The sequence below is a fragment of the Pantoea sp. Ap-967 genome, from assembly GCF_011752565.1.
Lineage (GTDB): Bacteria > Pseudomonadota > Gammaproteobacteria > Pseudomonadales > Pseudomonadaceae > Aquipseudomonas.
Genome location: NZ_VWXK01000005.1, coordinates 228,409 through 278,217, shown reverse-complemented (window position 1 = coordinate 278,217; position 49,809 = coordinate 228,409). Strand labels below are relative to the sequence as shown.

The 49,809-nt window shown below is 63.7% G+C and carries 44 protein-coding genes (1 of these 44 only partly in view); 4 read left to right on the top strand and 40 right to left on the bottom strand.

Annotation, left to right across the window (positions count from 1 at the left end):
• Positions 1–266: 266 nt before the first annotated feature.
• From fliJ to F3J45_RS08020, 38 genes are all read right to left on the bottom strand, one after another.
• Positions 267–719 carry a flagellar export protein FliJ gene (gene fliJ, locus F3J45_RS08205; protein ID WP_167060088.1) on the bottom strand — a complete coding sequence of 151 codons (453 nt, stop codon included), beginning with the start codon at positions 717–719 and terminating at the stop codon, positions 267–269.
• 6 nt (positions 720–725) lie between these two features.
• Positions 726–2,084, bottom strand: coding sequence for a flagellar protein export ATPase FliI (gene fliI, locus F3J45_RS08200; protein ID WP_167060086.1), 1,359 nt, complete (start codon positions 2,082–2,084; stop codon positions 726–728).
• Positions 2,074–2,838 (bottom strand): flagellar assembly protein FliH, encoded by a 765-nt coding sequence (fliH, locus tag F3J45_RS08195; protein ID WP_167060083.1) that lies wholly within the window; start codon positions 2,836–2,838, stop codon positions 2,074–2,076. Before fliH ends, fliI begins: the two co-directional genes overlap by 11 nt.
• Positions 2,839–2,973: 135 nt before the next feature.
• Positions 2,974–3,993 carry a flagellar motor switch protein FliG gene (fliG, locus tag F3J45_RS08190; protein WP_167060081.1) on the bottom strand — a complete coding sequence of 340 codons (1,020 nt, stop codon included), beginning with the start codon at positions 3,991–3,993 and terminating at the stop codon, positions 2,974–2,976.
• Positions 3,986–5,767, bottom strand: a complete 1,782-nt coding sequence (gene fliF, locus F3J45_RS08185) for a flagellar basal-body MS-ring/collar protein FliF (RefSeq protein ID WP_167060079.1) — start codon at positions 5,765–5,767, stop codon at positions 3,986–3,988. The genes fliG and fliF overlap by 8 nt, the downstream gene beginning before the upstream one ends.
• A gap of 15 nt (positions 5,768–5,782) precedes the next feature.
• Positions 5,783–6,115, bottom strand: coding sequence for a flagellar hook-basal body complex protein FliE (gene fliE, locus F3J45_RS08180; RefSeq protein WP_167060076.1), 333 nt, complete (start codon positions 6,113–6,115; stop codon positions 5,783–5,785).
• Between the two features lie 106 nt (positions 6,116–6,221).
• Positions 6,222–7,598 (bottom strand): sigma-54 dependent transcriptional regulator, encoded by a 1,377-nt coding sequence (locus F3J45_RS08175; RefSeq protein WP_167060074.1) that lies wholly within the window; start codon positions 7,596–7,598, stop codon positions 6,222–6,224.
• On the bottom strand, positions 7,598–8,815 hold the full coding sequence (locus tag F3J45_RS08170) for a PAS domain-containing sensor histidine kinase (RefSeq protein ID WP_167060072.1): 1,218 nt from the start codon (positions 8,813–8,815) through the stop codon (positions 7,598–7,600). The genes F3J45_RS08175 and F3J45_RS08170 overlap by 1 nt, the downstream gene beginning before the upstream one ends.
• 413 nt (positions 8,816–9,228) lie before the next feature.
• Positions 9,229–10,704 carry a transcriptional regulator FleQ gene (gene fleQ / locus F3J45_RS08165; protein ID WP_167060069.1) on the bottom strand — a complete coding sequence of 492 codons (1,476 nt, stop codon included), beginning with the start codon at positions 10,702–10,704 and terminating at the stop codon, positions 9,229–9,231.
• A gap of 165 nt (positions 10,705–10,869) precedes the next feature.
• Positions 10,870–11,166 carry a flagellar protein FliT gene (locus F3J45_RS08160; RefSeq protein ID WP_167060068.1) on the bottom strand — a complete coding sequence of 99 codons (297 nt, stop codon included), beginning with the start codon at positions 11,164–11,166 and terminating at the stop codon, positions 10,870–10,872.
• Between the two features lie 14 nt (positions 11,167–11,180).
• Entirely contained in the window at positions 11,181–11,576 is a 396-nt protein-coding gene (fliS, locus tag F3J45_RS08155; protein WP_167060066.1) for a flagellar export chaperone FliS, read from the bottom strand.
• Between the two features lie 132 nt (positions 11,577–11,708).
• Positions 11,709–13,121, bottom strand: a complete 1,413-nt coding sequence (gene fliD, locus F3J45_RS08150) for a flagellar filament capping protein FliD (RefSeq protein ID WP_167060064.1) — start codon at positions 13,119–13,121, stop codon at positions 11,709–11,711.
• Positions 13,122–13,201: 80 nt separating this feature from the next.
• Positions 13,202–13,573: a flagellar protein FlaG gene (locus F3J45_RS08145; protein WP_240158499.1), complete on the bottom strand. Its 372-nt coding sequence runs from the start codon at positions 13,571–13,573 to the stop codon at positions 13,202–13,204.
• Between the two features lie 77 nt (positions 13,574–13,650).
• The gene (locus tag F3J45_RS08140; RefSeq protein WP_167060058.1) at positions 13,651–14,502 is read right to left on the bottom strand and encodes a flagellin domain-containing protein; all 852 of its coding nucleotides are present in this window, start codon (positions 14,500–14,502) and stop codon (positions 13,651–13,653) included.
• A gap of 272 nt (positions 14,503–14,774) precedes the next feature.
• Entirely contained in the window at positions 14,775–15,725 is a 951-nt protein-coding gene (locus tag F3J45_RS08135; protein WP_167060055.1) for a ketoacyl-ACP synthase III, read from the bottom strand.
• Between the two features lie 207 nt (positions 15,726–15,932).
• Entirely contained in the window at positions 15,933–17,078 is a 1,146-nt protein-coding gene (gene rffA / locus F3J45_RS08130; RefSeq protein ID WP_167060051.1) for a dTDP-4-amino-4,6-dideoxygalactose transaminase, read from the bottom strand.
• 48 nt (positions 17,079–17,126) lie between these two features.
• Entirely contained in the window at positions 17,127–17,813 is a 687-nt protein-coding gene (locus tag F3J45_RS08125; protein WP_167060048.1) for a metallophosphoesterase, read from the bottom strand.
• The gene (locus tag F3J45_RS08120; protein WP_167060045.1) at positions 17,794–18,771 is read right to left on the bottom strand and encodes an ATP-grasp domain-containing protein; all 978 of its coding nucleotides are present in this window, start codon (positions 18,769–18,771) and stop codon (positions 17,794–17,796) included. The genes F3J45_RS08125 and F3J45_RS08120 overlap by 20 nt, the downstream gene beginning before the upstream one ends.
• Positions 18,768–19,616, bottom strand: a complete 849-nt coding sequence (locus F3J45_RS08115; RefSeq protein ID WP_167060042.1) for an NAD(P)-dependent oxidoreductase — start codon at positions 19,614–19,616, stop codon at positions 18,768–18,770. The genes F3J45_RS08120 and F3J45_RS08115 overlap by 4 nt, the downstream gene beginning before the upstream one ends.
• Entirely contained in the window at positions 19,613–20,341 is a 729-nt protein-coding gene (locus F3J45_RS08110) for a class I SAM-dependent methyltransferase (RefSeq protein WP_167060039.1), read from the bottom strand. Before F3J45_RS08110 ends, F3J45_RS08115 begins: the two co-directional genes overlap by 4 nt.
• A gap of 68 nt (positions 20,342–20,409) precedes the next feature.
• Positions 20,410–23,955 carry a glycosyltransferase gene (locus tag F3J45_RS08105; protein WP_167060036.1) on the bottom strand — a complete coding sequence of 1,182 codons (3,546 nt, stop codon included), beginning with the start codon at positions 23,953–23,955 and terminating at the stop codon, positions 20,410–20,412.
• Positions 23,956–24,006: 51 nt separating this feature from the next.
• Positions 24,007–24,708, bottom strand: a complete 702-nt coding sequence (locus F3J45_RS08100; RefSeq protein WP_167060034.1) for a WbqC family protein — start codon at positions 24,706–24,708, stop codon at positions 24,007–24,009.
• A gap of 116 nt (positions 24,709–24,824) precedes the next feature.
• Positions 24,825–27,563 carry a glycosyltransferase gene (locus F3J45_RS08095; RefSeq protein ID WP_167060031.1) on the bottom strand — a complete coding sequence of 913 codons (2,739 nt, stop codon included), beginning with the start codon at positions 27,561–27,563 and terminating at the stop codon, positions 24,825–24,827.
• Positions 27,564–27,615: 52 nt separating this feature from the next.
• A complete protein-coding gene (locus tag F3J45_RS30480) occupies positions 27,616–31,191 on the bottom strand; it encodes a glycosyltransferase (RefSeq protein WP_167060028.1) in 3,576 nt (1,191 codons plus the stop codon).
• Between the two features lie 145 nt (positions 31,192–31,336).
• The gene (locus tag F3J45_RS08085; protein ID WP_167060025.1) at positions 31,337–32,920 is read right to left on the bottom strand and encodes a flagellar hook-associated protein 3; all 1,584 of its coding nucleotides are present in this window, start codon (positions 32,918–32,920) and stop codon (positions 31,337–31,339) included.
• Between the two features lie 13 nt (positions 32,921–32,933).
• Positions 32,934–34,967, bottom strand: a complete 2,034-nt coding sequence (flgK, locus tag F3J45_RS08080; RefSeq protein ID WP_167060021.1) for a flagellar hook-associated protein FlgK — start codon at positions 34,965–34,967, stop codon at positions 32,934–32,936.
• Between the two features lie 12 nt (positions 34,968–34,979).
• On the bottom strand, positions 34,980–36,143 hold the full coding sequence (flgJ, locus tag F3J45_RS08075) for a flagellar assembly peptidoglycan hydrolase FlgJ (protein ID WP_167060018.1): 1,164 nt from the start codon (positions 36,141–36,143) through the stop codon (positions 34,980–34,982).
• Positions 36,144–36,154: 11 nt separating this feature from the next.
• The gene (locus F3J45_RS08070; RefSeq protein WP_167060015.1) at positions 36,155–37,264 is read right to left on the bottom strand and encodes a flagellar basal body P-ring protein FlgI; all 1,110 of its coding nucleotides are present in this window, start codon (positions 37,262–37,264) and stop codon (positions 36,155–36,157) included.
• A 12-nt stretch (positions 37,265–37,276) separates the two neighbouring features.
• Positions 37,277–37,972 (bottom strand): flagellar basal body L-ring protein FlgH, encoded by a 696-nt coding sequence (gene flgH / locus F3J45_RS08065; protein WP_167060012.1) that lies wholly within the window; start codon positions 37,970–37,972, stop codon positions 37,277–37,279.
• Between the two features lie 54 nt (positions 37,973–38,026).
• Positions 38,027–38,812: a flagellar basal-body rod protein FlgG gene (gene flgG / locus F3J45_RS08060; protein ID WP_167060009.1), complete on the bottom strand. Its 786-nt coding sequence runs from the start codon at positions 38,810–38,812 to the stop codon at positions 38,027–38,029.
• Between the two features lie 47 nt (positions 38,813–38,859).
• The gene (locus F3J45_RS08055) at positions 38,860–39,600 is read right to left on the bottom strand and encodes a flagellar basal body rod protein FlgF (RefSeq protein ID WP_167060006.1); all 741 of its coding nucleotides are present in this window, start codon (positions 39,598–39,600) and stop codon (positions 38,860–38,862) included.
• Between the two features lie 192 nt (positions 39,601–39,792).
• Complete coding sequence (locus tag F3J45_RS08050) at positions 39,793–39,978, bottom strand: hypothetical protein (RefSeq protein ID WP_167060003.1); 186 nt, start codon at positions 39,976–39,978, stop codon at positions 39,793–39,795.
• A gap of 123 nt (positions 39,979–40,101) precedes the next feature.
• The gene (gene flgE / locus F3J45_RS08045; protein ID WP_167060000.1) at positions 40,102–41,448 is read right to left on the bottom strand and encodes a flagellar hook protein FlgE; all 1,347 of its coding nucleotides are present in this window, start codon (positions 41,446–41,448) and stop codon (positions 40,102–40,104) included.
• 27 nt (positions 41,449–41,475) lie between these two features.
• Positions 41,476–42,189, bottom strand: coding sequence for a flagellar hook assembly protein FlgD (gene flgD, locus F3J45_RS08040; protein WP_167059997.1), 714 nt, complete (start codon positions 42,187–42,189; stop codon positions 41,476–41,478).
• Between the two features lie 15 nt (positions 42,190–42,204).
• A complete protein-coding gene (gene flgC, locus F3J45_RS08035) occupies positions 42,205–42,648 on the bottom strand; it encodes a flagellar basal body rod protein FlgC (protein ID WP_167059994.1) in 444 nt (147 codons plus the stop codon).
• A 2-nt stretch (positions 42,649–42,650) separates the two neighbouring features.
• Positions 42,651–43,058, bottom strand: coding sequence for a flagellar basal body rod protein FlgB (gene flgB, locus F3J45_RS08030; RefSeq protein WP_167059991.1), 408 nt, complete (start codon positions 43,056–43,058; stop codon positions 42,651–42,653).
• A gap of 302 nt (positions 43,059–43,360) precedes the next feature.
• The gene (cheR, locus tag F3J45_RS08025; RefSeq protein ID WP_167059988.1) at positions 43,361–44,188 is read right to left on the bottom strand and encodes a protein-glutamate O-methyltransferase CheR; all 828 of its coding nucleotides are present in this window, start codon (positions 44,186–44,188) and stop codon (positions 43,361–43,363) included.
• 51 nt (positions 44,189–44,239) lie between these two features.
• Positions 44,240–45,157 (bottom strand): chemotaxis protein CheV, encoded by a 918-nt coding sequence (locus F3J45_RS08020; protein ID WP_240164561.1) that lies wholly within the window; start codon positions 45,155–45,157, stop codon positions 44,240–44,242.
• A 95-nt stretch (positions 45,158–45,252) separates the two neighbouring features.
• Here F3J45_RS08020 and flgA point away from each other — a divergent pair, with 95 nt between their 5' ends.
• The 4 genes from flgA (at position 45,253) to F3J45_RS08000 (ending at position 47,804) form a co-directional block, all read left to right on the top strand.
• Positions 45,253–45,999, top strand: a complete 747-nt coding sequence (gene flgA, locus F3J45_RS08015; protein ID WP_205300120.1) for a flagellar basal body P-ring formation chaperone FlgA — start codon at positions 45,253–45,255, stop codon at positions 45,997–45,999.
• A gap of 170 nt (positions 46,000–46,169) precedes the next feature.
• A complete protein-coding gene (gene flgM / locus F3J45_RS08010; RefSeq protein WP_240164560.1) occupies positions 46,170–46,463 on the top strand; it encodes a flagellar biosynthesis anti-sigma factor FlgM in 294 nt (97 codons plus the stop codon).
• A 49-nt stretch (positions 46,464–46,512) separates the two neighbouring features.
• The gene (locus F3J45_RS08005; protein WP_167059976.1) at positions 46,513–46,980 is read left to right on the top strand and encodes a flagella synthesis protein FlgN; all 468 of its coding nucleotides are present in this window, start codon (positions 46,513–46,515) and stop codon (positions 46,978–46,980) included.
• Positions 46,981–47,060: 80 nt separating this feature from the next.
• Positions 47,061–47,804 carry a flagellar brake protein gene (locus tag F3J45_RS08000; RefSeq protein WP_167059973.1) on the top strand — a complete coding sequence of 248 codons (744 nt, stop codon included), beginning with the start codon at positions 47,061–47,063 and terminating at the stop codon, positions 47,802–47,804.
• Between the two features lie 80 nt (positions 47,805–47,884).
• Here the strand turns inward: F3J45_RS08000 and F3J45_RS07995 are convergent, their stop codons facing one another.
• Together F3J45_RS07995 and bkdR are read right to left on the bottom strand one after the other, a co-directional pair.
• Positions 47,885–49,228: an MFS transporter gene (locus F3J45_RS07995; RefSeq protein ID WP_167059970.1), complete on the bottom strand. Its 1,344-nt coding sequence runs from the start codon at positions 49,226–49,228 to the stop codon at positions 47,885–47,887.
• 138 nt (positions 49,229–49,366) lie between these two features.
• Positions 49,367–49,809, bottom strand: partial view of a Bkd operon transcriptional regulator BkdR gene (gene bkdR, locus F3J45_RS07990; protein ID WP_167059967.1) — the 3' portion only. It continues 40 nt past the right edge of the window; 443 of the gene's 483 nt are visible here — the last part of the coding sequence; its start codon lies beyond the right edge, outside the window; the stop codon is at positions 49,367–49,369.

Sequence of the window (49,809 nt, the reverse complement as noted above, 5' to 3'; positions counted from 1 at the left end):
GGGGCTGCTTTGCAGCCCTTCGCGAGCTGCGCTCGCTCCTACCAGGTTCATCGTCCGTGCTTGAAAATGCGATCTGCAAACACCGGCGCAGCCTTGGTCTGCTGCTCAGATACCGATCTGCAGGCCGACGCCGCCCCGGTAGGAGCGAGCGCAGCTCGCGATGGGGCGCGCAGCGGCCCCAGGGTTACAGCTTCGCGGCACATGATGTTGGGGCTGCTTTGCAGCCCTTCGCGAGCTGCGCTCGCTCCTACCAAGTGCACTGTCAACTAGAGATGGGTTTGCCGCGGCAAACGCTGCGACAACTCATCGAGCAAGCGCTGCTCACGCTTGTCCTCAAGGCGCCGGGCCTCTTCGATGTAGCGCTGCACCAGTTTGCGCAGGCCTTCGACCCGGGCATAGGCCTGCTGCCAGGTGCCACGGGCGTTATTGAGGTTGTTCTGGTGCCAGGTCAGGCTCTGGCGCTGCTGGGTCATGGCCGTTTCCAGCTGGGCCAGAAAGCGCTGGTAGTTCAGCAGCCAACTGCCATTGACGCCCTGCCCGCCACGGTTCAGCCACTGCGCCTGGTAACCCTCACGGAAGCTTTCCAGCTCGGCCAGCTTGGCCTGGGCCTGGGCCACCTGCTGCTGGAAATGCCCCACGCGCTGGGCGGCCTTGCGCTCGGCCTCCTCGGCCATGTCCACCACCGGCGCCAGGCGCGCAGCACGGCTGGGCATGCTCATGGCCTATCAGCCCTGGCCTGGCGGCGTGAAGATCGCCCCCAGCTCGCTGCGGCTCTGGCCCATGCCGACATTCTCATCCAATCCCTGGCGCAGGAAATCCACCAGCTTGGGCTGCAGGGCAATGGCCAGGTCGGTTTCCGGGTCGCCGCCTGCTACATAGGCGCCAACACTGATCAGGTCGCGGCTCTGTGACAGCCGCGACCACAACTGCTTGAACTTCTGCGCCTGGCGCAGGTGGTCCGGGTCGACCACCTGGGGCATCACCCGGCTGATCGAGGCCTCGATATCGATGGCCGGGTAATGGCCTTCCTCGGCCAGCCGGCGCGAAAGCACGAAGTGGCCGTCCAGCACGCCCCGCGCAGAGTCGGCAATCGGGTCCTGCTGGTCGTCGCCCTCGGACAGCACGGTATAGAACGCGGTAATCGAACCCCCGCCCGGCTCGCCGTTGCCGGCACGCTCCACCAGCTTGGGCAGCTTGGCAAACACCGACGGCGGATAGCCACGGGTGGCCGGCGGCTCACCAATGGCCAGGGCGATTTCCCGCTGGGCCTGGGCAAAGCGGGTAAGCGAGTCCATCAGCAACAGGACGTTCTTGCCCTTGTCGCGGAAATACTCGGCGATACGTGTGCAGTACATGGCCGCACGCAGGCGCATCAGCGGCGCATCGTCAGCCGGGGACGCCACCACCACCGAACGCTTGAGGCCTTCTTCGCCCAGGATATGCTCGATGAACTCCTTCACCTCGCGGCCCCGTTCGCCAATCAGCCCCACCACGATGATCTCGGCTTCGGTAAAGCGGGTCATCATGCCCAGCAACACCGACTTACCAACGCCGGTGCCGGCGAACAGCCCCAGGCGCTGGCCACGGCCGACCGTGAGCAGGCCGTTGATGCTGCGAATGCCCACGTCCAGCGGCTTGCTGATGGGGTCACGGTTGAGCGGGTTGATGATCGGGCCATCCATCGGCACCCAGTCTTCGGCACGCATGCCGCCCTTGCCATCCAGGGCACGGCCGGCGCCATCGAGCACCCGGCCCAGCATGCTCATGCCCATGGGCAGGCGGCCACTGTCGTCCAGCGGCACCACGCGGGCGCCCGGGGCGATGCCGGCAATGCTGCCAACCGGCATCAGGAATACCTTGTTGCCGGCAAAGCCCATGACCTCGGCTTCGACCTGCACCGGGTGATAGCTGTCGTCGTTGATGACCAGGCAACGCCCACCAACCGCGGCGCGCAGGCCCTCGGCTTCAAGGGTGAGCCCGACCATGCGCAGCAGGCGGCCTTCGACCACCGGCTGCACGGGCAACGCAATGGCCTCGGCGTAACCGCCCAGGCGCTTGCCGAAGCTGGTACGTTCAAGGCGCATCTTGGCTTTCCAGTTCCACCGCCAGGTCCGACGCCGCCGGGTGCAGGGCCTGGTCGTGCAGCTGGTCGAACAGCTGGGCGACGGCCTTCTCGATGCGCGTTTCCATGGTGGCGTCGATGCGGCTGTGCAAGGTTTCGATACGGCAGCCGCCGGGCAGCAGGGCTTCGTCTTCGAGCAGCTTCCAGTTTTCCTCATGGCGTTCGCGCAAGGCCTTGGCCAGCTCGAAGTCCTGCGGGTTGAGGTGGATGCGGATATTGTCGGCGCCCATCGGCAGCAGCTTCAGCGCCTCGCGCAGCACTTGGGTGATCTGGCTGGAGTCGCTGCGCAGTTCGCGGCCAATGACCTGGCGGGCCATGTGCGCCACCAGGTGGACCACGGTCCTTTCGATCTGCGTGTCCTGCTCGGCAATCGGGTCGAGCAGGTGCCCCATCAGCTGTTCGAGGCTGGCCAGCTTGGCCGCCAGCGCCTGCTCGGCCTCCTGGCGCACTTTCAGCTGGGTGCTGTGGAAACCCTCGCGCTCGCCGGTGGCGAAGCCTTCGTTGTAGGCCTCCTGGCGGATAGCTTCGAGCTCTTCCAGGGTCAGCGGCTGGACTTCCTCCAGCGGCACTTCCTCGACTTCTTCTTCGACGACTTCAGGCTCCGGCTCAGGTTCTGGCTCAGGCGCTGGGTCGAAGCTGGGCAGCGTCCAGATGTCGACGCCCTCGAGGTCGCGGGCACGGATCAGGTCGCTGGGGTGGGATTCTTTGGTGGGCATGTTCTCAGCTACTCATCTTCTGCCCCTGTAGGAGCGGGCTTGTCCCGCGAAGCAGGCACCGCAGTGGTTGCCACCGGCGCTGCCGATGTTCGCGGGGCAAGCCCGCTCCTACAGGAAGTTATGCCGCATGCAGGATCAGATCATTTCCTCGGCACCCTTGCCGCCGAGCACGATCTCGCCGGCCTCGGCCATGCGCCGGGCGATGGTGAGGATTTCCTTCTGCGCCGTTTCCACGTCGCTGACGCGCACCGGGCCCTTGGCCTCCAGGTCGTCGCGCAGCAGCTCGGAAGCACGCTTGGACATGTTCTTGAAGATCTTGTCCTTGACCCGCTCGTCGGCGCCCTTGAGCGACACCACCAGCACATCGGACGACACTTCGCGCAGCAGCGCCTGGATACCACGGTCGTCGACGTCGGCCAGGTTGTTGAAGACGAACATCAAGTCTTCGATCTGCTCCGACAGGTCGCTGTCGACCTCGCGGATCGCGTCCATCAGGGCGCCTTCCACCGAGCTGTCGAGGAAGTTCATGATGTCGGCGGCGCGCTTGATGCCGCCCAGGGTGGTGCGCGCGGCATTGGAGTTGCCCGAGAACTGCTTCTCGAGAATCTGGTTCAGCTCCTTGAGCGCCGCCGGTTGCACGGTGTTCAGCGACGACACGCGCAGGACGATGTCCAGGCGCACCTTGTGGTCGAAGTTGCTCAGCACCTCACCGGCCTGGTCGGGGTCCAGGTAGGCGACCACGATGGCCTGGATCTGCGGGTGCTCGTAGCGGATGACATCGGCCACGGCGCGCGGCTCCATCCACTTGAGGCTGTCCAGGCCACTGGTGTTGCCACCGAGCAGAATGCGGTCGACCAGGCCGTTGGCCTTGTCCTCGCCCAGGGCCTGGTTGAGCATCTTGCGGATGTAGGCGTCGGAACCCACGCCGAGGCTGGTCTGGTCGCCGACGATCTCGACGAACTCGCTCATCACCTGCTCGACCTGCTCGCGGTGCACGTTGCCCATCTGCGCCATGGCCACGCCAACCCGTTGCACTTCCTTCGGGCCCATGTGGCGCAGCACTTGCGCAGCATCGGTTTCACCGAGCGACAGCAGCAGGATCGCGGCCTTGTCGACACGGCTGAGCTTGGCGGTAATGGCTCGATTGTCACTCATCGGCGTTGATCCACTCTTTGACGACCTGGGCTACGCGGCCCGGGTCTTCGGCCACCAGGCCCTTGATTGCGTTGAGCTGTGCTTCGTAGCCCTCGGTGGGGCTTGGCAACAGAATGCTTGACGGGCCACCGAGGCTGACACGGTCGTTGGCCAGTTCGCCATCCAGACCGATCATCCCGCCCAGTTCCATGTCGCTATCCGCGCCGGCAGCCTGCTTGCCACCGCCGGTGATGTTGTTCAGCACCGGGCGCAGTACACCAAACACCAGCACCAGGATGAACACCACGCCCAGCACCTGCTTGACGATGTCCCAGAACCACGGCTGCTGGTAGAAGGCGATATCGCCGATCTCTTCGCCACGCTCGGCGGAGAACGGCACGTTGATCACCGTCACGCTGTCGCCACGGCTGGCATCGAAGCCGACCGCGTCCTGCACCAGGCGGGTAAAGCGCGCCAGGTCTTCGGCGCCCCACGGGGCACGGGTGGTTTCGCCCTTGGCGTCGACCTTCACCTGGTCGTCGACCACCACCGCCACCGACAGGCGGGTCAGGCGACCCTGCTGCTGGCGGGTGTGGCTGATGGAACGGTCCAGCTCGAAGTTCTTGGTGGATTGCTGACGCTTGTCGGCCGGGTATGGCGCAAGCATCGGCTGGCCGGTGGCCGGGTCCATGATCTGCTGGCCATTGGCATCGACCAGCGGTTGCCCCGGCTGGATGGCCGCGGCAGGCGCGGCGGCGCCACCGGTGGTTTGCGGCGCGGAAGCGGCGCCCGGCGGCTGGTTGCTCAACGCACCCGGCACGCCCTGCGGGCCCGAGCTGCTGGAGCGTTGTTCATTGACCGACTGCTCGCTGCGCAGCGCCGGTTGGTCTGGGTTGAACTGCTCGGAGGTCGACTCGACTGCGCTGAAATCAAGGTCGGCGGAGACTTCGGCCTTGTAGCGGTCATTGCCCAGCACCGGTTGCAGAATGTTGTGCACGCGCTGGGTCAGCAGGCTTTCCATGCGGCGGCTGTAGTCGAACTGCTTGCCGGCCATGGTCAGGGCGTTGTCTTGCAGCTGGTCGGAGAGCAGGTTGCCCTTCTGGTCGACCACGGTGACCTGCGACTTGTCCAGTTCCGGCACACTGGTGGCGACCAGGTTGACGATGGCCATTACCTGCCCGGCTTCCAGGGATCGGCCTGGGTACAGCTCGACCAACACCGAGGCGCTTGGCTTGCGCTCGTCACGCACGAATACCGAGCTTTTCGGAATGGCCAGGTGCACGCGGGCGGCCTTGACGTTGTTCAGGCTCGACACGGTACGCGCCAGTTCGCCTTCCAGGCTGCGCCGGTAGCGGGTAGCTTCCATGAACTGGCTGGTGCCCAGGCCCTGCTCCTTGTCGAGCAGTTCGAAACCGACATTGCCATCGCTCGGCGCCACGCCGGCCGCTGCCAGTTTCAGGCGCGCACGGGAGAGGTCGTCGGCCTTGACCAGCAGAGCACCGGAATTGGGCTCGACGTTGTAGGGAATATCGGCGGCGGACAAGGTGTCCATGACCTGCTTGGTGTCCATGCCCGACAGGCTGCCGTACAGCGGCCGGTAGTCTGGCTGCTGCGACCACAGCACCACGGCAAAGCCAATCGCCACGCTCGCCGCCAGCCCGACCAGAAGGCCGATCTGGCGCAGCATGGGCATGCGCGAGATGTTTTCCAGGAAGGCCATGCCGAACAGTGGCGGCTTGGACCCCGGCGCACCGCCGCTCTTGGCGGGGGCGTTGTCGACGACTGCTTCAGCCATGACTTACTTCCGTCCTCAAACCGGCATCTGCATGATGTCCTGGTACGCCTGGACCAGCTTGTTGCGTACCTGGGTCAGTGCCTGCATGGACACGCTGGCTTTCTGCGAGGCAATCATCACGTCGGTGAGGTCGACACCGCTCTTGCCGATCTCGAAGGCATTGGCGAGCTGGTTGGACGCCTGCTGGGTCTGGTTGACCTTGCCGATGGCCTGGCCAAGCATGTCGGCAAAGCTGCTTTGGCCAGGCGCCAGTTCAGGCACGGCCGAGGCCTTGGGCAACGACATGGCGTCGGCCTGCATGGCCCGCATGTCCAGCATCAGACGGTTGAATTCAATACCTTGGCTCATGACCTTCTCTCTCCGGCGGCCGCATTTTTTTGACACTCATGCGGCGGATAGCCCTGAACTAGCAACACATGTGCCAGCCCGCCCCGAACGCATGCAAATGGCTGTTTCAGCCGAACAGGCTGGCCTCGACATCCAGCCCCGCATCGCGCATCTGCGCCAGCTTGTAACGCAGGGTACGCGGGCTGATGCCGAGTTTTTCGGCAGCTTCCTTGCGTCGGCCGCGCTCGGCGCGCAGCGTGTCGATAATCATCTGGAATTCGTGGCGACGCATGTCGTCGCCCAGGCCGCCAGAGTCCGCCGTGCTCTCAGTAAATACTGGCGATGCAATGGCAGGCTCGGCAACCGACAAGGGAATGGCGCCGGCCAGACAGAAATCCGCCGCCTCGATCACCCCGCCCTGCTGCAGAATCAGCGCCCGCTGCAGGGCGTTATCCAACTCACGCACATTGCCCGGCCAGGCATGGGCCTGCAGGCAGGTGCGCGCCTCAGCCGACAGGCGCACCGGCGCATGCTTCATCTTCGCCACATGGCGCGCCAGCAGGCGCTCGGCCAGCGGCAGGATATCGCCACTGCGTTCGCGCAGCGGTTGCCAGGCCAGGGGGAATACCGAAAGGCGGTAGTACAGGTCTTCGCGGAAACGCCCCGCCGCCACTTCCGCCGCCATGTCACGGTTGCTGGTGGCCAGCACGCGGATGTCCAGGGCAATCGGCCTGCGCCCGCCCACCCGCTCCACTTCACGCTCCTGCAGCACGCGCAAGAGCTTGGCCTGCAGCCCCAGGGGCATTTCGGAAATTTCGTCGAGCAGCAGGGTGCCGCCTTCGGCCTGTTCGAACTTGCCAGCCTGGGCCGCGATAGCGCCGGTGAAGGCGCCCTTCTCGTGGCCGAACAGGGTGGCTTCGAGCATGTTGTCGGGAATCGCCGCGCAGTTGATGGCCACGAAGGGCTGCGCTGCCCGCGGCGACTGCTGGTGAATGTAGCGCGCCAGCACTTCCTTGCCCGTGCCCGATTCGCCGGAAATGAGCACCGTCGAGTCGCTGCGTGCCACCCGTGCGGCCAACTCCAGCAACTGCCGGCTGGCCGGCTCGCAGGCCACCGGGCCTTGCCCATCACCGGCATCCAGGCGCCCGGCGGCATGGCGTTCGACCAGGCTCAACAAGGCCCGCGGTTCGAATGGCTTGACCAGGTAATCCACCGCGCCTTGGCGCATGGCGTCCACGGCGCGCTCCACCGCCGCATGGGCGGTCATCAGCAATACCGGCAACTGCGGGTAGTGCCGGCGCAGTTGCCCAAGCAACTGGTGGCCGTCCATGCCGGGCATGTTCACGTCGCTGACCACCAGGCTGTACCCTTCGCCCGCCACGGCTTCCAGCGCCTGCTCGGCACTGCCGACTGCGTGGTAGGCGAAGCCGCCGATTTCCAGGGTATCGCCCAGCGCCTGGCGCAATACGCGGTCGTCCTCGACCAGCAGCACCTTGATTGCCATTACACGACCTCCGCTGCCGGCCCGTCGATCAACGGCAGTTCGACTTTCACACAGGTGCCGCGCCCAACCTTGGAACGCAGTTCGAGCACGCCCTGGTGCGCACGCACCACGGCCATGACCACCGCCAGGCCCAACCCGGTGCCGGTGGCCTTGGTGGTGAGGAAGGGTTCGCCCAGGCGGCCCAGCAACTCAGGGGCGATGCCGCTGCCGGCGTCGCTGATGCTCAGGTGCAGGGCATTGCCACGGCGGAACAGGTGAACCTTGAGCCGCGCAGGGCCATCACTGGCCTGCAGGGCGTTCTCGATCAGGTTGAGCAAGGCGCCCACCAGGGTGTCGCGGTTGCACAGCAGCTCACCCAACTGGCTGTCGCATTGCCAACGCACGGCGTGCCCCTGCACATGGGGCTGGGCTGCCTGCTGCAGGGCCTGGAACAGGCCTTTGGGGGTCAGCCGGTCACCGAGGGGCAGCTCGCCACGGGCGAAAACCAGCATGTCGCGCACCTGGTGCTCCAGCTCATGCAGGCGCTCTTTCAAGCTGCCGGCGAAACGTTGGCGGGTTTCTGGCGCAAGCGTGTGCTCGCTGTCGGCCAGGTGGCTGGCATAGAGCATGGCGGCCGACAGTGGCGTGCGGATTTGATGCGCCAGCGAGGCGACCATGCGCCCCAGCGACGACAGGCGTTCGTGGCGCGCCAGCTGGTCTTGCAGGCGGCGGGTTTCGGTCAGGTCGTTGAGCAGCACCAACTGGCCAGGTTCGGCATCCAGCGAGCGGGTGGCGATGGACAGGCGGCGCCCGTCGCGCAGCGACACTTCGTGGCCGTCATCCTTGCGCGGGGCGAAGCTGCGGGCGATCACCTGGCGCCACAGCTGGCCCACCAGCGGTTCGCCCAGCAGTTCGCAGGCAGCCGGGTTGGCTTCGCGCACCAGGCCCTGGTCGTCGATCACGATCACCCCACCGGGCAGCAGGTCGAGCAGGTTCTGCAGGCGGTTGGCCAGGCGCTCCTTCTCGTTCAGCTCGGTCATGCGCTGGGCACCGACCACCGCCAGCTCGCCCTTGAGCTCGCTGACGCGGGCTTCGAGCATGCTGTAGGACTGGTTGAGCTGGGTGGACACCTGGTTGAACAGGGCGAAAGCCTGCTCCAGCCCCTGTCGACTTTCCTGTTCGACCGGGGTACGCCCCTGCGGATCAGGGACTCGGGAAGGGTGGGCGGCCTGGGGCATCGTGCTCTCTCGCGTGGCTGACCGTCATAAAAACGGTGTGGTGCCAGCGGTGTAGCAATAGCCGTGCCGGGGTTTGGGGGATGGGCGGGAATGAACCGGTTGAGCGGCGCGCGCGCGGGTGAACGGTTTTGGGGTGCGGGGCGGCGTAGATCGAGCGCCGCCCGCGCGGCGCTTCGCGAGCTACGCTCGCTCCTACGTTTGTTTCGGGCCAGTAACGCCTGTGGCAAGCGCGCGCGACCGCCTTGTTTGTACGACGCGATATCGTGCCATGCGCCAAGGCGTACGCGCGCAAATCCCCAGGAATGACTGGCCCGAAACAAACGTAGGAGCGAGCGTAGCTCGCGAAGCGCCGCGCGGGCGGCGCTCGATCTACGCCCCGCCATCAAACCCAAGACAGGCACAAAAAGGCCAAATCAATCTTCGGCCTGGTCCTCGCCCCCCTGGCGACTCATGCCGTACTTGCGCATCTTCTCGACCAAGGTGGTCCGGCGAATACGCAAGCGCTCCGCCGCACGGGCCACGATGCCGTTGGCATCGTCCAACGCCTGCTGGATCAGGCCCTGCTCCAGGCTACCGAGGTAGTCCTTGAGGTCCAGCCCCTCCGGCGGCAGCATCGCGTGGCTGCCAAGGTTCGGCGCATGGCCGTTGATCGCCACGCGCTCTTCCAGGTCGCTGCGCAAGCTGTCGACCAGTTGCTCGTCCTCATCGTCGACATAGCGGAATTTCTTCGGCAACTCCGACACACCGATCACCCCGTACGGGTGCATGATCGCCATGCGCTCGACCAGGTTGGCCAGCTCGCGAACGTTGCCCGGCCAGCCATGGCGGCACAGCGACATGATCGCGGCCGAGTTGAAGCGGATCGAACCGCGCTTCTCGTGCTCCATGCGCGAAATCAGCTCGTTCATCAGCAGCGGGATATCTTCCACACGCTCACGCAGCGGCGCCATTTCGATGGGGAACACGTTCAGGCGGTAGTACAGGTCTTCGCGGAAGGTGCCGTCCTCGATCATGCTTTCGAGGTTCTTGTGGGTTGCCGCGATGATGCGCACATCGATGCTCTGGGTCTTGTTGCTGCCCACCCGCTCGAAGGTACGCTCCTGCAGCACGCGCAGCAGCTTGACCTGCATCGGCAGCGGCATGTCGCCGATTTCGTCGAGGAACAAGGTGCCGCCGTTGGCCAGTTCGAAACGCCCGGCACGGCTGGTGATGGCCCCGGTGAAGGCGCCCTTCTCGTGGCCGAACAGCTCGCTTTCCAGCAACTCGGCCGGAATCGCCCCGCAGTTGACCGGCACGAACGGCGCTTCGCGGCGCTTGGAGTGGTAGTGCAGGTTACGCGCCACCACTTCCTTGCCGGTGCCCGACTCACCAAGAATCAGCACGCTGGCGTCGGTATCGGCCACCTGCTGCATCATCTGCCGCACATGCTGGATGGCTCGGCTGGTGCCGACCAGGCTGCGGAACAGGTTCGGCTCGCGCTGGCGACCGCGCTCACGGGCCTGGTCGTACATCTCGCGGTAGACCTGGGCACGGTGCAGCGAATCGAGCAGCTGGCTGTAGCTGGGCGGCATCTCGAGGTTGGACAGCACGCGACGGCGCAATTCCTCCGGGTATTCCGCAGAAGAAATTTCACCAATCAGCAATACCGGAAGGAACTCATCCCACCCGGCTACTGTCTTAAGCAACCCGAGCACACTGCCCGGCGCTTTTACGGAACCGATCAGCACACAGAGCACTTCGCGACTGGAAGACAAGCCTTCTACCGCCTGCTGCCAGTCCTGGCTGGAGCATGACAGGTTGTCTTCGCCGAGAAAGTTCAGAACCACCGCCAGATCGCGGCGGCGGGCGCTGTCGTCATCGATCAGGAGAATCTTGGTTTCACGCCACATGCAATAGCAACTTCCCTAGTCATATCGGCGCCCGAAGGCGTGCTCGACATCATTCTGACTGAATGGTCAGTGGTCGGACGTCTGAAATTCGAAAACAGCCACTAGTAAAGTCAAAAAAACGCATACAGTCAAATTAATGGCGCAGGACGTTTAGGACATCTGTGGTCAACTGAACAGATGGTATACCTTGGCGGCATTTTTCGCCTGACGGATTTGCGTCATCTCGTCGACTATCGATTGACGCTCGCCACTTGCAACGTCGATTAATTGCCGGTAAACGTCGAGCAACTGCTCCAGGCTGTCGCGAACATCCGCCTCCTGGCCCTGAGCCTCGCCCAACACGTCGTTGATGCGCAGGCGGCATTCCAGGTCCAGCTCCCCTACCGCATCCCAGTCGCGCTTCTCCAGCGCCGTCAGCAGCAGCTGACGGGTGTGTTCGATACGGGCGATCACATCGCTCATGTCATCCTCCTTGATCAGGGAGCCGACGACTGGTCGGCGATGGCGTCCCAACCTTCCTTCACGGTAATCAGCAGGCGCGCCACTTCATCGATGATGGCCGGGTCGCTTTTCATGTTGGCTTCGATCAGGCGACGGCTCATGTAGGTGTACAGGCTGTCCAGTTCGGCCAGGCTGTCGGCGTGGTTTTCCAGGTCCAGCCCTTCGCGCAGGCCGCCAATGATGTCGATGGCCTTGCCGATCAGGATGCCGCGCTGGGCAACATCCTTGCGTGCGATGGCACCCTTGGCCTGGGCCATGCGGTCAAGACCGCCCTGCATGAGCATTTGTACCAGACGGTGAGGGCTGGCTTCGGACGTTTGTGCCACACCGTTGACTTTCTGGTACTGCCGAAGGGCCAACATCGGGTTCATGGATCTACCTCGTTGCTGCGAAAAAGGTTGCTTGTACCCTGTGTATCGCCGGGACGTCAAAAAACTTTAGGGAGAAAACAAAAAGCCCGGCGCGTCCTTCGACGCTGCCGGGCTTTTGTCACTGCTAATGGATCAGGAGTTCTTGGCCTGGGCGTTCAGCGCATCGAACACCGACTTGATCTGCGTGGCCTGGGCGTTGAGCTTGGCAACCGCCGTGTCCATCGCCACGTACTTCTTGGTCAGCGATTCGGTCAATGCCTCGGTGCGACGGTCCAGCGCGGTTTGCTGGTCGGCCAGGTTCTTGGCCACCTTGTTCAGGGCGTTGGTGCGCGTAACCAGGCTGCCATCGGTGGAATTGTACGGGTCGATGGCCTTGTTCATGCGCTCGATCAGGCCATTGCTACCGGTAAACAGCTCCTGCACCTGCGAACCCAGCTTCTTGTCGTCCATTGCCGACGTGAACTTGGTGGCGTTGAACTCCAGGGTGCCGTCCTTGGTGGTGTTGATACCCAGCTGGCTGAGGGTCGTCAGTTGGTCGCCCGCGCCCACTTCCGACAGCACCTTGCGGATATCGTTGACCAGCGAACGGGTGGTCGGGTCGTTGGTCAGCGGGCCCAGCGAAAGGTTGTCATCGTCGTCACGGGTACTGGCCGTGAGCGCAGTGATGGTCTTCGTCAGCGTGTTGTAGGCATCGACGAAAGACTGCACCGACTTCTTCAAGCCGTCGTTGTCCTGGGCCACTGTGATCGAGGTAGGAACGCCGGTGGTGCCCGACTTGGCACTGACACCCGTCAGCTCCAGGGTAATGCCACTGATGGCATCGGTGATGCTGTTCTTGGTGCTGGTGACCGCCAGCCCATCGACGGTCAGCTCGGCGCTTTGCGCCAACCCGGTGATGAACCCGGCGCCAGTGCCGCTCATCTGCTGGGTGCCATCGATTTCCAGCGAAGCAATGCCGCCGACCTTGAGGTCCGAGCCCTTGCCGGTGGTGGTCGAGCTGAGCACCAGGCGCGCACCACCCTCACCGTTGACGATGTTGGCGGAGATGCCTTGCACGCTCAACTGCTTGTTGATCTGATCACGAACGGTCTGCAAGGTGGCGCCGGAAGCCACATCGATATTGTACGAGTTACCGTTTTGCTCAATGGTCAGGGTGCCGGCATCGATCGAAGAGGTTGCCCCCCCTGCGAACGCAGCACTGGCAACCTTCGAACCGGTCGCCAACTGGTTGACCACGATATCGTAGCTGCCGGCCACGGCGGTGTTGCCCGCAGTGACCTTGACCACCGACTCGTTCGCCGATTTCGCAGAGAAGGCGTTGAAGGCTGGCGCCGTGGTGTCATTGAGCTTCTTCATGGCGTCCTGGAACGCCGTGAGGGCACTGCGCAGCGAGCCCACACCGGAAATCATCGCACTGTTGTTACTGGTTTGCCGGGTGATCTGTGCCTTCTTGGCAGCAGTGTCGGCATTCACCAGCGCGGTGACCATTTCGGTGATGTTAAGACCTGTACCTTGACCGATACTAGAGACTATTGTGCTCGCCATAGAGTTATCCCTCTTGCTGATACGTCAGGCCACGCTCCTGCACGGCCGACTACAATTCTGCGTCATGTGCTCGCCTGCCATCATACCTTGGCGTCGAACAGCAGACTGTTTACATCATGCAGGTTATGGGCAATGCGCAGCGCCTCTTCGGAGGGCAGCTGACGAATCACCTCACCCGTTGCACTGGCGATGACCTTGACCACCACCTGCCCGGACTCTTCATCTGTCGAAAACTGCAGGTTGCGACGGGTCGAACTCAGAAACTTTTCAATCTCCGAAACGGCGCTTTTTACCTTTTCGACATGATTGCTGTCTTCGGCAGCGCTGACTGCCTTCGGTTCCAGCGTATCGCTATTGCCACGGGGCGTATCTGCCGACCGTTGTACCGGTTTCTCGCCTACCTGCTCGGTAGCCCGAGCGGCCGGGTAGGACAGATTCAGCTTGACGCTCATGTCCATATCTACCACCTCGTAACGAAAAGGCGGGGAAGCGCCTCATTGTGCACTCCCCCGCCGGTTACCATCAGCGATTACTGAAGCAGCTTCAGTACAGCGGATGGCAGCTGGTTGGCCTGGGCCAGAACCGAAGTCGAGGCTTGCTGCAGGGTCTGCTGCTTGGTCAGCTGAGCAGTTTCAGCGGCGAAGTCGGTGTCCTGTACACGGCCACGGGCGGCTTCGGCGTTTTCGTTGATGTTCTGCAGGTTGTTGATGGTGCTGGTCAGACGGTTCTGCACGGCACCCAGGTCGGCACGGGTGCTGTTGATCGAGTTCAGAGCGTCGTCGATTGCGCTCATGGCGGCGGTGAAGGTCGCCTCGGCGGACGAGCTGTCAGCACCGGTGATGTTCATGCCAGACAGGCCGCTCAGGGCGCCAGCAGTGCTCAGGGCGTCGCTCAGGCTGATGGTGATCTGGTTGTCGCTACCGGTGTTCGAACCCACCTGGAAGGTCATGTCGCCAGCGGTGCCGTCCAGCAGGTTCTTGCCGTTGAGCTGGGTGGAACCGGCGATACGGTCGATCTCTTTGAGCATCGACTGGAATTCTTTGTCCAGTGCGTCACGGTCGGCTTCGCTGTTGTTGTCGTTTCGCGACTGAACAGCCAGTTCACGCATACGCTGCAGGATGTTGGTCTGCTCTTGCATCGCGCCTTCAGCGGTCTGGGCGATGGAGATAGCGTCGTTGGCGTTTTTGATGGCCATGGTCTGACCACGGATCTGCGAGGTCATGCGGGTAGCGATCTGCAGGCCGGCGGCGTCGTCTTTGGCGCTGTTGATTTTCAGGCCGGAGGACAGACGAGTCATCGAGGTGCTCAGAGCATCGGAAGCACGGTTCAGGTTCTTCTGAACGCCCAGAGAGGTGGTGTTGGTGTTAACAGTCAAAGCCATGACGAATTCCTCGTAAGTTGGGTACTACGGCTTCCGGCCTTGGCAATTCGCCGGGGGTGGCACAGAGAACCTTCGTAATAGTTATCTTCGTCAGGGCGGGTTTCTTTAGCGGATTTTCGAAAAAAATTGCTGGCATCCGGCCAGCCCAACAAAATCAAGGAGTTGACGCCAGAATAAAGGCGCCAGCCCCATGCAGAATAGAAAAGAAAACGCCGCCAGGTGCTGGCGGCGTGTGAATCAGCGACAAACGGTAGCTAAAGCCGTGTACAGGCTCAGCCCGGCTCGCCAGGTTCGCGGCGCTCGATGATCGCCGAACCCCACGACAGCCCGACCCCAAAGCCGCTGAGCGCCACGCGCTTGTGCTGCGAGCCCAGCACATGCTTTTCCAGCAGCAGCGGAATGCTCGAGGAGACGGTGTTGCCGGTTTCGATCATGTCCTTGACGAACTTGTGCTTGTGCTCGCCCTCTTCAAAGCGCGCCGATACCGCGTCGACGATTGCCGCGCTGCCCTGGTGCAGGCAGTAGAGGTCGATGTCCTCGGCCTTCAGTTGGCTGGCATCGAGCAACTGCTGAAGGTGCGCAGGCACCTTGACCAGGGCGAAGTTGTACACCTGGCGGCCATTCATGAAGAACTTGCCGTCGGTGGTGCGCAGGTGCTCGGCACCGGCGCCATCGCTGCCGAACAGCGACTTGCCCAACTGCCAGTTCGCGCCTTCGCCCAGCCACGAGGCGGTGGCGGCATCGCCGAACAGCATGGTGGTGTTGCGATCTTCCGGGTCGACGATCTTCGAATAAGGGTCAGCGGTGATCAGCAGGCCATTCTTCAGGCCCGCCGCTTCCATGAAGCCCTTCATCGCATACAGGCCATAAACATAGCCCGAGCAGCCCAGGGAGATATCGAAGGCCGCAACGGCGGTCGACAAGCCGAGCTTGTGCTGAACGATCGCTGCGGTGTGTGGCAAGCCTTCGGCATCGCCGTTCTGGGTGACCACGATTACCGCGTCGATGGCAGCCGGGTCCAGCGACGGGTTGGCGGCGAAGAGGTTTTGCGCAGCGGCTACACAGAGGTCGGAGGTTTCCTGGGCAGCTTCCTTGCGCGGCAAGAAGGTCGAACCGATCTTGCCGAAGATGAAATCCTGGTCCTTGCCGAATTTCGCGCCCTGGGCGTAGTTGTCCACGCCCTGAGCAGGCACGTAACTGGCGATGCTTTTAAGGCCAATCATATGGCTTCCCAATTCAGTAACAGCGAAGTACCCACTGCCTGCGCAACGGCAAAACGCCAGATGATACGGTGGCAACCGATCCCTGACGGTATTCCAGGTGCGACGCAGCGGCTCCCGGTTTTCGACAATATACAGTGAAGATGCGCGTTCTGACTGCCAGGTCACGCTCTTTTTGTCGAATACCCCGCCGCCACCTCAGGGGCCCTCTCAGAAGCGCGCCAGAATATCGCCAAGAACCTGCACCACGCGCTCCTGGGCCGCCTTGGGCATGCCCCACCACAGGGGCAGGCGCAGCAGTCGCTCGGAACTGTAGTTGGTGACTTCCATGGAACCATGGCTACGCCCGTAGCGCTCGCCGGCCGGCGAGGAATGCAGCGGCACATAATGGAATACCGCGTAGATCTCGTGGCGTTTCAACGCCTCCAGTACGGCCTGGCGGTCGATGCCTGGCGCCAGCAGCACGTAGTACATGTGCGCATTGTGCTGGCAGTGCTCCGGCACGATGGGCCGGCGTAGCAGGCCTTGGCGCTCCAACCCTGCCAGGGCTGCATGGTAGGCATTCCAGGTCGCCAGGCGGTTATCGGTGATCGCCTGCGCCTCCTCCAGCTGGGCCCAGAGGAACGCCGCAATCAGCTCGCCCGGCAGGAACGACGAGCCCACTTCCTGCCAGGTGTACTTGTCCACTTCACCGCGGAAGAAGCGGCTGCGGTCGGTGCCCTTCTCGCGAATCACCTCGGCCCGCAGCACCTGCTCGCGGGCGTTGACCAGCAGCGCGCCACCTTCGCCGGAAATCACATTCTTGGTTTCATGGAAGCTGTAGGCCCCGAGGTCACCGATACTGCCCAGTGCCCGGCCCTTGTAGCTCGACATCACGCCCTGGGCCGCGTCCTCGACCACGTGCAGCCCATGCTTGCGGGCAATGGCCATGATGCTGTCCATCTCGCAGGCCACCCCTGCGTAGTGCACCGGCACGATGGCCTTGGTACGCGGGGTGATGGCCGCCTCGATCAAGCGCTCGTCGAGGTTCAGGGTATCGGGCCGGATATCGACGAACACCGGCACTGCGCCGCGCAAGACGAAGGCGTTGGCGGTGGATACGAAGGTATAGGAAGGCAGGATGACTTCGTCACCCGGCTGGATGTCGAGCATCAGCGCACACATTTCCAGTGCCGCCGTGCAGGAGTGGGTCAGCAGCACCTTCTCGCTGCCACTGTAGGCTTCGAGCCACTGGTGGCAGCGCTTGGTGAATGGCCCGTCGCCGGCAAGCATGTTGCCGAACTTGGCTTCGGCAATGTAGTACAGCTCTTTGCCGGTCATGTGCGGGCGATTGAAGAAAATCTTGTCAGTGCTCATTGCTCGGTTTCCGCAGAGGCGACAGAAGAAAATACCCGGGCTGGCGGATCAAAGCGCCTGGATCGAACTGATCCTTCCACCTATCTGGGTGCCATTTTCAAGGTTTTGGTAAAAGTACGGTGTAAAGCCGGCCTCGGCCATGGCCTGCTGGACCTCGGCAATGTCGTATTCCAGGCGGTGCAGGTCAAAGCGCTCCCCGTCCCAGGTCGCGAACGCTGCTCGCCGGTCGCCATCGCGCGGCTGGCCGACGGAGCCTGGGTTGCAGTAGACCTTGCCCTGCCCTTGCCACAGGTATTGCACATGGGTATGGCCCGAGACGAAGAGGCGCCCGGGCAGCGCCTCGAAGTAAGCCTGGGCCGGCTGCAGGTACTCATCCAGCGGGTCATTCCAGCCACCGTGGACCAGGCTCATCCCGTGTACCTGCGCCTGCAGGGGCAGGCCATCGAGCCAGGCGAGGTTCTGCTCGCTGATGACCTTGGCCTGGTAATCCAGGCAGGCGTTGGCACTGTTGGAGCGCGGGCAACGCTGCTGCCGGGCCAGGTACCAGTCATGATTGCCCATCACCGACAGCACCCCACGCTCGCGCAGTGCGTCGCAGCAGGCGTTGACCTGGCAGTAATAGCCGGCCGTGTCACCCAGGCAGATGATCTGCTCGACACCCAGGGCGTCGAGCCGTTGCAGCACGCTTCGCAGCGCACTGTAGTTGCCATGGACGTCAGAAATGATCCCGATCATGGACGATGTAGTCCTCTATGTAGCGAACGGCGAAGCCCGACTTGACGGTGGGCGCACTGGGCATCCGGTGGTCCAGGTAGAAGGCCAGGCACATGGCCGCCTCGTTGTAGCCAAACGCCCGGCGGATCGAACTGGTTGACGAAATGCGCGGGTTGATTTCCAGCAGGCGCCAACCGCCATCGTCATCCCTGCGAAACTGCAGGTTGGTCGGCCCTAGCGGCTTGAACGCACGGCACAACCTGGCCACGGTTTCGTCCAGGCCGGCATCGTGGAATACCCGCGCCTTGGCGGTTGAACCGTCCGAGGCCAGGCTGCGCTGGAAGGCGATGGACGGCCCGGCGCCGCCCTGGCCATCGGCGAACACCGCCACGGTGTACTCACGCGCCGCGCTGCCAATGATCGGTTGCGCTATCAACACCGCCCCCAGCAACGGCGCATTGGCGCTGAAGTCCTGCTCCTGCCGAACCCAGACCAGCCCCTTGGACGCCGAGCCTTTGCGCGGCTTGAGCAGGAACGGCAAGCCGAAGGCAGCCTGCAGCGATTGGAAGTCGCCCTCCAGGGCGCTGGGGATCCGACTGGGTTCCCCCAGTGCAGCCAGCGCCTGGTCCATCGCCCACTTGTCGCGGGACAGGTCAATCAGGTGCGGGGTGTTCAGCGCTACTTCACAGCGCGCCTGGCGAAATAACGCACGGTGGTCCGAAAGCCAGTGAACATCCTGCTCGATGCCGGGAATCAGCAAATCGACTTCATAGCGTGCCAGCACATCCAGCAACCATTGCGCATATTCGCCGCTGGCGGTCAGCGGCGCCTGCTCGAACGCATCGCACCAGGCCCGGCCAACGGCGTCGTCATAGATGTCGGTGCCCAGCAGGCGGATCGAAGGGTCGGCCTCACGCAGCGATTTCAACAGGCCATAGCCCATGATCGCGCCAACGCCGGTGACCATGACGGTTTTCATGGCTGCGCCTCCCGGTGTGCCTTCATCAATTCGAACCCTTGGCGCAAGTCGATGCGCGGGGCGTAGTCAATGCGCGTGAACAGCTCGGTGGCACAGGCGAAGGCTGGCAGGTCTGGGATATCGTTTTTTTGTGGCAAGAACTGCACCTCTTCAGGTGTGCCGAATGCCTCGAATGCCGCACGGGCGATTTCGGACAGGCGTGGTGCTTGCGGATGCGCGCAGTTGTGCAGCCCCTCGACCCCCTGCGCGGCCACACGGGTGCAGATCTCGGCAAGGTCCTGCACATGCAGGTAGCTGCGCCGGGCATCGTTGTTGCCGAAGATCTGCACAGCCCTGCCAGCCGCAGCGTTGTCGGCAATGGCGTACAACAGCGGCTGCTGGGGCCGGCAATGCCCCTCGCTGTCATAAACCTGGCCAATCCGCAGGATGGTCAAGGCCATGCCGCGGGTGCTGCAGTACAGGCTGGCGACCTCTTCGGCATGGCGCTTGGAGAGCGCGTAGATACCGTAGTACGGGTCACCCGGCTGGTGGGCCGCCCAGCGCGAAGACAGCAAGATGAAGTGCCTCGCCCCGTAGCGTTCGGCCAACTGGCACGCCGCCAGGGTGCCGACGCTGTTGGCCTGTTCGGCACGCAGCAGGTCATCCGGCTCGTGCCCACCAAAGTCGGCAGCGGCATGTACGACCAGGTCAAAGCGATCATCGCCGGTTGGCAGCACCGGGTGGGCAAGGTCGAAGGTGATATCGGCGTCACGCCGCCCCGCCCGCTTCACCGGGCCCAAGCGCTCCAGGGACCGGGCAATGGCCTTGCCCAGGGTCGAAGTACTGCCGATGACCAGGCTGTTCATGCGTCGCCAACCGTCGCCTCAAGCATCAGCGCACAGCTGAGCTCGGGGTAATCGATCGCGACGGTGCACATGGCGGTGGTGATCGCCTCGCTGAGGTCCAGCGCCTTCATCTGCGAGGTCATGAAAGGCTTGAGGAACAACCCTTCCTTGCGCACCACCTGCAGCCCGGCCTGCTCCAGTTCCTCGGTCAGCGTCTGCAGGGAGTAGGCACGCAGGTGGCCAAGCTCATGGTCACCCTTGCCCAGCACCATCATGTCATCGAGCAGGCCGGCCGCATGACCGAAACGCCGGTGCAGGGACTGCGCGTTCGGCACCAGTACGAAACAACGGCCACCGGGCGCAAGGTACTGCTTGTACTTGCGCAATACCACCTGCGGGTCCTCGACGTGCTCCAGGACGAACCCCATGACGATCAGGTCGAAACGTTGTTCGGTGTCGAACGTCTCGAAGTAACCTTCGACGATGTTCGCCGGGCTGTCAGGGTACTGCGCTTGAAACTGCGCGATCACCGACGGCGAGCCATCGATCACGGTATGCGCGTTGAAGTAGCGGGAAAAGCGGTTGGTCGAGAAACCGTGGCCAATGCCCAGCTCAAGCAACGTGTTCCGCGGGCCACACAGTTCCATGATCCGCCGCGGGTACCAGTTGAGCATGATGTTGTTGTCATAGGCGTAACCGAAGCTATCGCTGTACGCGCCGATGAAAGTATCCAGAGTGTTCGTCATGTGTGCCCCGTTCGAGCTTGGGATCGGAATCGAAGTCCGTCCAGGTCAAAAAAACATGCCTTCGGCGCCTAGTCGGCCAGCCAGGCACGCCGCCATGTTTGTAAACGCTCGCCATCGAGCAACCAGTTCTCGCGGACCCTGGCCTGGAGTGCATCACCCAGGCATGCCGAGGCCTGACGATCGTTCAGGTGCAGGCGAATCGCGCGGATCCAGTCGGCCGGGTCGTTGTGTACCTGCGTCAGCGGCAGCGCCTGGCTACCGGTGAAACCGGCGACACGGCTGCAGATGACCGGATGCCCACAGGCCGCGTGCTGCAGCACGCGCATGTCGCCCGAACAGGCATTGCCCAAGGTGTCGGCCATGGGCACCAGGGCCAGGTCCAGGTCCAGCGCCGACAGGTGCAAGGCCAGCTGGTCCTGCCCAACGGCCGGCTGGCAGCTACTCAGCAATGGCCGCAGCTCGTCCGGGCAGTCACCCAGCACGACCCACTCGACTTCATCCGCCAGTGCTGGCACCACTTCGGCCAACAGGCCCACATCCTTGCAGGCCTGCCAGCCCACACGCGGCTTGGCGCCTTTGCCCCGTTGACCACGCAGGGCGCCCCAGCTAACCGGCAGCGCCCCTTCCACCAGGCGCACATCCTCATGCTCATCTCGCAGCAACTCCAGCAGTGCCTGGCTGGGCACCAGGACCCGGTCGGCCTGCATCATGCCCTGGCGCAAACGCAGCAGCAGCTCGTCGGCGCTCCAGTTTTCGCCCAGTTCCATCTCTGGCAAATAGCCATCGAGGTCATACACCTTGAACGCCGTGGAGAATGCGCTGAGACGGCGCAAGGCCAACAGCTGGCTATCGGCAAGTGGCCGCTGGAAGACCACGCTGGCCGGGTTTACGCGCTCGATCTCTACCGGGTTCGGCAAACCGTTGGTCAGCGCACCCTCCAGGCAGCCTTCATCGCGCAGCGCCCTGAATGGCTCGATCAACCGCGACCGGCCATTGCCCTGCCGATCAGCCACGCAGGCGAGTACGTTTGGCACGCAGTGTTTCAAGGGCCGCCAGGTCAGGCCGTTGTTTTCCAGGGTGAAACTGGCGCCGCCGCGCAGCGAGAAATTGCCGTTGTAGGCCGGGTCATGGGCCAGGCGCGGGAGCCAGCGTGCGTACAGGGCATCCTCCTGCTCGGCGCTATGCAGCGGCGCCGGCTCGTCATCGAGCAGCACCCGCACATACGGGGTCCATACGTTCAGGTAGCCACCCTGGGCCAGCCTCAGGCACAGGTCCAGGTCGCTCCAGGGCGCCAGCAGTTGGTCTGCGTCGAAGCCACCGGCCTCGAAAAACAGCGCACGTCGAATCATCAGGCATTGAGCGCCGACCGCCGAACAGTTGCGCGCCAGCCACAGTTGGCCCAGGTAGCCGCTGGCAGAGGCCGCCATCCCCTCGAAGGCAGGCCCGGCCGTGCCGCCCAACCCCAGCACCAGCCCTGCCTGGCGAACTTCGCCGGCGCTGCCCAGCAACTTGCCACCCACGGCGCCCACTTCCGGGCGCTGGGCATGGTTGAGCAGCGCCTGCAACCAGCCACGATCCATCACACTGGCACGGGCATCGAGCCACACCAGGTAATCGCCCCTCGCTTCCTGAGCAGCCGCATTGCACATCGCCGCGCGTGCCTGGCCGGGTTCGAAGCGCAGCACCTGCAGTGCCACCTCATGCAGTTGCCCAAGCATGTCCAACCAGGCCAGCAATGCCGGGTCGTCGTTGCCAGGCTCAATCAGCAGCAATTCGTAATCGCCGTGGGCAGTATTGGCCAGCACACTTTCCAGGCACCGCTGGTACTGGGCCAGCTGCCCGTCCAGGTAGATGAGGATGCTGACCCCGGCCTTGGTCGGCCGGCTGTATTCGATACGGTAACCGCCGTTGGCCACCTCGACAGGGTGAACCTGGGCATCGGCGTAGCCGCGCCCGCGCAAGTGCGCGAGGATGACGGCTTGTTCGTCTTCGCCCTGGGGGCGGGCAGGCGTGTCGACAATCAGCAGGGGCTCGCTCACATGGGCTACACGGTCAAGGCCCTGCTCACTGAGCACGCGCAGTTGGTATTCGAATTCGAACGCGCTGCCAACGCCAGCAGCGAAGCCTCCCTGCCCGAGCAGGGACTCGCGCCGGTACCACCAGTGTGCCGACAAACCGGCCGGGTAGCCGAGCAGCAAGTCCAGGTTCAAGTCTGGGCGAAGCAGCAATTCGACCGTGCCATCTTCCCGGCGCAGGGCTTCATCCGCGAATACCGCCAGGCAATGCGCGGGGGCATCGAGCAACTCGACCGCCGTCACCAGCAGGCCGCTGGGAATGAAGCAGGCCCCCGCATCAACCAGCATGAACCAGTCACAGGTGGTCGATGCCAGCCAGCCATTGAGCGCGGCAACCGGCTGCTGCGGGTCGCAGGGCAACCACTGCACGGTATCGGCCGCGCGCTCCGGGCCGCCCAGTACCGTCACCTGCACGCGGCGGTGCAAGCCACGCGCCAGGCTGTGCAGGGTATCGGCCAGCGCCTGGGGATTACCGTTATCCTTCACCAGCACCGCAAGGCTGGGCGCTGTCGGGCTGGCCAGGCGTTCTTCGAGCACGCGCCCTTGCCCCGGTCGCGGGTAGCGCTGGCGCAGCCAGTCGAGCATGCCCAGGCGGTTACCCTGTTCCTCGCGCCGGGCTGCCTGTTGAGTCTTGGCAATGAAGGTATCGAGCTGCTGCCAAAAGGGCGCAGTGCGCTCGACGTAGCGCGGCAAGGCTTGGTCGAGGCTGGACCTAGCCAGTTCCAGCGCGTCGGGCTCATCGAACAGGGCAAAGCCGACACACCCGAAAAAGCTGTTTTCCAGGAAGGTTCGGTCGATCCCCACGCCCGGCATGAAGATCACCGGGCATCCACACAACACGGCCATGACGCAGGTCATCGACCATTCATAGGTATACAGCACCTCAGCCTTGCGCAGCACGGCGGCCAGCTCAGGCAGTGTCAACGCCTTGGCAATGCTCAGCAGCTCGATGCCGGCGGGCAGCAGGCTGTAGTCGATTTGCTCCAGCGGGTGACGGTTCTGATACAGGTAACAGCCTTGGCGCGGACCTTGGGTGCTGCCGGCACAGAACCGCTCGATGTCGATGGTTGGCAGGCACAGCAGATCAGCACCTGGGTTGCCATGGTGTTCGGCAAGGCGCGGGGCGTAGTAGAAGAACAGGTCGTCCACCCGCGCATCCATGGGCTTGCCGGAGATGAACCCTTCAAAGTTCAGCAGGAAACGGGCAACGACCGCCAGGTTCAGCGGATTGCCCGAGGTCACTTCCGGATACACCGCAATCGGCACCTTGCCTGCTTGCTGGTGACGCTCGGCCGTGGCAGCGTCGAGCCGCGGCGTCTTGAGCTCCGGGTTGAACACTTGCGAACCCTGGATGTAGGCCTCACGCCCGTTGAGGTTCAACAGGTGACACAGGTAATGCAACGAGACGATACCGGAGGAGGTTTCGCGGTAATCCGGCGCATAGATGTAGTACGGATGCTCCGGCTTGGCGAACATCAACCGCAGGCGCGCCAGCGCGTGTTCGTGCGAAGGGGCATCCGGCAGCGCGGCATTCGACATCGTTGAACTCCTGGTTCCAATCACAAAAAGGCCATCAGCAGAGCCCGCCCATCAGGCAGCCCGACGTTCCAGGAAGGCGATGGCGTCGGTTCCGGTGTTGAACAGCAGGTCAATCACGCTCACCGCATGCTGGAACTCACCGTGCACTTGCGGGTACTCGGGGTAACCGGCATAACTCATGTACGACACCTCAAGCCCGGCGGCGGCAAAGGCCGCTTCATCGAGGTAGCAACTGGCTGCGGGGCCCGACAGGTAATGGCTGCCCTGCACGGCCTGGCACAGGTGAATCAAGCGCTCGTTGCGCCCGTCTGCCTTGCCCAGTTCCTCGGAGCGGTACAACGGGGTGTGGATACCCAGCAAGGGGCACAGGCCGGCAATGAACAACTGGTTGATGGCCGACAGGTGATCGAGCCGGCCCGCCTGCTCATACAACGCGCGGATGCGGCCTTCCATCATGTCGAAGCAGGCCGCGCGACGGTAACTCATGGCGATCGTCTTCCAGTGTTGCTCGGCCCAGTGGGGGTCGCTGATCTCGACCTCGTTGATCAGTTGCTCGAAGCGCCCTTTGTTCTTCACCGGCACCGTCAACCAATGCTCACCCTGGGCGGTCTTGATCTTGTTGCGGTTGCGCCAGTCGCGACGGGTGTATTGCACGTCGTCGTAGAACACGAACGCATCGACACTGCGGATCAGGTCAAAGTACCCCTTCCAGGGAATGTAGTTGGACTGCAGCACAGCCACTTTCTTTTGCATCACTCATCCCATCCAGCGCGCATCTCACGCCCTGGGCCTGTCAATAAGTTGCCACCGGACATGAAAAAGCCGGGTCATTAACCCGGCTTTTGCAATTCCCGCGCCAGCTGCAACGGCTACGCCAGCTGGCCCAACCATGCCAGCCGGTCAGCGCTGAATGCGCGGCCATCGAACGGCATCTGGTCGCTGAAGGCGGCCGGCCAGCGTGCGGCTACCGCCGCCCCGGCATTGGCATGTTCGGCGCCTGGGCGCGAATGAACCAACAGCTGCGAACGCGGTGTCCACACCACCATCAGGCCGGCATCGCGAACACCCAGGCACAAGTCGATATCGGCACCGGGCTGCGCCTGCAACCCAGCACAGTGTTCAAAGACCGACTTGCGCACCATCAGGCAGTCTCCGGACACCGCCGCGCAGCTGCGCACCGAGGACAACCAGCGCTGCCTGGCCACTTGCTCGGCCGGCAACCCCTCCCAGGGCTGGAGCACCTGAGGCCCGGCGAGCAATTGGTAACCGGCATGGGCCAAGGTGCCGTCGGTGGCGAACAGGCGCGCACCAACAACCCCGACTTCCGGCCGCTGAGCTTCATTGAGCAGGCCTTCGATCCAGGCCGGGGTGATCACGTTGCAACGCGCCGACAACAGCACCAGGTACTCGCCGCGCGCCTGGCTGGCCGCCAGGTTCAACAGGGCTTCACGCGAGGCACCCGCCTCCCCCGCCAACAGGCGCACGCGCCCTGCCAGGGCCTTGGCGGCATCGCTTTCGATGTCGAATTGATCGCTGGCGCACGCCAGCAGCACTTCGTAACGCGGGTAACGGGTACGCTGCAGCACCGACGTCAGGCAAGCCTGCAACTGCGCCACGTCGCCCTCGTAGGCCAGCAGGATGCTGACCAGCGGTGTGCCGTCATGGCGGAAATCCACCACCAGGCCGGAGGTGCCCTGGTCGCTGACCTGGCTGCGGTAGCCCAGCTGCGTCAGGTGCCGGCCGAGCACGGTCTGCGCCGCCAGGGGCAGCGCCGGCGAGGCCTGCCGGCCAATGACCAGCAGATCATCCATGTGCGCCAGGCTGGCGAGCCCGTGCGCCTCTACCAGGCGCAGCAGCAGGTCGAGCTCCAGCGCGTTACGGTGGGTTTCGCTGTAACCGCCCAGCTCCACAACCGCCTCACGGCGCACCAGCCAGTGCCGCGACATCAAGCCTGGTTGGCTGCGCAGCAGGTCCAGGTCGGCGCCTGGGCGCACCACGTCGAGCAAGCGCCCGTCGGCATCGCGATGCACTTCGTTGGCAGCGATGGCCAGGCAACCAGGCGCCTCGCTGATTTCGGCGCACAGACGCAGCAGGCCGCCACTGAGCAGGACATCCCCGGCCTCCAGCAACAGCAGCCAGTCGCTTGGCAATTGGCGCAACGCCTGGTTCAAGTGGGTCACCCAATTGCTTTCGCTGACCTGGATGAAATGCAGGGTATCGCGCGCGGTGGTGATGGCGGGCGGCTTGCCAGCCTTGAGCACCAGCAACTTGAAATTGCGCAGGCCGCTAGCCAGCAGGCTGTCGAAGGTCGCCTGCAGGCTTGCGTCATCGTTTTCCAGGTCAAGCACGACGAAGGCAATCTGCGTGGCCGGGTGCTTGGCAAGGTGCGCAAGCACACGCCGGCGGCCGACTTCATCCGGGGTAGCGGCGGCAATCGCCTCGATCAGTTGGCCCGATACGGTGCCTTGCAGACGCTGGGCAAGGTCACTGCCCGGCACTTGCTCAAGGCGCCCCAGCCAGTCGTTCATCTCCCGCACGCGGGCATCATCGCTGAGCGTCGACAACAGGCGCCGGCCGACGTCGGCGCTGAACAGCCCCAAGGCCAGCGCTTGCCAGTAACGATGCTGCAGGCTCTCGGTGGTATCGTTAGGGTGTTCCTGCAGCAGTTCGCGCTGGCGTACCCACACGCCTTCCAGCGCATGCACATGCTGGCGGCTGGTCGGCCAGGCGTGGCAAAGGAACTCCAGTGCCGTCAGTTGGGCAAACAGCTCGCCGTTGTAATACGGCAGGCGAACGTCTTGGCGCGGCTCGAACTCGCGCTCCGGGTCGTCGATGACGCTGCTCCAGCGCGAGCTGAAAATCAGCGGTGCCTCGGCGTCGCTGGTGTTGCGCACAAAGGCATTGAGCACGGCAAAACCGGCTTCGTCGTCACACAGGGCCAACTGCTCGCCGTCCCACTGGCGGAGCGTGCGCACCAACTGGGTCAGGCGTTCGTCACGGGCTACCGGGCTGTCGCTCGCAACCCCATGCTCCAGCACCACGTCGACCTGGGGCAATTGCACGACGGCCCCCTGGGCCAACAGCGCGTACGACAAGGCAACGCGCCACGCGCTCGCATCCAGGGCATCGGGCAAGGTGGCCAGGGCAGCCTTGAGGTTCGCTACCCGCACCACGGCACGCCAGGCTTGCTGGCCCGCTTCGGCATACTGGGCCAGCCTGGCCCGGCCATTGTCCTGCGCCAGGGGCGCGAAGGCCGAACCGACCCGGTGATAGGCCACCAGGCCATTACCTGGCGCGTACCCCAGGGCATAGCCTTGCGCTGCCACCGCCTGGGCCTGCTCACCCAGGCATGCCGCTGCGTTGTCCAGGGCGCTGGCCAATACGAAGTCGGCGTCGGCGGCGAGCATCACGAACGGTGTCGTCAGCTGATCCAGCAGATGCGCCAGGCGCTGGGAAAGGTCACCGGCCTCAGGCTGCACTGCCAGCCCCGTGCAAGGCACGCCGGCCTGGCGATGGTAATGCTGTGCCCGGGCAAGGTTATCCGCCTGATCCTGCCCCAGCAGAACCACGGTCACATCGTTGCGCGAGCCGATTGCTGTTTCGATCATAAAGCACCTGTTCAATTGTCATTACGACACAAGCTCGCGCCTGCGCCTCGTATCAGTCCGCCAGCCAGGCGTTGGCCCAATGCTGCAAATGGTGCGGCATCAGCATGTAGTCCTGCAGCACCGCCTCGCGCAGGGCATCGCCCTGGCGATAGCTGGCTTGCGGGTCGGCCAGGTGCATGCGGATCGCATCCAGCCAGTGTTCGGTGGTGTTGCCTTTCACCCGGGTGCACGGCAGGTAGCCTGCGTAGGCCTTGGAATCACTGCAGATCACCGGGAAGCCGCAGGCGCCGTACTCAAGCAGGCGCAGGTTGCTCTTGCAGTCGTTGAACAGGTTCTGCTCCAACGGTGCCAGCGCCAGGTCGAGGTTCAGGCTGGCCAGCTTGCGCGGGTAGTCGGCCATGGAGATCGCCGGGTGAAATTCCTTCACATAGGGCCGAAGCGGTTCCGGGCACATGCCGAAGAACACCCAGTCGACCTCGCTGGCGAGGGTCCTGACCACCTCCAGCAACAGCTCCAGGTCACCCCGGTGGCTGGTGCCGCCGGCCCAGCCCACGCGCGGGCGAATGCTGGTCTGGCGCTGGCTGGTCAAGCCCGCCCACAGCTCGGCGCAAAGCATGTTGGGCACCACGCGGATATCGTCGTGCAGGTTCGACAAGGCATCGGCCAGTGGCTCGGTGGAACACACCACGCGATCACACAGGGCGATCCCTTGGGCGACCAGCTCACCGATGTTGCCCGGCAGGTTGCGGGCGTGATCGTTCTTTTTCGGCGGCGCGATGATGTAGTCATCCAACTCGTAGATTCGCCGGGCATTGGAGAAGCGCTTGAAACGCGCCATCTCCCTGATATTGGCCGGCGTGTAGCGGCACTGCAGCACCAGGACATCGGGCTTTTCGCGCTCCAGTTCGATCAACCCCGGCGTCGTATGGTTGATACGGCCCTGGATCCAGCCAGCGCGCTCCAGCTCCGTGAAGGGCTGGATGACCCGATAGTGGCCAATGGCGGTGGTGTTGGTCGGCAACGCCAGCACACTGGGCATCGCCCGTGCGATGAACGGGTCCCAGCCGCTGCGCAAGCCTGGCTCAAGGTTGAAATTGGCAATCTTCAGGCTCAGGTTGTCGTTGTACGCAGGGTCATGGGCGACGCGGGCCAGCCAACGATCGTGGAACACATCCCTGGCCGCGACAGCCGCCTCATGGCCAATGGCAAGCGGCCGGTGCGCCGACAGCTTGGCCACCTTGGCAAAAGGCGTCCACACGACCAGGTAACCCATTTCCCGCGCGCGAAGGCACAGGTCGGCTTCCACCAGGCCTGGCTGAAGGCCCGTGGCATCCAGGCCAGCCAAGGCCTCGAACAGCTCACGCCGAACCGCCAGGCAGTCGATGCTCACGGCGCTCCAGTTCTGTACCAGGCGCTGGCGCCCCATGTAGCCATCGGCGCCCAGGGTGCTGCCGGTGAACGGCGTGCCGACGGTACCATTGTTCAGCCCCAGCACCAGGCCAGCACTGATCACCTTGCCATCGGCGGCGCACAGCATCGGCCCGACCACACCTACTTCGGGGCGCTGGGCCTGCGCCATCAGGGTATCGAGCCACTGGCTGTCGATGAATGCACAATCCGGGTCGAGCAACACCAGGTAATCGCCACGCGCCTGCAGGCTGGCCTGGTTGAAGGCAACCGCCCTGCCCTGCGCCTGGCTATCGATGACCCGCAGCGCGCCGCCGAGGCTGCGCATTGCCGACAGCCAGGCAACGACATCAGCGGGCTCGTTACCCTCGGCAATCAGCAACACTTCGAAATTGCCGTAGCCGGTGTGCTCGAACAGCGACTCCACGCAGCGCCTGAGGCTGTGCAGGTGCTCCCCGGCCGGAATCAGGATCGACACACTGGCCGGCGCCTCGTGCTGATAGGTGATGCGCGCGACCATGCTGGCACCGGCGCCTTCCACTGCAGCCGGCACACCCAATCGGCGAAGGTGGGCCTCGACCACCGGCACCGCCTGCTGTTGGCCGCCAGTTTCGGTGAGCCAACTGGCATACCCCCCCTGGCAGTGCACCAGCAATTCGGCCACATGCTCGACCACATGCAGGCCATGGGCCTCGACCATGCGCCAGAGCAGGTCGTGCGGCGCCAGGCTCCCGAACTGTGGGTCGAAACCGCCCAACGCCTGCAACTGCGCGCACTGGAACGCCAGCACTCGCCCCACATAGGGCACGCTGCGCATCAGGTCGAGGTTGAAGTCGGGCTTGAAGATCGGGTTCCCGGGGGCAAGGCCGTCGAAGGTGTCCTCATCGACATACAGGCATTGGCTTTCGCTGCGCAGCGCCATGCGTTCGGCCATGATCACCAGTGCGTGAGGGTGCAGGCGGTCGCCGGCGCGCAGCAGCAACACCCAATCGGCACGGGCCGGCGCGGCCAGCCATGGGTTGAGGTGTTCGAAGCCGCTGCCGTGAAGCGGCAGGTACTGCACCTGGGCAGCGTCCACCCTGGCAAAGCCTTCCGGAGCCAGGACCACAACCGAGGCCGCGGCGTAGGATTGCACCGCCAGGCTGTCGAGGGTTGCGCGCAGCGCCGGCTCATCGCCCGGCTCGCACCACACCACCGGTACGATGCGCGGTCGGGACGGCCATTGCTCGATGCGCTTGGGCAATAATCGCAGCTGCCCAGGGGAAAGGTCGCGGCACTCCAACCAGTCGCTGTAGAGTTCGGCAAAGCTCAGTGCATGGCTGCCGACCTGTTGAATGATGTTGGCCACCTGCCCGGCGTAGAAGCGCCGGATATCGAACTCTTCCCAGCCTTGGCTAAGATCGCCCGCGTAGGCGTCCAGCGGCAGGTAGCGTACCCAGCCATTGGCAGGTGCTGCCTCGCCGGTGCTGGCCGCCAGCATCTGTGCCAACCACTGTGTTTCAACCTTGTAGGCCTCGGTCATGCTGGAGTGATGGCTGAGGCGCCCGGCATGCAGCCGCTCGATGCTGAGGATCTGCTCCAGGCTCGCCAGGTGCCCGCGCCGCAACAGGCAGGCGTACAGGGCCAGGTCAAGGCGCGCCGCGAAGCCTTCGCCAGCCATCACCAACTGGGCCAGGTACGCCTCCACCTGGTCGCGGCGGAACAGGGCATGGCTGAGCCCGCCAAACAGGTTGGGCACATTGTCGGTGATGCTTGCCAGCAGGTCGGTACCCACCAGCACCGCACTTTGCGGGGCGATCACGCTATTGAGTGTGCGCGATGGCAGCAGGATGTCATCGGCCGAACAGATCAGCCGCTGGGCAATCACCATGCTGACCTGCGGCCAACGGCTGATGACCTCGGCCTGGCGGCTGATGCAACTGTCGAGCAACAGGTCGTCATCGCACAGGAACTTGATCAGTTCGCCATTGGCCTGCTCCAGGCAGGCCTGCAGGTTGCGGGCAAAACCCAACCGGGACGGGTTGCGGACATGGCGCAGCGGCACGCTCGCCCGCGCTGCCATTTCCACGCAGATGGCTTCGATCTGGCCGTCGGCGCTGTCATCGCAAACGATGATTTCCAGGTTCGGGTAATTCTGGGCAAGGGCGCTGGCCAGGGTGCCACGGAAGAATTCGGCACTGAATGCCGGGATGGCGATGCTGACAAGTGGCTGCTCAGTCACGATGACGACCTTGATGGGAAACTGTGTTGCGCTGAAGAATTCGGCAGGCCCTCGCGCCCCAAACGACACGAGGGTACCGCTGCAGGGCCGTTCGGCCGTTGCCGGGGTACCCTCGTGTGATGCGCAGGCGAACGCCCAAGCTCAATCAGATGTAGTTGACCAGCGACAGGCCCGCGACCTTGGCATAAGCCTGCAGCGAGGCCTGAAGCATGTTGGTCTGCATCTGCAGGCGCACCATCACTTCGGCCGGGTCGCTTTCGCGGATCGAGCTTTGCGTCTTGGTGTTCTCGGTGCCGATGGCTTCGTTGGTTTCGGCCTGGACATCCAGCGCCTGGCCACGACCACCAATGGCACTGACCGACGACGACACCTGGTTGATGCCGCTGGCAATGTTGCCAATGGCCGAATCCAGCGACGCCAGGAAGTTCTGCCGGGCTGCCGGGTCGCTGTCCTGTGGGGTGCTCAGGGCGGTGCGCAGCTTGCCAATGGTGTCCAGAATGTTCTGGGTCTGGTGGGTGTCGACCTTGACCCCGAACGAGTCACCGGCTGCCGGCGCACCGGACAACTCGAAGCTGACACCTGCTGCAGTGGCGGTGGTGCCGTTCGGGCCACCCAAGGTGCCCGAAGCCACCGGCCGGCTGTCGGCACTGACCGGCGATGCGTACAACTCGAAGGTGTTGGTGCCGGTGAACTTGAGTACGGCTCCGCCGGCCGGGAAAGCGGCCTTGTAGGCAGCTTGGTCGGTGATGGTTGCGCTGGTGATCTGCTCGGTGGACGTGTTACCTGGGCTACGGGTGCCAGACACCTCGTCGGCCTTGGAACTCAAGGTGAAGGTATGCCCGGCAATGACCGCGTCCTCGTTGCCCTTGTCGCCGTCCTTGTAGGTGATGTCCAGGCGCAGGTCGACACCGCGGAAGCTCACGGTGGTGTTGCTGCCATTGGGGTCGAACTTGCCGCCCTGGCTGGCTTCGAGGGTGACGTCATTGTTGTTGGCGTCGGTGATCTTGAATTCGGTGCTGCTGATGAACTCGATGGTGTACGGCTCGCCGCTGCGGAAGCGGTCGTTGTAGGTCGAGCTGCCCGAAACCTGGCCATTGGACAGGCTGACGCGGCCATCGTCGGGGGACGGTGCGGTCTGGGTGGTCTGGCTACGGCTGGTGTTGAGTGCCTGCTCGAACGCATCGTAGCCGGTCTCGTTGGCCGCCAGGGTGAGCATATCGCCCACCTGCAGGTTCAGCTTGCCCTGGTCGCCCTGGTAGCTGTAGGTGCCGTCGGAATTACGCACGTAAGGTGGCGTATCACCTTTGGAACCCGAGAACAGGTACTTGCCGTTCTCATCCTTGCTGTTCATCAGCGAAAACAACTGGTCTTCCAGCGACGCCAGTTCGTCGGCGTTGGACTTGCGGTCGGAGTCGGTGAACGAGGCGTTGCCGGAGCTGATCGCCAGTTCATTGACCCGTTGCAGAATCTTGCCGATCGAGTCCAACGTGCTCTCGGCGGTGCCCAGGGCATTACGCACGCTGGTGATGTTGCCGTTGTACTGCTTGAGCATGTTCTGCTGCTGTTCCAGCTGCAGCAACCGCGCCGCCCCCACCGGGTCATCCTTGGCCGAGCGCACGCGGATGCCATCGCTGGCTTCCTGCTGGGTCTGCACCGTCTTGGCGAAGTTGCTCTGGTAGTTGGCCTGGTTGGTGTTATAGAACTGCGAAGTAGAGATGCGTACGCTCACGATCTACGGCTCCTTAAAGACTGTTGATCAGGGTGGCGAAGGTTTCCTGGGCCGCCTTGATGATCTGCGACGACGCGGTGTAGTACTGCTGGAACTTGATCAGGTTGCCGGTCTCTTCGTCGATCGACACGCCAGACACGCCATTGCGCGCTTCCACTGCAGACTTCTGCAGCGCCGTGGTGGCGTCGCTGTCCATCTGCGCCTGGCCGGCCTTGCCGCCGACGTTGGACACCAGCTTGGCGTAGGCATCGGTAAAGCTGATGCCCTTGCCGTCGGCGCCCACCTCGACGGTGGACTTGGTCTGCAGGTCGATCACCGACTGGCTGTTGCGGTTGTCCGCAGAGCCCGCCGCGGTCAGCGACACGGTGTAGCTGTCGCCATTTTTCGGCGCGCCCGACACGCTCATGTCGAAGGTGAAGCTGCTGCCCAGCGAGTTGCCGTTGGCATCGACCATCGGCACCGACAGCGACAGCTTGTTTTCCTGGCCTGGAATGATCGTGCCGCTGCCGATGTTGTTGCCCTGGGCGTCGTACATCGTGTACGCCTGGGGCGAGGCGGTGTCATCGCCGAACACCAACTTGACCGGGGTCGAATTCTTCAGGCCAGTTTGCAGTTGCGCACGCTGGGCGGCGTCGTAGATGTCCAGTTGCGAGGTCAGGGTCGGCTGGCTGATCACGCCGGTGCCCTTGTTGCCCGAGCCGCTGGTGGCGGTCAGCGGTGCAGCCAGCGCCAGGCGCTTGGGGTCGGTCAGCACGGTGTCGATAGCGCCCGCGGCATTGCGCGTCGGGGTGATCTTGAAGCTGTCACCGGCACTCAGGCCGCCACCATTGAGCGACAGGCTGAAGCCGTCGATCACCGGCGCCGGGTCGTCATCGAGGCTGTAGGTGCCCATGTCGGTGCCGTCGGGCAGCTTGCGCACGGTGTATTCTTTGGCGCTGTTGAAGGTCACCTGGTAGTCGCTGGTGGTCAGCTTGCCAGTGTCCTTGATGGTCACGTCCAGGTTGCCCGAGCCTGCGCTATTGCCGCTCTTGGCAATGCTGCGCTGGCTGATGGCCGCCGCACTGTTGATATCGGCGAACAACGTCGAGCCGAAGTCACCGTTCTTGTCGATGCCCTGGGCTAGCTGGCTGTTGATGGCATCGGCCACCACCAGGGCCACGCGACCGAGCTCGTTGAGCGCAGGGTCGAGGGTTTCCTTGCGGTAGCGGATCAGCCCACCGAGCTCACCGCCGGTGGTGCTGTTGGTGATGTCCATCTTGGTCGAGCCGCGGTTGAGGATCAGGCTCATGCGGGTCGGGTCGGTGGCGCTCGGTTCTACACCGATGGTCTGGGTAGTGTTGCCCAGCACCAGGGCCTGGCCGTTCTTCAGGTAGATGTCGTAGTTGCCGTTCTTCTGCTCCACCACGTCGGCGCCGATCAGCGACGACAGCTCGCGCACCGCGCCATCGCGCTGGTCGAGCAGGTCGTTGGGCTGGCCGTTGACGGCGGTCATCTTGGAGATCTGGCCGTTGAGGTCGGCAATCGACTTGGTCAGCGCGTTGACCTTGTCGGCGATCGACGCCATGTTGGCGTTGATCGTGCTGTTCTGCTGGTTCAGCTGCGACGACAGGGTGTTGAAGCGCTTGGCCAGGGACTGCGCGCTGGTCAGCAGCAGCTGGCGCGAGGCGTCCTCGGTGGGCTTGGCGGCGGCGTCCTGCATGGCGCTGAAGAAGCTTTGCAGGGCGGCGGTGATGCCGGTGTCACTGCTCGACAGGGCGGTGTCCAGCGGGTCGATCTGGCTCAGGTAGGAACTGGCGTCGCTGCTCAGCGAGGTGGTGGTACGCAGCTGGTTCTCAAGGAATGCGTTGTACACCCGACGCACGTCGGCCAGGGTGGTGCCGGTGCCGATGAACACCTGGCCAACCTGCTGCGCGCCCTTGGTGGTCTGCACGTTCTGCTGGCGCGAGTAGCTTTCGACGTCGGCGTTGGCGATGTTGTTACCGAGGGTGTACATCCCCGATTGCGCGGCGCCAAGCCCCGACATGCCAATATTGATCAGACTCGCCATGGTTCCATACCCTTAAAGTTTCGTTGCGGTCCCGAGTGCTGCGTAGCTCTCGTACGACTTCATCTGCTTTGCGATCTGCGAGATCTTGCTGGCATAGCTCGGGTCGGTGGCGTACCCGGCCTTTTGCAGTTCTCGCACGAATTGTTCTGGGTTATCGGCCGACTTCACGGCATCTTGATAGCGCGAATTGTTCTGCAACAGGTTCACCAGGTCGTGGAAACTGTCCTGGTAGGAGTCGTAGGAACGGAACGACGCCGTTTCCTTGACGAACTGGCCATCGCGGAATTCGCTGGTGATCGCACGCGCCGAATCGCCTTCCCAGTTGCCGCTGGCCTTGATGCCGAACAGGTTGTGGCTGCTGCTGCCGTCGCTGTTGCGCATCACCGATTTGCCCCAGCCGGTTTCCAGGGCGGCCTGGGCCACCAGGTAACGGGGGTCGATGCCGATGCGCTTGGCGGCCTGCTCGGCCATTGGCAGCATGGTGGCGACGAAGTCATCGCTGTCGCTGAAGGCTTTCTTCGGCGCCAGCGGCGGCTGCGCCACGGCGCGGCCGGTGATGCGCAGGCCGTTGTCCGGGATGGCGATGGCCCTGGCCACCTGCTGCCCGTCACGGGCCGGCACGGCGGCGGTATTGGTGGTGGCATCGGCGCCTGTGGCCGACGGCACGATGCCCGCCAGCAGGCGGTCGGTGAGCCGGCTGGGCAGTGCCAGGCGCCGCGAATTGAGCGCCGCAACGTCGTTGCGGGTGGCACTGGCCTGGGCCCGCACCGGCTCGGCCACCTTGTTGCCCCACAGCGCCGGCGCGTTGCCTTCGATGCGCGGGAACGGGCTGGTGTTGGCCGGCGTAGCCTTGTTCTTCGACAGCTGGCGCACCAGCACATCCTGCAAGCCAATACCGCCGCCTTCGCGGGACATGCTCACGGCCAGCTGCTGGTCGTACATGTCGCGGTACTGCTTGACCGTCTCGGTGTTCATCGGGTTGTCGTCGGCCAGCACGTCGCTGGCCTTGCGCGAGGCCTTGAGCATTTCGCTGACGAACAGCGACTCGAACTCCTGGGCCACCTTGCGCACGTTGGCGTCGCTGTCGCGGTCGCCATGCTTGAGCGAGCTCAGGCGGTTGAGGTCGGTGTAGGCGCCGCTGTCGGCGTGGCTGGACACCAGGCTTTTCGAATTCATCGGCCGCGTCCTCAGATCACGATCAGGTCGGCCTGCAACGCGCCGGCCTGCTTCAGGGCTTCGAGGATCGCCATCAGGTCGCCCGGTGCTGCGCCGACCTGGTTCACCGCCCGGACGATCTCATCCAGCGTGGTGCCCGGGCCGAACTTGAACATCGGCTTGGCTTCCTGTTGCGCGTTGACCCGCGAGCGCGGCACCACGGCGGTCTGGCCGTTGGAGAACGGCCCCGGCTGGCTGACGATCGGGTCTTCGGTGATGGTCACGGTCAGGCTGCCGTGGGTGACCGCCGCCGGCGACACCTTGACGTTCTGGCCAATGACGATGGTGCCGGTACGCGAGTTGATGATGACCTTGGCCACGGCCTGGCCCGGGTCGACCTCAAGGTTTTCCAGGATCGACAGGTAATCCACGCGCTGGCTCGGGTCCATCGGCGCGGTAACGCGCACCGAACCGCCGTCCACGGCCTGGGCCACGCCTGGGCCGAGCAGGTCATTGACCTTGTCGACGATGCGCTTGGCCGTGGTGAAGTCCGGGCGGTTGAGGTTCAGGGTCAGGGTATTGCCCTGGTTGAAGCCGCTCGGCACCGCACGCTCGACCGAAGCACCGCCGGGAATGCGCCCGGCCGACGGAACGTTGACGGTAATCTTCGAGCCGTCGCGGCCTTCGGCGTCGAAGCCGCCGACCACCAGGTTGCCCTGGGCGATGGCGTAGACGTTGCCGTCGATACCCTTGAGCGGGGTCATCAGCAGGCTGCCGCCACGCAGGCTCTTGGAGTTACCGATCGACGACACGGTGATGTCGATCACCTGCCCCGGCTTGGCGAACGCCGGCAGGTCGGCGTGCACCGACACCGCAGCGACGTTCTTGAGCTGCACGTTGCCCGAACCTGCCGGCACCTTGATGCCGAACTGCGACAGCATGTTGTTGAAGGTTTGCAGGGTGAACGGCGTCTGGGTGGTCTGGTCACCCGTGCCGTTGAGCCCCACCACCAGGCCATAGCCGATCAACTGGTTGGAACGCACGCCAGAAATGCTGGCGATGTCCTTCAGGCGCTCGGCATGGGCACCGAAGGCACAGGACAGGAGCAGGGTCGCGGCAATCAGCTGCCTTACGTTGAACATGTTCATCCGTACTCAGAAGGGCCAAAGCGGGCTCAGGAAGAAGCGGTCCAGCCAACCGGGCTGGCTGGCATCGGCGAACGAGCCGGTGCCCGAATAGGTGATGCGCGCGTCGGCCACACGGGTGGACGGCACGGTGTTGTCGGTGGCGATGTCGTCGGCGCGCACCAGGCCAGCAATGCGCACCAGTTCTTCACCGGTGTTCAGGGTCATCCACTTCTCGCCGCGCACGGCGATGATGCCGTTGGGCAGCACCTCGGCCACGGTGACGGTGATGGAACCGGTCAGGGTGTTGCCCTGGGTGGCCTTGCTGTCGCCCTTGGTGGCGCGGTCGCCGCTGTAGCCGGCTTCAAGCGACAGGTCACCGCCGCCGAACGGGTTGTTGGTGTTGGGCGATGCGCCGAACAGCGAGGTCAGGCCGATGTCGGTCTTGCTGGTCTTGGCGACCTGGGACCCGGCGTTCTTGCTCGCCGAAGTCTTCTCGTTCAGGGTGATGGTGATGATGTCACCCACGCGGAACGCCTTGCGGTCGGTGTACAGGTTCTGGTCGAAACCGGCCTGGTAGATCGAACCGTTGTTGGCGGCCGCCGGCAGCGGGGTGCGCGGCAGAACCGGCGCGTAATACGGGTCGTTCGGCTTGGGCGTCGGGGCGACGCAACCTGCCAGGACAACCGCCCCCCCCAGGGCGAACACGGACAACAAACGCTTCATGACACATACCTCACGGTGTAACGGGAGTAGAACCAGAACCTGGGCTACCAGGCTTCAGAGCTGCTGGGTAACGAACGACAGCATCTGGTCGGCGGTGGAGATGACCTTGGAGTTCATCTCGTAGGCGCGCTGGGTGGTGATCATGTTCACCAGCTCTTCCACGGTGCTGACGTTGGAGTTTTCCAGGGTTTGCTGCAGGGTGGTGCCGAAGCCGTTCAGGCCCGGGGTGCCGACCTGCGGCGCGCCGCTGGAGGCGGTTTCCAGGAACAGGTTGTCACCGATGGCCTGCAGGCCGGCCGGGTTGATGAAGTCGGCGGTTTGCAGGTTGCCGATGACCTGGGCGGCGGCGTTGCCGGCGGTGGTGATCGACACGGTGCCGTCCTGGCCGACGGTGAAGGTCTGGGCGTTGTTCGGCACGACGATGGCAGGCTCCAGGGCAAAGCCCTGGGCGGTGACGACCTGGCCGTCGGAGTTCAGGTGGAAGGTGCCGTCACGGGTGTACGAAACCGTGCCGTCCGGCTGCAGCACCTGGAAGAAACCACGGCCGTTGACCGCCAGGTCCAGCGGGTTCTCGGTGGTTTGCAGGCTGCCGGTCTGGAAGTTCTTCTGGGTGCCGACGATGCGCACACCGGTACCGACCTGCAGGCCCGATGGCAGCTCGCTGTCCTGGGTGGACTGCGCGCCTGGCTGGCGCTTGATCTGGTAGAGCAGGTCCTGGAACTCGGCGCGATCGCGTTTGAAGCCGGTGGTCGAAACGTTGGCCAGGTTGTTGGAAATGACGGTCAGGTTGGTGTCCTGGGCGGACAGGCCGGTTTTTGCGACCCAAAGAGCCGGAAGCATCAGTATTCTCCTCGTGCGCCTGTTTTACGGCACCCGTTCAAGTGTGGTTAGCCGATTTGCAAAACACGCGCCATGGCTTCATCGCCTTCCTTGGCCGCGTTCATCATTTTCACGTGCAGTTCGAATTGGCGGGACAGCGCCAGCACCGAGGTCATTTCTTCCACCGCGTTGACATTGCTGCCTTCGAGGAAGCCCGACACCACCCGCACATTGACGTCGGCGGCGGCCGGTTGGCCGTTCTGGGTGTGGATCAAACCGTCCAGGCCCTTGGTCATGCCCTTGGTGTCGGGGTTGACCAGCTTGATGCGGTCGACCTCGGCCATTACCCGCGGGCCTTCGCCCATGGACCGGATGCTCAGGGTGCCGTCGGCGCCCACTTCAACCTTCTGCTCAGGCGGAATGGCGATCGGGCCGCCATTGCCAATCACCGGCATGCCGTTGCCGGCGCGCAGCACGCCCAGTGCATCGATATTCAGGCTGCCAGTGCGCACATAGGCTTCGCTGCCATCGGGTGCCTGCACGGCGATGAAGCCCTGCCCGGCCACGGCCACGTCCAGGTCACGGCCGGTTTCAACCATCGGCCCTTCGCTGAAGTCAGTGGCTGGGCGTTCGGTCATGGCAAACGCCCGCGACGGAAAGCTGTCACCGAACACCGGCATCGAGCGCGCCTGCTCCAGGTCGCGCTGAAAACCGTTGGTGGAAATGTTCGCCAGGTTGTTGGCGTGGGCCTTCTGCGCCAGTGCGTTCTGGCTGGCGCCGGTCATGGCCACGTAAAGCATCTTGTCCACAGTCATCCTCCGCTGCACTGGCCGGCGTTTGCCGCCTGCCGTTGCTGTGCAAGCTCTAAAGCAAGTTCCGAACCAACTTTTCGAATTCATGAAAAAGCCCGTAAATACGGGCCTTTTCGGGGTTTTGCGGATGGGGTGACGCCGGTTATCCGGCGCCGGGTTGCCGATGGCGGCAAACCTGTACCGACCCACTCAAGGTTCGCGGCAGCCACCGTTGGTGAAGGGCCCGGCAAACTTCTTCCAGCCCTCCCCTGGCGGCCACTGCGAGCACACCAACCGCCCGTCCACCTGGCTTTCCCAGCGCCACCAGGGCGCAGTGCCGGCCTGGGCCTGGTACAGGCAAAAGGCAGCGAGCAGCGTGACGATCAGTTTTTTCATGCAACCTCCGAAACGCAGGGGCCGCTGCGCAGCCCATCGCGACCTGCGGTCGCTCCTACAGACGCCGGTAGGAGCGACCGCAGGTCGCGATGGGCCGCATAGCGGCCCCTCATTCAGCCATCATCAGGTCATCTGAATGATGGTCTGCATGACGGTGCTTTCGGTGGAGATGGTCTTGGCGTTAGCCTGGTAGTTGCTCTGCGCCTTGATCAGCTCGACCAACTCCTGGGTCAGGTTGACGTTGGACCCTTCCAGCGAGTTGGACTCCACGCTACCCAGGGTACCGGTCTTCGGCGCATCGATGCCCGGAATGCCCGACGAGTAGGTTTCGGTCCAGCGGGTGCCGCCGATCTGCTGCAGGCCCTGCTCGTTGGCGAAGCTAGCCAGCGCCACCTGGCCGATGGCACGCGACTGCTGGTTGCTGAAGCTTGCGAACATCACGCCGGTGGCGTCGATGCTCAGGCTCGACAGGATGCCAGTGGCATAGCCGTCCTGGGACTGGGACAGGCGCGCGCTCTCGGTGTTGAACGAAGTGGTGCTGTTCATCGCCAGGCGCATGCCGGCGCTGCTTTCAACCGAGCCGTTGGCCGCCCAGTTGCCATTGGCATCCTGCGCCGCCGGAATCCAGCCCTTGAGGGTGAAGGTGTTGTTGGTCACGCTCCACTCGGAACCGGTCGGCAGGCCGGTGGTGTCGGTGGCCATCGACGCCACGCTGCCATCGCTGTTGAAGCTGATGGTGCTGGTCAGCGGATCGGTGCTGGCCGGGTTCATCGGGTTGCGACCGTCGATCAACGTGTACATGGTCCACTCGTTGGTGTCGGTCTTGCGGTAGTACTGCTCCATGGTGTGCTCGTTACCCTGGCTGTCGTAGACCTTGGTCGGGAACGACTTGGTGTACGAGGTATCGTCGCTTGGGTCGAACACGATTTCACCGGCAACCGGTGGGGTCGATGGTAGCGGAATCGACTTGGACGACGAGTCCAGGTTGATGCCCTGGTCGATCAGGGTGGTGGCTTTTGGCTGCAGGGCCGAGGTGTCGATCTGCAGGTCGGTCAGCACGCCCTTCTTGATGTTGCCGGCGGAGTCGGCGGCGTAGCCCTGCAGGCGCAGGCCATCGGAGGTGACGACGTAGTTGTCCTTGCTGTTCTGGAAGGCACCGGCACGGGTGTAGACCATCGAGCCGTTGTCGGACAGCACGAAGTAGCCCTGGCCCTGGATTCCCATGTCCAGCACGTTGCCGGTGTTGTTGATGTCGCCCTGGGTGAACTGCTGGGAAACCGCAGCCAGGCGCACGCCGTTGCCGACCTGGTTCTTGCCCACGCCCAGGCGGTTGGCACCGGCGTACACATCAGCGAACTCGGCACGCGAGGACTTGAAGCCGGTGGTGTTGACGTTGGCGATGTTGTGACCGGTAACGTCCAGTTGTTTGTTGGCCGCGTACAGACCGCTCAGGCCTACATTGAAAGACATGGTGAAACTCCTTTTGCCGTTCTGGCCTTAGATACCGATGGTTTGTACGTCGGACAGGGAAACCTTGCCGACCCCGGCGAGGTTGAGCACCATCTCGCCCGTGGTGTTGAAGCTGACGCTGGTGACCTTGGCCGGCAGCAGGGTGTTCATCTGCACCGACTTGCCGTCCACCGTGGCAGTGGCCGTGAAGGTGTAGGTGCCCGGGTCGACCTTCTCGCCCTTGGGGTTGGTGCCGTCCCAGATGAAGTCGGCATAGCCGGCTTTCTGCTCGCCCACCTCGATGGTCTTGATGGTGTTGCCGTCCTTGTCCTTGACGGTGACCTTCGCCCCGTCGATGGCCTGCGGCACGACGAACTGGGCATTGAAGCTGTCGGCGGTGTCGACCACGGCCTTGTCGTTCTGCACGACCACCGAGCGGCCGACCAGCGACGAGGCCTGCAGCGCCTGGGAAGAAGCCATGGCACTGGTGATGTTGGTGACCGACTCGTTCAGCGAGGTGATGCCTTCCAGGCTGCTGAACTGCGCCAGCTGGGCAACGAACTCGCCGTTGTCCTGCGGGTCGAGCGGGTTCTGGTGCTGCATCTGGGTGACCAGCAACTGCAGGAACGCATCCTTGCCCAGGGTGCTGTTGCCCGTCTGCGAGGCCGTGTCGGTGGTGCTTTTCTTAGTGCTGGTGGTGGTGACACCGGACGCCGCGAGGACGTCATTGAGGTTCACACCGCCGGAGGTATCGATGGCCATGGTCCGGATTCCTTATCACTGACCCAGGGTCAGCACTTTCTGCATCATGTTCTTGGCGGTGTTCATCAGCTCGGCGTTGGTCTGGAACGCGCGGCTGGCGGAGATCATGTCGGCCATCTCCTCGACCACGTTGACGTTCGGGTAGTAGACGTAGCCGTCCTTGTTCGCCGCCGGGTGGTTGGGCTCGTAGCGCGCTTCGAGGTTGCTCTGGTCCTCGACGATGCCCTTGACCTGCACGCCCTGCCCCGCCTGGCCCTGGTCTTCGAACAGCGACTGGCTGACGCCGCCCTGGGCGTCCTGGAAGGTGGTGGCGAAGACCGGGTGGCGCGCGCGGTAGGTCTGGTCGATGCTCGACGACACGGTTTCGGCGTTGGCGATGTTGGAGGCAACGGTGTTGAGGCGGGTGTTCTGCGCGCTCATGCCGCTACCGGCAATATTGAAAACACTGGAAAGGGACATGATTATTCTCCGCGCAGGGCCGAAACCAGCCCTTTGAACTTGCTGTTGAGCAGGGTGAAGCTGGCCTGGAAGCCAATGGCGTTTTCCGTGTAGTTCGATTGCTCGATCTGGGCGTCCACGGTGTTCTGGTCGATCGAAGGCTGGGTTGGCACCCGGTACTGCAGGCCGTCGTCGTTCATGGCCAGGCCTTCGGCTTCGATATGGCGGCTGTTGGTGCGCTCCATGGCGAAGCGGCCGCTTTGCTGCTTCTGGCTCTCGGCGGCGAGCACCGACGAGAAGTCCATGTCGCGCGCCTTGTAGTTGGGCGTGTCGGCGTTGGCGATGTTGTTGGCCAGCACTTCAGCGCGCTGGGCGCGGAAGCCCAGGGCCTTTTCGTGAATGCCAAGCGCCTTGTCGAAACTGATGCTCATGTCGGGAAAACCTTCGAAGGTTGGCCGGAATTTCGTTGAGCAAGCTTTAGCAAGGGCTGTGCCAGGTTTCCCAAAGCCCAGAAATGCTGGGCTGTGGCGCAGGTAGGGGATGGCACCCTGCCAGAAAAGCGGCAAAGTGCTTCCGCCTGGAAAAGGCAAAGCGGCAATTGCCGGGCGGCAAAAGCGGCAAATCAATTTTTTGACGTCAGACCGCGCCGCCTGCTTCGCGGGCGAGCCCGCTCCCACAGGGCCGGCACAGGCCAAGAAAAAAGGCCGGCTGCTGTCGCTGCCGGCCTTCTGGCTCACTTGGCCTGGTAGATGATGCCCGGGCTGCACTGGACCATCTGGTAATGGTCCGGCAACCCGTTCAGTGCCTCGGAAGCCCCAAGGAACAGGTAGCCCCCAGGCTTGAGGGTGCTGTGGATGCGCAGCAGGATGTCCTTCTTCACCTGCGCCGAGAAGTAGATCAGCACGTTGCGGCAGAACACGATGTCGAACTTGCCCAGGCTTGCGTAACTGTCGAGCAGGTTAAACGAACGAAACTCGACGCGGCTACGGATGGCCGGCTTGACCGCCCAGCGCCCCGGCCCCTTGGGGTCGAAATAGCGCTGCAGGCGCTCCTGGGACAGGCCACGGGCAATGGCCAGGCTGTCGTACTCGCCGGTCTTGCAGTTGTTCAGCATGGACCCGGACAGGTCGGTGGCGACGATTTGCGCGCCCATCTTCAGCTGGCCCAGGTTGCTGCGCTCGAACTCGTCGATGGCCATCGAGATCGAGTACGGCTCCTGGCCCGACGAACAGGCCGCCGACCACATGCGCAGGCGCTGGCCGGGGTTGTTGCGGATGAACTCGGGAATGACCTTGTTCTTCAGCACCTCGAACGGGTAGGTGTCGCGAAACCACAGGGTTTCGTTGGTGGTCATGGCATCTACCACCAGCTCGCGCAGGCCGCCGCGCGGCTGGGTCTGGATGCGCTGCACCAGCTCACCCAGGCTCTTGATGCCGTGCTGTTCCATCAGCTTGTTGAGGCGGCTGGACACCAGGTACTGCTTATTCTCGCCCAGCAGGATGCCACAGGCTTTTTCCAGGAAGACCCTGAACTGTTCGAACTCCAAATTACCCGTAGACACTACTGCGGCCTCTGTTAAATCACGGTTGCCGGGGGCCTGCCCCCGGCTGCTTCAATGCGTTGCCTTGATCCGGTCGACCACGCGCTGGGCCAGGTCGTCCGGCTTGAACTTGGCCAGGAAGTCATCGGCCCCAACCTTCTTCACCATCGCCTGGTTGAACACCCCGGACAGCGAAGTATGCAGGCAGATGTGCAGTTTCTGCATGCGCGGATCACTGCGAATCTCCGCTGTAAGCGTATAGCCGTCCATCTCCGGCATTTCAATGTCGGAGATCATCATCAGGAACTCTTCTTCCGGCTTCTTGCCCTCGTCCACCAGCTTGCGCAGGTATTCCAGGGCCTGTCGGCCGTCATTGAGCGCCACCACCTCGACACCGACGGTTTGCAGGCAACGGCTGACCTGCTTGCGCGCCACCGACGAATCGTCGACGGTCAGCACCCGCAGCAGCACGGCCTTGTCCTGCACCTCGGCATCCACCACGCCGGCCGATACCGACTCGGACGATGGCGCCACTTCGGCCAGCACCTTCTCCACGTCGATGATCTCGACCATGCGGTTGTCAACCCGGGTGACCGCGGTCAGGTAGTGATCGCGCCCGGTGCCCTTGGGTGGCGGGTGGATCTCTTCCCAGTTCATGTTGACGATGCGCTCCACCGAATGCACCAGGAAACCCTGGGTCTTGGTGTTGTACTCGGTGATGATCACGAAGCTGTTGCGGGTTTCTTCCGTCAACCCCGGCAGCCCCGTCGCCATCGACAGGTCGAGGATCGGGATGGTCGCCCCGCGAATGTTGGCCACGCCACGCACCACCGGGTGCGAGCGGGGCAGCAAGGTCAGCTCCGGGCACTGCAGCACCTCGCGAACCTTGAATACGTTGATGCCGTAGAGCTGCGCGCCATTAAGGCGAAACAGCAGCAACTCCAGGCGATTCTGCCCCACCAGCTGTGTACGCTGGTTGACTGAATCCATTACCCCCGCCATGCCTGACTCCTCTTGTTTCAGCCATTCGTTGCAACTCAAAAGTTAGAGTCGGCACGGGCTTTGCTTTTTTGAGCGCCATGTACATGAAAACGACAAATTTCCGACGACTGACGCAGCTGCTGAACGGCGCGCTGGCCGTACTTTGCCTGCTGGCACCCGGCGCACGCACGCTGGCGGACGCGGTTACCTTGCCTGAACAGCTTATCGGTGTCACCCAAGGGTTTCTTGAATTCACCGTCGAGGACTACCTGGCCACCACCCAGACGGCGGGCCGCTACGAGATCCAGGTCAACCCGCTGGACCCACGCCTGCGCATGCCGCTGTGCAGCCAGCAACTGGACGCCTCGCTGGAAAGCCCGGCCACGCCGTTGGGCCGGGTGACCGTGCGGGTGCGCTGCGACGGCGCAGCGCCGTGGACCGTGTTCGTGCCGGCGACGGTGCGGCTGTTCCGCGACGTGGTGGTGGTGACACGCCCACTCAAGCGCGACAACCTGGTAAGCGAGGGCGACGTGGCCCTGCGCGAGCGCGACGTGGGCACCCTGACCCAGGGCTTTCTCACCGAACTGGACCAGGCGGTGGGCATGAAGATGCTGCGCCCCACGGTGATCGACCAGGTGCTCACGCCCCAGCACCTGGAACAGGCCGAGGTGGTGCGCAAGGGCGACCAGGTGGTAATCACCGCGCGCACCGGCAGCTTGAGCGTGCGCATGCCCGGCGAGGCCCTGAGCAAAGGCGGCCAGGGCGAGCAGATTCGCGTGCGCAACCTCAATTCCCAGCGCGTGGTGAAGGCCCGGGTCACTGGCCCGGGGCAAGTCGAGGTGGCCATGTAGATTGCGCTGGCGGTGTGCAGGCGCATTTCCTAAACTGTGCCGGAACGGGTTCGCGAGCTTGCTGACAGGCGGCTATGCATTTGTGCCTAAAGTTTCTTTCGGGGTGGCCGAAAACAAGGCAAGCGTCCAAATACCCAGAGGTTCTGATCATGGTTATCGACTTCAGTCGTTTGAATAATTCTCCGTCCATCACGGGCGGCGTGCGTGGCAATACCACGCCCAGCAGCGCCGAAAAGGCCGGCGAAAGCGCCGAAACGCCGAAAAAGGCCAGCGCCAGCGGAGAAACCGTACACCTGAGCCAGGAGGCCCAGCAGTTGCAGAAGATCAGCGACAAGCTGCGCGACCAGCCCGTGGTCAACAGTGACCGTGTGGCACAGTTGAAGCAGGCGATCGCAGATGGCAGCTACCAGGTCGATGCCGGCCGGGTCGCCAGCAAACTGCTCGATTTCGAAGCCCAGCGCTGACCGTTCGTCGCGCTGACTTCACGGACGCTTAAAAACCCAAGAGTTAGCCATGCACGACACCACCTTGCTGCAACTGATCGAAGACGACATCGCCCCGACCCAGGAACTGCTCGACCTGCTCCAACAGGAGGCCGTGGCCCTGCACGCGCGGGACATGGCACCGCTGGAGGGCATCCTGGCCCGCAAGCAGTCGTTGATCGTGCTGCTCGAACAGCAAGGCGTGCGCCGCAACAACCTGCTCATCAGCCTGGGCCTGACGCCCAACCGCGCCGGCGTGCAAGCCCTGGCCGCGCAGTCGGACAACGGCGAACTGATCATGCAGCAGCTCAATGTGCTCACCCAAATGATGGAAGCCTGCCAGAAGGTCAACGAGACCAATGGCCGGATCATCCAGGTGCAGCAACACGTCACGGCCAACCAGATCAGAATCCTTCAGGGCGGTGAAGCGCCGTCCCTGTACGACAGCCGTGGCACCACTTCCCCGCTGGCCAAGCCCCGGGCGCTCAGCCAGGTGTGATTACAGCTATCAAGGCACGGAACATACTGGCAAAATGCCGTTACTTGCGTGTGTCGTTTTTGCCTGGAGATTGATAACCCGTGTTCAATGAAACCGATGCCCCGCAGCCGCCGAAGGTGTTGAACACGCCTTTGGAGATCGCGGCCAACCTGCGCCAGCTGCAAGAGAGCCATGATCCCCTGATCATCACCTTCCATGAGCGCAGCCAGCGGTTCCAGAGCTACGTGGTGCACGTGGACCGTGACAACGACGTGCTGGCGCTGGACGAAATGATCCCGCGTGATGGCGAAAAGTTCATCGAGAACGGCGAGCCGTTCCGCGTCGAAGGCTTCCACGATGGCGTTCGCATCGCCTGGGAATGCGACCATGAGCTGAAGATCACCGAAATCGACGGCCACCGTTGCTACCGCGGCGCCCTGCCCGTGGAGATGACTTACCACCAGCGCCGCAACGCCTTCCGCGCCGCGCTGAAGCTTTCGCAACTGGTCGATATCATCCTCGACGGCAGTTTCCTCAAGGGCAACGGTGCGTTGCGCGGCAAGTTGCTGGACATCTCCGCCACGGGCTGCAAGCTGCGCTTCGACGGCAATGTCGAAGACCGCCTGCAACTGGGCCAGGTGTACGAGCGCTTCAAGGCCAGCAACCCGCTGAGCCTGGTCGACACCATGGTCGAGCTGCGCCACCTGCACTTTGAAGAACGCATCAACACCACCTTTGCCGGCGTGCGCTTCCATAACCTCAATGGCCAGGCGCAGCGCAAGATCGAGAGTTTTGTCTACCAGCTGCAGCGTGAAGCGCGGCGGTTCGACAAGGACGACTACTGATCTTCTGTTCGGGCCCTATCGCGAGCTGCGCTCGCTCCTACCTCGGGAGCAAGCGCAGCTCGCGATAGGGCCGAACCGGCTTAAACCGACTTGCTGACCTCATCCTCCGCCTGCGCCTTGGCCGCCGGCTCTGCCTTGCCCTCATCCTCGGTATCCTCAGCCGCCACCGGCGCCTGCATCACCTCTTGCACGGTCTGCTCATCCACCCGTGGGTCGAGCGCCGCCGACAGCGGCGAGCCGGCCGCTGGCATGGCCACGTGGCCCAGTGGCGCGTCCTGCACCTGGTGCAGCCCGGTAACCGCCTTGGGCCGAATGCGCCACACCAGCACCAGCGCGAAGAACACAAAGAACGCATACAGCATCTGCGCGCCCAGCACCTTCATCAGCACCCCGGCGGCCAGCGGCCCGATACAGGCCCCTACGCCGTAGGTGACCAGCAGCATGGCGGTCAGCGACACACGCCGTTCGCTCTCCACGTGGTCGTTGGAAAACGCCACCGCCAGCGGGTACAGGCAGAACTGCAACAGTGAAATGACGAAGGCGATGCCGAACAGCGCCTCCAGCGGCACGCTGGGCAAAAACGCCAGCGGCGCCGACGCCAGCGCCAGGCCCACCGCCACGCTGCGAATCAGCACGGCCCGGTCATAGCGGTCGGACAACCAGCCCAGCGGCCATTGCACCAGCAACCCGGCAAAGATGCAGCACCCCATGAACAGGCCGATCTGCTCGGTGGACAGCCCCTGGCTGGACGCATACAACGGCGCCAGGCCGTAGAACGAACCCACGATCAACCCCGAGCCGAGCACCGTGCTGAGCGACTGCGGCACGCGCTTGATGAAGAATTTCGGCTCCATCGGCGCCGGGCGCAAGGGGGCGGGGTGAATGCGCCGGGTCATCGCCACCGGCACCAGGCACAGGGCGAAGCACATGGCCACCAGCATCAGCAATTCCGGACCGAGCTGCGGATGCACCACCAGAATCAGCTGGCCGAGCACCAGCCCCAGGTACGATGCGATCATGTAGCCGCTGAACACCGCGCCACGGTGCTTGGCCTCGGCCTGCTCGTTGAGCCAGCTCTCGATCACCATGTACTGGCACATCATGCCCAGGCCGACGATCATCCGCAGCCCCACCCACACGGGTAGCCAATTGGTCAGGCCATGGCCGAGCACCGCGGCGCCCACGATCCCGGCGCAGGTGGCATAGGCACGAATATGCCCCACCCCGCCGATCAACCGGTGGCCGACCTTGCCGCCCACCGCCAGGCCGAAATAGTTGGCCGCCATCAGCGCACCCACCCACAGGCTGTCGACGTGGTCGGCCGCCAGGCGCAGGGCCAGGTAGGTACTGAGCAGGCCCGAGCCGATCAGCATCATCAAGGCAGCGAAATACAACGACTGAAAAGGCTTCCAGATATTACGCATACGTCCCTCGAAGCTCCCTGGTGAGGTGGCGGTGGGTGCTAGCAGCATAAGGGTAATCACCGCCCCGCGCAGGCCCCGTCATGAAATATCGAGCGGCCAAGGCGGGTTCACTGTCGGTCGTGTCGCGATCAGACGCGCCTACGGCAAGGTCATGCCATTGGCGGGCAACGGCAAGGCCGTCTTGTAGCGCACCTGCTTCAAGGCAAAGCTGGAGCGGATATTGGCCACCCCGGGCAGCCGCGTCAGGTAATCCAGAAACCGCTCCAGCGCCTGGATGCTCGGCAGCAATACCCGCAACAGGTAGTCCGGGTCCCCGGTCATCAGGTAGCACTCCATCACCTCGGGCCGCTCGGCAATCTCTTCCTCGAAGCGGTGCAAGGCCTGCTCCACCTGTTTCTCCAGGCTGACATGGATGAACACGTTGACATCCAGCCCCAGCACCTCGGGCGAGAGCAAGGTCACCTGCTGGCGGATGACGCCCAATTCTTCCATGGCCTTGACCCGGTTGAAGCAGGGCGTCGGCGACAGGTTCACCGAACGCGCAAGCTCGGCGTTGGTGATGCGGGCGTTGTCCTGAAGGC

Excerpts from the sequence above, each read along its gene's own strand:
- F3J45_RS08140 (WP_167060058.1), bottom strand. The coding sequence starts at position 14,502 with ATGGCTTTGACTGTTAACACCAACACCACCTCTCTGGGCGTTCAGAAG.
- fliI (WP_167060086.1), bottom strand. The coding sequence starts at position 2,084 with ATGCGCCTTGAACGTACCAGCTTCGGCAAGCGCCTGGGCGGTTACGCC.
- F3J45_RS08020 (WP_240164561.1), bottom strand. The coding sequence starts at position 45,157 with ATGGATTCAGTCAACCAGCGTACACAGCTGGTGGGGCAGAATCGCCTG.
- flgK (WP_167060021.1), bottom strand. The coding sequence starts at position 34,967 with ATGGCGAGTCTGATCAATATTGGCATGTCGGGGCTTGGCGCCGCGCAA.
- flgB (WP_167059991.1), bottom strand. The coding sequence starts at position 43,058 with ATGAGCATCAGTTTCGACAAGGCGCTTGGCATTCACGAAAAGGCCCTG.
- F3J45_RS08070 (WP_167060015.1), bottom strand. The coding sequence starts at position 37,264 with ATGTTCAACGTAAGGCAGCTGATTGCCGCGACCCTGCTCCTGTCCTGT.
- flgA (WP_205300120.1), top strand. The coding sequence starts at position 45,253 with ATGAAAACGACAAATTTCCGACGACTGACGCAGCTGCTGAACGGCGCG.
- fliE (WP_167060076.1), bottom strand. The coding sequence starts at position 6,115 with ATGAGCCAAGGTATTGAATTCAACCGTCTGATGCTGGACATGCGGGCC.
- flgE (WP_167060000.1), bottom strand. The coding sequence starts at position 41,448 with ATGTCTTTCAATGTAGGCCTGAGCGGTCTGTACGCGGCCAACAAACAA.
- F3J45_RS08105 (WP_167060036.1), bottom strand. The coding sequence starts at position 23,955 with ATGTCGAATGCCGCGCTGCCGGATGCCCCTTCGCACGAACACGCGCTG.
- F3J45_RS08175 (WP_167060074.1), bottom strand. The coding sequence starts at position 7,598 with ATGGCAATCAAGGTGCTGCTGGTCGAGGACGACCGCGTATTGCGCCAG.
- flgH (WP_167060012.1), bottom strand. The coding sequence starts at position 37,972 with ATGAAGCGTTTGTTGTCCGTGTTCGCCCTGGGGGGGGCGGTTGTCCTG.
- F3J45_RS08100 (WP_167060034.1), bottom strand. The coding sequence starts at position 24,708 with ATGCAAAAGAAAGTGGCTGTGCTGCAGTCCAACTACATTCCCTGGAAG.
- fliF (WP_167060079.1), bottom strand. The coding sequence starts at position 5,767 with ATGGCTGAAGCAGTCGTCGACAACGCCCCCGCCAAGAGCGGCGGTGCG.
- fliJ (WP_167060088.1), bottom strand. The coding sequence starts at position 719 with ATGAGCATGCCCAGCCGTGCTGCGCGCCTGGCGCCGGTGGTGGACATG.
- F3J45_RS08005 (WP_167059976.1), top strand. The coding sequence starts at position 46,513 with ATGCACGACACCACCTTGCTGCAACTGATCGAAGACGACATCGCCCCG.
- F3J45_RS08160 (WP_167060068.1), bottom strand. The coding sequence starts at position 11,166 with ATGAGCGATGTGATCGCCCGTATCGAACACACCCGTCAGCTGCTGCTG.
- F3J45_RS08125 (WP_167060048.1), bottom strand. The coding sequence starts at position 17,813 with ATGATCGGGATCATTTCTGACGTCCATGGCAACTACAGTGCGCTGCGA.
- F3J45_RS08095 (WP_167060031.1), bottom strand. The coding sequence starts at position 27,563 with ATGATCGAAACAGCAATCGGCTCGCGCAACGATGTGACCGTGGTTCTG.
- fliS (WP_167060066.1), bottom strand. The coding sequence starts at position 11,576 with ATGAACCCGATGTTGGCCCTTCGGCAGTACCAGAAAGTCAACGGTGTG.
- F3J45_RS08115 (WP_167060042.1), bottom strand. The coding sequence starts at position 19,616 with ATGAACAGCCTGGTCATCGGCAGTACTTCGACCCTGGGCAAGGCCATT.
- F3J45_RS08120 (WP_167060045.1), bottom strand. The coding sequence starts at position 18,771 with ATGAAAACCGTCATGGTCACCGGCGTTGGCGCGATCATGGGCTATGGC.
- fliD (WP_167060064.1), bottom strand. The coding sequence starts at position 13,121 with ATGGCGAGCACAATAGTCTCTAGTATCGGTCAAGGTACAGGTCTTAAC.
- F3J45_RS08145 (WP_240158499.1), bottom strand. The coding sequence starts at position 13,573 with ATGAGCGTCAAGCTGAATCTGTCCTACCCGGCCGCTCGGGCTACCGAG.
- rffA (WP_167060051.1), bottom strand. The coding sequence starts at position 17,078 with ATGAGCACTGACAAGATTTTCTTCAATCGCCCGCACATGACCGGCAAA.
- F3J45_RS08050 (WP_167060003.1), bottom strand. The coding sequence starts at position 39,978 with ATGAAAAAACTGATCGTCACGCTGCTCGCTGCCTTTTGCCTGTACCAG.
- F3J45_RS08170 (WP_167060072.1), bottom strand. The coding sequence starts at position 8,815 with ATGCCCCAGGCCGCCCACCCTTCCCGAGTCCCTGATCCGCAGGGGCGT.
- F3J45_RS08110 (WP_167060039.1), bottom strand. The coding sequence starts at position 20,341 with ATGACGAACACTCTGGATACTTTCATCGGCGCGTACAGCGATAGCTTC.
- flgC (WP_167059994.1), bottom strand. The coding sequence starts at position 42,648 with ATGTCCCTTTCCAGTGTTTTCAATATTGCCGGTAGCGGCATGAGCGCG.
- F3J45_RS08135 (WP_167060055.1), bottom strand. The coding sequence starts at position 15,725 with ATGATTGGCCTTAAAAGCATCGCCAGTTACGTGCCTGCTCAGGGCGTG.
- fleQ (WP_167060069.1), bottom strand. The coding sequence starts at position 10,704 with ATGTGGCGTGAAACCAAGATTCTCCTGATCGATGACGACAGCGCCCGC.
- fliH (WP_167060083.1), bottom strand. The coding sequence starts at position 2,838 with ATGCCCACCAAAGAATCCCACCCCAGCGACCTGATCCGTGCCCGCGAC.
- F3J45_RS07995 (WP_167059970.1), bottom strand. The coding sequence starts at position 49,228 with ATGCGTAATATCTGGAAGCCTTTTCAGTCGTTGTATTTCGCTGCCTTG.
- flgD (WP_167059997.1), bottom strand. The coding sequence starts at position 42,189 with ATGGCCATCGATACCTCCGGCGGTGTGAACCTCAATGACGTCCTCGCG.
- flgJ (WP_167060018.1), bottom strand. The coding sequence starts at position 36,143 with ATGAATTCGAAAAGCCTGGTGTCCAGCCACGCCGACAGCGGCGCCTAC.
- fliG (WP_167060081.1), bottom strand. The coding sequence starts at position 3,993 with ATGAGTGACAATCGAGCCATTACCGCCAAGCTCAGCCGTGTCGACAAG.
- flgG (WP_167060009.1), bottom strand. The coding sequence starts at position 38,812 with ATGCTTCCGGCTCTTTGGGTCGCAAAAACCGGCCTGTCCGCCCAGGAC.